The sequence below is a fragment of the Acinetobacter sp. IRS14 genome, from assembly GCF_034650275.1.
GTDB lineage: Bacteria > Pseudomonadota > Gammaproteobacteria > Pseudomonadales > Moraxellaceae > Acinetobacter > Acinetobacter oleivorans.
Window position 1 is genome coordinate 80,913 of record NZ_JAOVFN010000007.1, and the last position, 47,283, is coordinate 128,195.

A 47,283-nucleotide genomic window follows, 5' to 3' on the forward strand; every position below is an offset into this window, starting at 1 on the left:
CCTATCAACAACATCGTACGCAAAACTATCAGGCAGAGATTATTAAAGATTTAGAACAAGCAGACCCTCTAGTCGCTCAAAGGCTCTCCACCTATCAACGCAGTGCATCAATCACCACTACTGACCCAGCATTACAAACAGCTCAATCCATGCGCTCACTTAATCAAGTGGTCACTCGTGAAGCCCAAGTTCGTGCCTACAATGATGTTATTGCTTTAAACGGTATTTTTGCCGTCGCCCTACTCTTATGGGGTGGATTTAATATTGCGCGTAGTAAATATCTACAACGCAGAGGAATTAGCCGTCCTTAATGGCTTTCCTATTTGATGAAATAGAAATTGAGATTGATATATGTCAGATGATCAAAACAAACCGGAACCAACACCAGCTCAGGCACCCGCCAACGAGCCAACACCTGCACCTGCACCTGCACCTGCACCTGCAAGTAAACTGATTCCGACAAAACGCTCAACGTTGTTATGGATGTTAGGTGTTCTTATTGTCGGTATTTTAGTGATTTTATGGGCATGGAGAATCGGGCCATTTGCAACGAGTGTTCAGCAAACTGACAATAGTTATGTCAAAGGTAAAACCACGATTTTATCTTCACAAATTAATGGTTACGTTAAAGATGTAGTCGTTAAAGACTTTGATCATGTCAAAAAAGGTCAAGTGCTCATGCATATTGATGCAACCACTTACGACCAAAAAGTAACGCAAGCAGCTTCTGGTGTTGAGCAAGCTAAAAATACCTTAGCCAATCAAACGCAATCCATTGCCCAAAAACAAGCTGACATTGTGGCGGCACAAGCTAAAGTGGATCAAGCCAAAGCTCAATATGAACTTTCTTTAGCCCAGCTTAGACGATATCAACAGCTAGGAAATAGTGGCGCAGCTTCTAAATCTGAGCAAGATAAAGCCGCGGCAGATGCTGAAAATAATCTTGCAGCGCTTAAACAGGCAGAGGCAAATGTGCTAGTTGCAAATGAAGCACTTAAAACAGCACAAGTTGCAGAAGCTGGTTTAGAAGCACAAGTTTCAAGTGCTAAAGCACAGTTAGACCAAGCACAAACCACCAAAGACTATAGCGTTATTGTTGCTCCGATGGATGGCCAACTTGGTGAAGTTAACCCTCGTGTTGGGCAATATGTAGCAGCAGGCTCACAGTTACTCTATCTCATTCCACAGCAAACTTGGGTGATTGCCAATTTCAAAGAAACCCAAATTGCCAATATGCGAATAGGTCAGAAAGCATGGTTTACAGTCGATGCGATGAAACACAAAAAATTTACAGGACATGTTGAGCAGATCTCACCTGCTGCGGGTTCCGAGTTCAGTGTGTTAAAACCTGACAATGCGACAGGTAACTTTACCAAAGTTGTTCAACGAATTGCCGTACGCATTACTATTGATCCAAATCAAGAAGGAATGGAGCATTTACGCCCAGGCATGTCAGTGGTTACTTCTGTCGATACAAATTCTTAAACAGCTTTTTAAAGTTCTATTTAAAAAGTTACAATGTGATCAATCATTATTTTCTCAATTTCTAATGTTTGATCACATTGCTCAATCAGTTCCTTATCAATATATTCAATTACCCTATCCCCTGCATCTCGACATTAAGCGGTTAGATTTAATTCACCCTCAAATTTCGGGTAATAAGTTTTTCAAACTAAAATACAATCTGCTTGCCGCAAAACAACAAGCATTATCAGGCGTTTTGACTTTTGGTGGGGCTTATTCAAACCATATTGCCGCAACTGCGTATGCAGCTCATCTTTTCGGCTTTAAAAGTGTAGGCATTATTCGTGGTGAAGAATTAGCAACCCAGCCTCTTAACCCAACCTTGGCAAAAGCTCAAAGTTTAGGAATGCATTTACATTTTGTCTCGCGCACTGAATATCGCTTGAGGGATGACGCAAACTACCTTCAACAATTACATAATCAATTTCCTGAAACTTTCATTATTCCTGAAGGTGGTTCTAATGAGCTAGCAGTACAAGGAGGTCAGGAAATTCTCAGTCAAAGCGATTTACAAAACTATGATGTCATTTGCTGTGCGGTTGGAACTGGAGGCACGATTTCAGGGCTCATTGAACGAAGTGCACCGCATCAAAAGGTTCTAGGATTTTCAGCATTAAAAGGCGACTTTCTACAACAAGAGATTCAGCAGTGGACTAAGAAACAGAATTGGTCGCTGACAGATGCCTATTGTTGTGGTGGTTACGCTAAAACTTCGCCAGAGCTATTGGCATTTATAGAAAATTTCGAAGAACAATATACTGTACCCATTGAACCGATCTATACGGGAAAAATGATGTTCGGTCTTTTTGACCTTATCAAAAACAACTACTTCCCTGAAGGAACTCGCATTCTGGCAATTCATTCTGGTGGTTTACAGGCAGATATAAGAAATAAATCACATCAATAACTTACTAGCTTTTAGGTCGCATTGTTCACTACCGTGATAAATGTCTTTAGCATGACTAAGGCTCGGCATGATAGTATATGCCCCTTTTTAATTTTCAAGATTAATCGAGAACCTCTTATGTCTAACAGCCATGTTGATGTCATTGTCTTAGGTGCAGGTGCTTCTGGACTCATGCTGGCTGCACATGCTGCTAAACGTGGGCGCTCGGTTTTAATTTTAGAAAAAGCCAATAAAATTGGTAAAAAGATTTTAATGTCAGGTGGCGGTAAGTGTAACTTTACCAATCTGTATGTCGAACCTGATAACTATATTTCTCATAATCCGCACTTCGTTATTTCTGCCCTGTCACGCTATAGCAACTGGGACTTTATCGGTTTGGTATGTGACTACAAAATTGCCTATGAAGAACGTAAACACGGGCAATTATTTACGCTAAACGGCGCTAAAGAAATTTTAGAAATGCTTGTGAACGAGTGTAATAAAACCAAAAATGTGGATATTCAAACCCATTGCGAAGTTGGCCAAATTACACCCTTAGAACAAGGTGGGTTTTCACTAAACACCAATCAAGGACATTACACTTGTGATTCTTTAGTTATTGCCACTGGGGGATTATCGATTCCCACATTAGGTGGTTCCGGTTTTGGCTATGAACTAGCACAAAAATTTGGCCATCAAGTTTTTCCAACTCGTGCAGGTTTAGTTCCATTTACTTTTTCAGATCACATTAAAGAAGTGACCACACGTTTAAGTGGTAATGCTTTGGATGTGACGTTAAGTAACTCAAAAAATAGCTTTACTGAAGCGTTATTATTTACCCACCGTGGCTTGAGTGGGCCAAGTTCTTTGCAGCTTTCAAACTATTGGAATTCAGGAGAAAGTTTTAAAATTGACTTCTTCCCTAGCCAAAATTTAGCAACTTATTTAAAAGATAAAAAGAAAGCACAGCCAAAAGTTTTATTACGCACCCTTCTTAATGAGTTTACTGCCAAAAGTATTATTCAAGAGTTACAACAACTCATATGGCCAGAACAGAGCGAAATAGCGATTGGCAATATCAGTGATGCACAGCTAGACCATATTGCCGAGCAGTTACATGGCTTTGCAGTTAAACCGTCTGGAACAGAAGGATATCGTACCGCTGAAGTTACTTTAGGTGGAATAGATACAACAGAAGTATCTTCTAAGACCATGGAGAGTAAAAAGCAGAAAGGACTGTTTTTTGTTGGCGAGGTACTCGATGTCACTGGACATTTAGGGGGCTACAACTTCCAGTGGGCATGGTCTTCTGCCTATGCTGCTGCCCAATATGTATAAGCTAATTTGAGTTTTTCGAACTACTTGATGCGTTCGATGAATCTTGTGGCTGAGAAGTAGTCTGTTTTGAGCTTTCCGACTTACTAAATACAAATTTATAAGCACTTGCTAAAAACCCTACCGTAATTCCGGCAATGACAATCGGTGCTAAAAAACGACCTGGTTTCTTCATCGTATTTTCCTCACTTATTTGTTTTTATAACGGCCAAAAAAGAACGACCACTCAATATAGAGTGGTCGAACTTATCACAAAAATCAAAGATTTTTTGTACTGTTTATCTGAAATTTAATTTAATTCCCTTAAATTTCATCATTTTCGCCTGTAGAACCAAACGGTTTATTCACTGGCGGTTGTGCTGGATTCACCTGTACAGAATCTGCTGGTTTTGCATCAGATGGAGCTGTTGATGGTGGAGTTGTTGGCGTAGTTGTAGCTGGAGCTGAACTACTCGTAGTAGAAGGCGGTTGATAAAGAGGATTTGGTTGATTCGCTTCTTTTTTCGCTTTATCAAGCAAATCAGTTAAAAGTCGTTCTGCTGGTTGGCGACCACCTAAACCGAATGCAAGAGCGAAAGCCACGGCAACCGCGCCTAGAGTCAAACCAAATGCAAGGTTAACAATTGAATCTGCAATACCCATCGCTCTTAAACCAAGCGCAAGTACCAGACCAATAATTAAAACACGAACTAAACTAGCTAACCAACGCGAACTATTATATTCACCACGTTGCACCACATTCGCTACAACATTCGCTAGCCAGAAACCAATTACTAAAATTACAGCACCCAATAGAATGTTTGCACCGAAATGGATAAACATTGCAATGAGACCACTGATTTGATCGAAACCAAGACGGTCCGCTGCTTCAGATACTGCAAATAGCATAGTAAAGAATACAATTAGCCAGCCAACTGCATTAGAAACTTTAGTTTGACCTAAGAAGCGTTGTACATCTAATTTTGCAGGAATTTCATCAACACCTGTACCTGCAATGAGTTCAGCGACTAAGCGGCCAACAAAACGAGAAACAATATAAGCAACCAGTAAAATTAAACCAGCCGCAATAATGTTTGGAATTGCTTGCAAGATTTCATTTAGCATTGCTGTCGCAGGTTGAGAAATTGTCTCAATACCTAACGCTTCGAACGCTACAATTAATGTAGTAATAATGATGATGGCAAAAACAAATGAACCTAAGAATTTGCCTACATTAGAGCTTTTAAAAAGACCAATTTTTTCCGCTTGAGCCTGAACACCTAAGCTATTTACTAGACCTTCAACAATACCACGTACAATTTTTGCCAAGATATAACCAACAAAAACGATAACGCCAGCAATAAAGATATTCGGTAAGAAAGCTACGGCATCATTTACCATATTTTGAACTGGAATCAGTAAGCCTGTAAGTCCTAATATTGACAGAACAATTGGAAGGAAAAGTAACAATACAAGCCAGTAAAGAATTTCACCAATGTTCTGGCTAATTCCACCTACACCCACTTCACTGCTTAACTTATCATCGAGTTGGGTTCTGGATAAAACATTGGTAATGCCTGCCCGCACCAGTCGAGCAACGATCCAACCAATAAAACCCACCACCACAGCAGCAATAATATTTGGAATGTAGACTAGTACCTGATTTACCATGTTGCTGAATGGGCCACTCACTCCACTAATGTTGAGCACATTTAGAGCCGCAACAACAGCTAAAATCAGAATAAACCAGAATACAACCTTGGAGATCAGACCTTCAATATTTGGCGCTCTGCCAGTAGCTGAAGATAGTTTGGCATTGGTATTTACTTTTTGTAGAAGCTTTTTCACACCTGCTGCTACTAATAAAGCAATTATCCAACCAACCAATAAGATCACTACTGCAGCTAGGATAGGATGAAACTGATCCCAGTAATACATCGCATCAAATTGAGCGCCGCGAGGCCCATCAAAAAATTCATTCATATTGTTATGTCCTCAATTGTTATGTTCTTTTCAGTGTTATCTCTAGGAAACACCATTCGTTGTAAAAAATGACGATGAATGCGGTCTATCTCACATTATGTTTTGAATATTTTCTAATCAACACACTTCTGCACAAATACAACAAATTGATGCAAAAGGTTGCAAAAAAGCCTTCAGGTTTACACCTAAAGGCTTGATATCAAGTTAAACTGATTCTCTTATTACCCTGTATAGGTCTTTAAATTCAAATCAGAACTACCCTTAATTACATGTGGTGTGGTCTCATTTTGAAATGCTCCTTCTTGTTTAGGAGTCTGGTTGTGGTCAGCAACCATATAGACAATAAGTGCAAGAAGAAAAAGCCCAACAATAATTAAAATATAAACTGGCAGTCTTCTTTTTTTCGCAGTTTCTTCAGGACTCGTCACATGAGGTGGTTTTGAAAAGTCATGCATCTTCTTTCCCCTCTTCTATTATCATTAACTTTATATTCATCATAGCAATTTGCTTTGTTGCATTGTGTGAAAAAGCATTATTGGAAGGTGTCTGTAGTTGCAAAACTCTACTTTTAAAATAATAAAAATAGTATAAAATTTGCACACATTAAATTAGACGTTTAAAAAATAATTTCTCGCTATTCACAAACTTCGTCTATTCCCCATTTGTAATACAATATGTTTTAGCGCTTACTTTTTATAAAATAGGCTATAATAAGCCCCCGTGTTTTAAAGCTGCTCTATTTTATGATGTATCGTCAGCAAAACGTAACTCTTGATCTCGACACTGACGTCACACATCAATGTTATATACACCAGACGAGAGATGAACATCTGATTGGTATTATTGAATTTAATAAACCAAGTTATGAACTCAAATGGGGTGATCTGGAGTATTTTCGTCGCCGTACTGAAGAGTTTTCAGTGATGCCATTTCCTGACTGCATTAACGCCATGATTGTTGATATTCGTAATATCAATATTTTTCTGGACAATGAAGTTCCAATTTTACCTTGGCGTTTACTTGAAGAAGACTGCCCTGTTCGCTTAGTTGTTCCTCAAGATCGTTTGGAACATTATGCAGGCCTTTTTGAACCGACTTGGCTTTCAAGCGATGTAGACAGTGCTATTTCCGAAATTCGTGAATTTATGGATATGTTTGTCCATTAATAAACATATCCATAAAAATAATTTTAAAGTTCTTTTAATTGTCGTTTGTTACCAGTAATTTTCTACTGCAATATTTCCCTCACCTCGACGATTCATCGTCAGACCACGGCGCTTTAAAGCATCTTTTGTGTCATCTACCATTTCTGGGTTTCCACAAAGCATGACATGGCTTGTTGCAGGGCTTAGTTCTATACCAGCAACTTTTTCTAATTCACCGTTCTCAATCAAAACTGGCAAACGATCATGTAACTGTGCTGATGGATCACGAGTGATAATTGAAATAAATTTAAAACCGATGTGTCCTTCCCCAAATGTTTCAGCAATTTCTTGAATACGATCGACATAAGCTAATTCAGCTGCAGTACGGACACTATAGACCAGATTAATCTTTTGATATTTAGACCATGTATCGAAATCTTGTAGCATCGACAAAAATGGTGCCAAACCCGTACCCGTTGCCAATAACCATAAATCATGTGGTAAAGGCTGTTGATAGCGAGCTAAAGTAAGATAACCATAAGGTATTTTTTCTAAGTAAAGCTCATCACCTACCTTCAAATGTTGAAGATTAGAGGTAAATGCACCATCAGGCACTACAATCGAGAAAAATTCTAGCGTTTCATCAAATGGAGAAGACACCACCGAATAGGCACGAACAACAAGTTCTTCTCCAACTTTCAGTCCAATACGCGCAAATTGCCCAGCCGTAAATTTAAAATGTACAGGGCGAGTCATGGTGAAACTAAAAAGAGTTGGCGTCCAGCGGTATACAGATAAAACTTTTTCTACGCTAAATTTTTCAATTGACATGATTTCAACGTGGCATGAAATAGTGCGCTCATGTTAGCATGACAGCCGAAATAATGAATACTTTTAAACGTTAAGGCTTTTTAAACATGCGCATGACATTACGCCAGTTGGCTGTTTTTGTAGCAGTCGCTCAAGAAGGAACTGTCACCAAAGCCAGTGATGCGGTCAGACTGACGCAAAGTGCAGCAAGTATGGCTTTAGCCGATTTAGAGGATGGTCTTGGTGCCCCTCTATTTGATCGTTTAGGTAAACGACTACAACTCAATGATCTTGGTCGGTTTTTATTGCCTCAAGCGCTAGAAATATTAGGTCGCTGTGAAGCTTTTGAGCAAGCTGCAAAAGGTGAGTTACAAAGCATTGATTTACGTATTGGGGCAACTCTAACGATCAGTGATTATCTCATGCCAGATTTAATGGCGAACTTTTTACAGTATCATCCCAAAGCACACCTGCAATTACAGGTAGGCAACACACGCCAAATGATTGAAGCAGTCAATCAGTTTCAGCTTGATTTGGCATTAATTGAAGGCTCATGTCACCTGCCTCAACTTCAATGTATTCACTGGCGAGATGATGAGCTTGCAGTATGTTGCTCCCCTAATCACCCTCTAGCACGTTTAAATCGACCTTTAACTGCAAATGATTTTTATCAAGTTGAATGGATTTTACGTGAGGAAGGTTCGGGAACTCGTGAAGTATTTGATAATGCTATTTTGCAAGATCTCCCAGATGCCAATATTCGCCTAACCCTAGGTCACAATGAAGCAATCTTAAAAATCGTTGCTGGTGGCTTAGGAATGTCTTGTATCTCTAAACTCGCTATTGAACCTTTAATTGAAAAAGGACAATTAGTGATTTTAGAAACACCTTTCTGGCAACTCACTCGCCCACTTTACATGTTGGTACATCGTCAAAAATACCAAGGCCCTGGCCTTAAAGCATTCTTGCAATTCTGTGAAGATCAAGTTTAAGACCTGATCTTCTAATGCCATCTTGAGTTATTCCCACATGGCTCACCATTTTATTATTTATTGTTTAAAACAATTAAGGGAAGCTACCACCTCCCTTAATTTTGTATTACTTACTTGTTCGAAACATTATCAATAATCCTCTGTCCATCACAGCTAAACTCGACAACAAGCTAGCCTTGAAGATTGAGAATCTCTATTAACGTCGAAAATGTGATAACAATTCTGACGTAATCGCTTTATTATGATCAGCGATTTTATTCTTTTTTGTTTTAGCCGGATTAGGATCGATACGCTCGATCTTGATAGCCTTAAATTTCCCCTGATTATCTGCCGCAAGAAATCTCACTTTTTCATTTCTTTTTGGCTCTCCTTCAGATGCAGGGAAATCAGAAATATGAAAGAAAATATCTCCTTCAGTAGTTGAAATAAAGCCAAATCCCTTATCAGGATCATATTGTTTAACTTTTCCGGTATAAAATTCTTGCTTCATGATCTTTACCTTACTTTTTCAATACTGTTATTACAGCAGAAAATTAAAAAGAGACTTTCAATCCGCCCTCAAAACTTTACGGTTTGATTAAGTCTCTTTTATCGTTATTTCAAAAATTAGTCTTTTTGGACACTACCAAAAATTTTATCGCCCGCATCACCTAGACCAGGAACAATATAGCCTTGTTCATTTAAGCCATTATCAATAGATGCTGTATAAATCTGTACATCTGGATGAGCTGCTTCAACTTTAGCAACACCTTCTGGAGCAGCAACTAATACCATAACACGTATATCTTTACAGCCACTCGCCTTTAATACATCAATCGCAGCAACTAGTGAATTACCTGTTGCCAACATTGGATCGATAATCATTGCAAGACGATTAGCGACATCTGGAACTAGTTTTTTATAATAAGTACGAACTTCTAGTGTTTCTTCATTACGTTCAAGACCTAAAACACTTACTTTTGCACTTGGAATCAGATTAAGTACACCATCGAGCATACCAATTCCTGCACGTAGAATCGGTACAATCGTTATTTTTTTACCAGCAATACGCTGTGTAGTAACAGTTCCAGCCCATCCAGCAATTTCACAATCCACCACTGGTAAATCTTTTGTTGCTTCATAGGTCAACAACATAGTCACTTCCTGAGCAAGCTCACGGAAATTCTTAGTACTGATGTCAGAACGGCGCAACAAACCTAATTTATGACGAATAAGTGGGTGACGAATTTCTTGAATGGCCACAGATGTTACCTAAAAATATAAAAACGTATTTATTATAATCTTTTTTTAATGCTCAATAAAAAAAAGCCTCCAGATTTGGAGGCTTTTTTGTACACTAGAATTAGTGTTGTTGTGAAAGCATGAAATGTAATGGAGATAAAATTTCTGCTTTTAATGCTAAATTAATCATTGGATCTGGATATACACCCAAAATAATAACTAATGCAGCAGCAGCTAATACCATTAAACCACCTACTTTTTGTCCCCAATGAGCATCTGCATCAATACGAGGAGTTTCTGGTGGTGTCATATACATTACAACCATCACACGTAAGTAATAGTACAAACCAATACCACTACCCACAATAATCATGGCAGCCAAGAACCAGTGTTGAGTTGTTACAGCAGCCATTACAACCAAGAACTTACCAATGAAGCCTGCTGTTAATGGAATACCAGCCAAAGATAACATCATGACTGTTAAAGTTGCTGTAAGTACTGGACGACGCCAGAACAAACCACGGTAGTCTGCAAGACTTTGTGCTTCATCTACGTTGTTATATGGGCTAGACATTAACGCTACAGCACCAAAAGCACCGATAGTTGTTAATACGTAAGACACCACATATACAGTTACACTACCCAAGCTCGCATAAGTCATGCTAATTAAAGCAATTAACAAATAACCAAAATGAGCAATAGATGAATAACCGAGAATACGTTTTAAGTTAACTTGACGAACAGCGAGTAAGTTACCAACTAAAATCGACAATACTGCAATGATTGTCAAAATAGTGACTAACGAATCCACCATAATTGCGCCTGAAGCAAGCATATAGCGCACGAACAAACCAATGGTTGCAACTTTAGCAGCAGTCGCTAAGAAAGTTGCCATTGGCGCTGGGGCACCTGCATATACATCTGGTGTCCATTTATGGAACGGTGCAAGCGATAATTTAAACGCAACAGCAAAGATAATGAGTGCTAAACCTAATAACACCATTGGCTGTTTGATTGCGCCAAATAAAGCCTGTACAGAATCATAGAATGAAAGTGAACCAGTATATGCATAGATATATGCCATACCCATCAACAACATTGCAGAAGCTGTCGCTGAAAGTACAAGATATTTAATACCAGCTTCAAGTGAACTACTACGTTGATAAGTATAAGCAAGTAAGCCGTATACAGGGATCGACATTAGCTCAAGGCTAATAAAGAACGATGCATAGTGAGAACTTGCAACCATCAACATTGCACCTGCTACTGAAGCAAGTAACAAAAGATAGAGTTCTTCGCGGTTATCTTTATAGGTTTCGATGTAAGCGTGAGACAAAGTACAACAAGCCAAAGCCGCAATCAAAATCATAAATTGATAGAACATGGTAAATGGATCAACCATAAACATGCCCATCACATTTGCCGGTACAAACTTACCGCCAAATACCGCAAATAAAATATAAAGTGCAGCGAGGTTTAAACCAACAACAGAAGCTGTTGCGATTAAATTATGATTACGCTTAATTGAAATTAACAGCATGACGACAACTGTTGTCAAAGCAACAATCATCACCGGAGCTAAAGGCATAAGCGTAGCGAATGATACTGTGAAGTTCATGATTATTGGATCTCCACATGGTCAAGTTGAGTAGCTGTTTGCTGAACAGTGTCAACGACTTCTTGAACTGGCACATAACTATTGACGAACCACTGCATGCTTGAATGAGATACATCCAAGAATGTTTGTGGGTAGATACCAAGCCAAACGAGACCAATCGCACAAATCATCAAAATACCAACTTCACGAGCAGATAAGTCTTTTAGTGGACTAGTGTAGTGTTGCTTTTGTTCAGGATTTGGTTCACCAAACAAAGCGCGGTGAATCAAAATCAAGCCGTATAAGCCTGCGAATACAAGGCTGATAGAAGCAAGAATCGTGAATACAGGATATTTATTAAATGAACCCATCAAAATCAGGAATTCACCAATAAAGTTACCTAAACCTGGCACACCAACAAGAGCAGCAACGAAGAACATCAAGAAAAATGGCAAGTACTGAAGCTGGCCACGAAGACCACCCATTAAACGCAAGTCACGTGTATGTAAACGTTCGTAGATTTGACCAGACATAATGAACAATGCAGCTGATGACAAACCATGTGCCAACATCATGATCATTAGACCTTGGAAGGTCAAAATGTTACCTGCGTAGATCGCAAGTAAAATAAAGCCCATGTGTGAAATCGACGTATACGCAAGTAAACGTTTCATGTCAGTTTGCTGGTAAGCACACCATGCGCCGTAGAAAATACCAATCAAACCGAAAATAATCGCAATGTCTGCAAACTGAGCAGAAGCTGTCGGGAAGAATGGAATAACAAAACGAAGCAAACCATACGCAGCTGTTTTAATCAAGATACCCGCTAAGTCTACAGAACCTGCTGTAGGTGCTTGAGCATGCGCATCTGGTAACCAACCGTGTAATGGGAACACTGGTAACTTCACCGCAAAACCGATGAAGAAACAGATCATGAAACCGTACGCTAAGCCAGGCGGTAAGTGGTTAGCTACAGCTAATAAATAGTTGTAATCGAAACCGATCATTCCAGTCATCATGTAGCCATAAACTACAAGACCAAGAATACCGATTAACATCACTAAACCAGCGATTTGCGTGTAAAGGAAGAACTTAGTAGCTGCGTAAACACGTGAACGACCGTTTGAACCTTTGTGACCCCATAACGCAATCAGGAAGTAGATTGGTACAAGCATCATCTCCCAGAAGAAGAAGAACAAGAACAAGTCAATCGCTAAGAATACACCGATAACGCCACCTAAACTCCATAAAAGGTTTAAGTGGAAGAAACCAACGTTCTTTTGAATTTCGCCCCATGAACACCCAACAGCAAGTACACCAAGTAACGCTGTTAATAACACCATGAGTAAAGATAAGCCATCCACAGCTAAGTGAATGCCGATACCGAGTGATTGAATCCACGGTAAATAGAACTCAGCAGACCAAGTTGGGATTTTTGAACCCATCTCATAGCTATAAGTTCCATTTTGCCAAAGTGCAAGACCTAAGCCCAAAGTAATGAGCATACCAATTAAGGCAATCCAGCGTGGCAAGGTTTTGTCGAGTTTATCGACTAACCAACAAATAAAACCAGCAATGAACGGAACAAGGATCAGCGCGGGTAAAATTAAATTGTTTTCCATTTTATTTCCCCACTACCTGAATAACGATCAAGATCATCAATAACACCACTACACCGAGTGACATACTTGATGCGTATTCACGCAATGAACCGGTTTGACGTGAGCTTGTAAAACTGTTCCCGCCTTTAACAAGTGCAGGAAGAACTAACCACAAACTGTCAATCGGGTCACGGCCAAAGATTTTGGCGAAGAATAAATAAGGTTTAACAAAAACGATGTCATACAATGCATCAAAACCAAAAGCGGTACGGCAAATATGTGCCAAACCTGAACCCAAACTTGTTTGAGCAAATGATTTCACTGCACCATAAGCAAATGTAAATAATGCTATACCAACAACTAGACCAACTAGCGCAATTCCTACTGCTAAATGCTCTGCCCCATGCATGCCTTCTACAAATTGTTCAGCCACATGGAATTCAGGAATTTTTGCAGTATTAAGAATACCGGCTACAGGTGCTTTTAATACGGCACCAACAAAAGTAGACAGTACAGCTAAAATGCCCAATGGAGCCCAGTAAGTTGCACCTTTAATTTCATGGTAAGGCGTGTTTTCTTGACCAAAGAATACAACCCAGATTAAACGGAATGTATAGATTGAAGTCAGGAATGCACCTGCTACACCCACCCAATATAAAGTGTGATATAGAGCAACTGATTGACCTTGTACCCAAACTTCACCAAGAATCGCATCTTTAGAGAAGAAGCCAATAGTCAAGAATGGAATCGCAGCTAATGCACCGCCACCAATCGCGAAACAAGCAAACAGGAATTTGTTACGTTTGAACAAACCACCCATTTTGAAGATGTTTTGCTCGTGGTGGTAAGCCAGAATCACCGCACCAGAAGACAAGAATAATAATGCCTTAAAGAATGCGTGAGCCAACATGTGGAACAAGCCAGCTTGATAAGCTTCCGCACCTACAGCCATAAACATATAACCCAACTGACTCATTGTTGAGTAAGCCAAGATACGTTTGATATCTGTTTGAACGAGTGCAGCAAAACCTGCAACTAGCAAAGTTACCGCGCCAGTTACTGAAATGAATTGCATCACTTCAGGAGCAAGTTCAAATACGCTGAATAGACGGCAGCATAAGTACACACCAGCCGTTACCATTGTGGCAGCATGGATTAATGCAGAAACAGGTGTTGGACCTGCCATCGCATCTGCCAACCATGTTTGCAATGGAATTTGAGCAGATTTACCAGCAGCACCCAAGAACAACATTAATGCAGTCCAGATGGTAAGTGACGAACTCTTCGTCATTACTTCTGCGGCGTGTTCAACGATGTACTGAGTATTCAGCGTGCCAAATTGTTGGTAAAGCAAGAATAAAGCGATAAGTAAGAATACGTCACCTACGCGGGTAACTGTAAATGCTTTGATCGCAGCCCAACCATTTGCAGGGTTTGCATAATAGAAACCAATAAGCAAATAAGAGCAAAGACCTACGCCTTCCCACCCTAAGAATAACAACGCTAAGTTGTCGCCCAATACAAGCACAAGCATGCTGGCAACAAACAGGTTGAAATAAGAGAAGAAACGCGCATAACCTTCTTCACCGCGCATGTACCATGATGCAAAGATATGGATTAAGAAACCAACACCTGTCACCATGCCCATCATGAGTAAAGATAAGCCATCTAAATGTAAGCTAATGCCCGGTGCAAAACCACCAACATTGAACCATGTCCACAGATTTTGAACAAAAATTTGCTGACCACTTGTGGTAAATGCCATTCCAGCAATCAATGCAAATAATGCAGATAAACCTACAGAACCTACACCAATAATTGCTGCAATATTTTCAGAGAGTTTGTCTCGTCCCGCCGCCAACAAAATGAAACCGATTAGCGGAAATAATACTGTTAGATATAAATAACTCATCCGCGCATCTCACTAGCAGCATCCACATCCAAATGATGGAAGCGATGATAGAACTGAAGGACAATCGCAAGACCGATACATGCCTCTGCTGCTGCAAGGGTCAAAATCAGAATGAACATCACTTGTCCATCTGGTTGTGCCCATACGCTACCCGCAAGAACAAATGCCAATGCAGCAGCATTCATCATGACCTCAAGGCTCATTAACATAAATAATAGGTTGCGTCGCACCATTACACCGTAAAAACCGAGTGCAAAAAGGATGGTTGCAACAATCAAACCATGTTCTAAAGGAATCTGGCCCATTATTCTTTTTCCTCTTCTGCACCTGGTTCACGTTTACCTAAGTGGTATGCTGCAACAAGGGCTGCTAGCAATAACATCGCGGCAACTTCAACCAATAATAAATAGTGAGTAAAGAGTGCTTGACCAACGACTTTTGGTCCAATCACTTGTGCCCCAAGCGGTGCTGAAATAGTGGTGTATTCACCACCAAGCATCCAAACTAAAAGCAAGCCGAGTAAGAAACTCATGAGTGCTGGATATGCCCAAGCATCTGAAGAAAGCCATTTACGTTCTTGTTCAACGGTGTGTTGACCTAAGTTAAGCATCATCACAACGAATACGAACAGAACCATAATTGCTCCGGCATAGACGATGATTTCAAGAGCACCTGCAAAAGGCGCCCCCACGATCATGAAAATACCAGCAACAGCAAGCAATGAAACGATTAGACTAAGTAAAGCGTGTACAGGGTTCGTGTTAGTCACTACACGAACCGTAGAAACGATGGCCACGAGTGCCATCAAATAAAACGGCCACATCATGGTAATAGACTCCGTACATCGATTGGTGCACTTTCTTTTTGTGCTTGACCTTTCTCTTTACCGTTAATCGCCATACCCGTTACACGGTAGAAGTTGTAGTCTGGGTATTTTCCCGGACCTGAAATGAGTAAGTTTTCTTTCTCATAAACAAGGTCTTGACGTACGTATTCGCCTAACTCGAAGTCTGGTGTGAGCTGAATTGCAGTTGTTGGACAAGCTTCTTCACACATACCGCAGAAAATACAACGTGAAAAGTTGATGCGGAAAAATTCCGGATACCAACGTCCATCTTCTGTTTCTGCTTTTTGTAGTGAGATACAGCCAACTGGACACGCAACCGCACATAGGTTACATGCCACACAACGCTCTTCCCCATCTGGGTCACGCGTCAACACAATACGACCACGAAAGCGTGGCGGCACAATCTGTTCAGCCGGTACTTCTGGATATAAAATCGTGTCACGTTTACGCGTTACATGGGTAAATACCATAAACAACGAACGTACAATCGATCCGAATCCAGCTAGAAATTTATACATTTTGTACTCCCTGCTGTCCTAGGCCTGATTCATCAGAATCACAGCACCAGTCACTAACAAGTTGACCAACGCCAATGGCAAACAAATTTTCCAACCAAAGTTCATGACTTGGTCATAACGTGGACGCATTAAAGAACCACGAGCCAAAACAAACATCATTACAAAGAATGCTGTTTTAATCACAAACCAGAATACTGGTGGAACAAATGGAATTTCTAAATTGAATGGTGCTAACCAACCACCAAAGAATAAAGTTACGATCAATGCAGAAATAAGTACCACGTTGACATATTCAGCAACGAAGAACATACCCCATTTCATACCACCATATTCAACATGGTAACCTTCAGCCAATTCTTGTTCTGCTTCTGGTTGGTCAAATGGATGACGGTGAGTTACCGCAACACCAGCAACCACAAAAATCAAGAAACCTAAGAATTGTGGAATAACGAACCAAACATCGCGTTGTGCTTCAACAATTTCACGAAGGTTAAATGAGCCTGCAATTGCAACCACACCCATTAATGAGATACCCAAGAACACTTCATAAGAAATGGTTTGAGCAGCCGAACGTAAACCACCAAGCAATGAGTATTTGTTATTTGAAGCCCAGCCACCAAACAATACTGCATAGACTGCAATACCAGCCATTGCCATGAAGAACAACAAACCGATACTCATGTCAGCAACACCCAGTGAAGGACTCACCGGGATTACCATGAACGAAAGAACCGCTGTTGCCATTGCAACAGCTGGTGCTAAACGGAATGTAAGTTTGTCAGCAAATTTTGGTGTCCAGTCTTCTTTGAACATGATCTTAAGCATGTCGGCAACGATCTGGAACATACCACCAGGACCAACACGGTTCGGACCATAACGGTCTTGCCACCAAGCAAGTAAACGACGTTCAATGAAAGACATCAACGCTGCAACTAAAACAACAACAAGCAAAATCACAACTGCTTGAACTACAGCGTAGGCTATTGGCCAGTTCTCAGCCCAAAGTGGCGTTTGACGTATAATTTCTTGATTCATGAATTACACTCCTAAAGCCACTGAAACAGGCTCAGCTAGTGACACCATTGGTGCTAAACCAACTGGGTAACCAATATAACCTGTAGGTAAATATTCAATTACTTGTACAGGCAAGCTCACACTGGTTTCGCCTGCTTTTACAGTAATGCGCTGACCTTCTTGAAGGTTCAAACGAGTTGCATCTTGTTCGCCCACTGCAAACATAGCTTCTGGAATACGAGTTTCCATTGCAGGTGTTTTAATCGTGAATTCACCAGAACCAAAAATATGATGCATTGGTACTAAGCGGAAACTTTCAGGGTTTGCAACTACAGCCACTGGAGCAACATAGCTACGCGCAGGGCGTTTTGCCAAGCGATCGAATAAACGAACACCTGAATCACCACCTTTTAAGTGACCACCTACTTCATCTTGGTATTTGTTCCAAGATTGTGGAGAGTTCCAGCCCGGAGCCCATGCAAACGGTACTAATGATGATGCTTTTTGCGGACCAACATAACCTTCCATTGAGAATGTTAATGCTGAATCTGGATCGGTAGGCTGTTTCGGCTCATGAACTGATAACGGCGCACGCATTGCTGTACGACCTGAATAACGACGTGGTTCACGCGCAATTTTCAAACCATGTACACGGTAACCAGCATCAGGTGCCACATCTTGAATTGCTTCAAGTACTGGTACATTTTTCACGATGCTTTCAATCACATCATCAAGCAATGTCCAATCTACAGCTTTACCTTTAATGCCAGTTTCAATGGCATGTAACCAGCGCCATGATTCTTTAATTGCATATTCAGGCTTGTAGTAACTTGGATCGTAAACTTGATAGAAGCGTTGTGCACGACCTTCTTGGCTTACAACAGTACCGTCACCTTCTGCAAAGCTTGCTGCTGAAAGAACGATATCAGCCTGTTTCACAGTTTCAGTTTCACTGTGATCAAGCACGATTACTGTTTCAGCTTTATCTAGTGCAGCTTTTACTTGAGCAGCAGGTAAACGACGGAACAAGTCATTTTCAACAATAACAAGTGTGTCGTAGTCTTGAGCAAATGCTTGTTCAAGGCTTAAGCCACCAAACAATGCCAAGCCCATAGAGTTCACTTCAGGAACCACAAGACTTAAACCAGCTTTAGAACCTAAGTTCTGAGTCAACTCAGCCGCAGCTTCCATAATAGAAGCATCTTGCAAACTTGTGCCCGCAATGATTAATGGTTTGTTTGCTGTTTTTAAAGTGTCAGCAATAGTTTGAGCGAATGCTTTTGCATCGTCATCCAGACCAATTAATACATCACCTTTCACTGCTGCTGCTACGGCAAAGCCTAAACGTGCAATATCATTTGGAGAAGCAACAACTTCACCAGTTGCAACGTCGGCAAGACGAGTTTGAGTTGCAGCCAAGATATAGATCGGAGATTTTGCTTCTTGACCAATACGTTGTACAGGTTCAGCCAACCAATCTGGAGTACGTGTTTTCGCAGCCATTTCGCGAGCTTTGTTTTTCGCAGCTTGGCGAACAGACAATGCCATACGTGGAGCAGTTTGAGTCAGGTCTTCACCTAAAATCAGAACAGCATCATAGCTTTCAATTTCACGCATGTTCGGGTTGTAAATACCCTCGGTTTGCATGATAGATGCAGCAAGTTCAACAAGTTTTTGTTCTTTTTGAGCAACACCAGTTGAGTAATTTGCCTGACCTACAAGCTCACGTAGTGCGTAGTTCGATTCCAAGCTTGCGCGTGGAGAACCAATACCCAAGACTTTTTTGCCTTGAAGTTTTGCAATCGTTTGATCTAAAGCTTGATCAACAGAAACAGTTGCAACAGTTTCACCGTTACGGAACTGAGGCTGACGTGGACGGTCTGCACGGTTTACATAACCTGTGCCAAAACGACCTTTGTCACAAAGGAAGTATTGGTTAACCGAACCATTAAAACGGTTTTCTACACGACGGATTTCACCATAACGTTCACCCGGAGAAATGTTACAACCAGAAGAACAGCCTTGACACACGCTTGGTGCATACTGCATATCCCATTTACGGTTATAACGCTCTGAATGAGTCTTATCAGTGAATACACCTGTTGGACATACTTCAGTCAAGTTACCCGAGAATTCAGATTCTAAAGTACCTGATTCTGGACGACCGAAGTAAACACGAGATGCATTGGCATACACACCAAAATCTGTACCGCCCGCATAGTCTTTGTAGTAACGAACACAACGGTAACAAGCAATACAACGGTTCATTTCATGCGCAATGAATGAGCCGAGTTCTTGGTTGTAATGCGTACGTTTTGTGAAGCGGTAACGACGACGGTCATGACCCGTCATTACAGTCATATCTTGTAAATGACAGTGACCACCCTCTTCACAGACTGGACAGTCGTGCGGGTGATTCGTCATCAAAAATTCAACAATAGATGCACGGAAATCCGTTGCTTCTTTATCTTCAATTGAGATATAGGTATTGTCAGATGCTGGTGTCATGCAAGACATGACCAAACGACCACGCGTATCTTCTGGATTCGCATATTGCGTAACAGCACATTGACGGCAAGAACCAACCGAACCTAAGGATGGATGCCAACAAAAATATGGGATGTCGATGCCCAGACTCAAACATGCTTGTAGCAAGTTTTCCGAGCCGTTGACTTCATACGATTTTCCATCGACATGAATTGTAGCCATAGTCGAATTCCTTAAGCTTGTTCTACGTTGCTGGTTTGCACGACAGGACGAGTCGTCACTTTCGCTTCAAACTCACCACGGAAATGTTTGAGTGCGCCCATAAGCGGCTCCATCGCACCTGGTGCGTGGGCACAGAAAGTTTTACCGATCCATAATTTACGAGTCAATTCTTGTAAATGGTCGATATCTTCTTTCTTACCTTCGCCTGCTTCAAGTGCTTTAAGCGCTTTAACAGCCCATGGCAAACCATCACGACATGGTGTACAGAAACCACATGATTCACGCGCAAAGAACTCTTCTAAGTTACGAGTGAGCGATACCATGCATTGGGTTTCATCTACAACCATCAATAAACATGTTCCCAAACGAGAACCTGCTTTCATAATCGTGTCTGCATCCATTGGTAAATCAATGGTATCTGCTGGTAAAAAGTCAGTTGAAGCACCGCCCGGTAACCATGCTTTAAGCTTTAAGCCTTCTCGCATACCACCAGCATGATCTTCAATCACTTCACGTGCAGTTGTACCAAATGGCAATTCCCAAAGACCTGGGAATTTCACTTTACCTGACGCACCATAAATTTTAGTGCCTGGGTCTTTTGATTTACCGGCTGATAAACCGATATACCACTCTGGACCACGAAGCATAATTGCTGGCAAGTTGTTATAAGTTTCAACGTTGTTCACAATTGTTGGACGGCCCCATGCTCCTGCAACTTGCGGGAACGGTGGCTTAGTACGAGGGTTAGCACGACGACCTTCAAGCGAGTTAATCAATGCAGTTTCTTCACCACAGATATAACGCCCTGCACCCGTATGTACATGCAACTCAAAATTCCAGCCAGAACCCAAAATATTTTCGCCTAAATAACCTTTAGCACGAATCTGTTCTAACGCTTCATTTAGATATTGAGCGGCCTCGATGTATTCACCACGGATAAAGATATAACCATGAGTCGCCTCTAAGGTATAACCCGCAATTAACATCCCTTCGATCAATTGATGTGGAAGTTTTTCCATCAACAAACGGTCTTTAAAGGTACCCGGTTCCATTTCATCGGCATTACAGATCAAATAACGTGGACCACCATCATTTGGTGCCATTAATGACCATTTAATACCCGCTGGGAAACCCGCACCACCACGACCTTTTACGGTTGCAGCTTTAATCACGTCTAACACTTCAGCAGGTTTCATGCCTAATGCTTTTTTAAAGCCAGCATAGCCTTCAAGTGCTTCGTAATCATCAGCACCACGAACTTCGTCACGTTTACTTAAACGCCAAGTTAGTGGATGAGTTTCTGGATTACCGTCGCCATAAATTGGTTTTGGTTCAGTATTCATACATACTTCTCCAATAACTGTTTGACTGATGTCACTTCAACTAAACCGTGAGTATCTTCATCAATCATTAAAGTTGGGCCTTTGTCGCAGTTGCCTAGGCAGCAAATTGGAAGCAGTGTAAAACGACCATCTGCAGTCGTTTGACCAAACTGAATACCTAATTCGCGCTGGAATGCTTCAGCAAGTGTTTCTGCACCCATCAAGAAGCAAGCAATTGAGTCACAAAGCAAAATTACGTGACGACCTACCGGTTGACGATAGATACGGTTGTAAAATGTTGCAACACCTTCCAAATCAGCAACACTCATCGACAATAACTGTGCGATGGCATTCATTTGAGCGTCATCTACCCAACCATTACGGCGCTGTACACACTTCAATGCATCCAAAGAGGCTGCACGAGGGTATGGATAGTGACCAATGTGATGTTCGATATCGTGAATTTCGTCCGCAGTCAAAATCCCTTCAACATTCACACGTGGCTTTTTATCAGTCAAAATCATCATTATGTGTTACCTCTTAGCGATCCACGTCAGCCATAACCACGTCAATGGTCGCCAGATAAATGATTAAGTCAGATACCAAACTTCCGTTAATCACTGCAGGCATTTGCTGTAAGTGAGTAAAGGTCGGTGTACGAATACGAGTACGATAACTCATCGTCGATTTATCTGAAGTCAAGTAATACGTACTTGCGCCTTTAACCACTTCAGTCATAAATGATGACTCGCCCGCTGGCATGACAGGACCCCATGAAACGCTCAAGAAGTGCGTAATCAAGGTTTCAATATCTTGTAATGTCTTATCTTTCGGTGGTGGAACAGCCAATGGGTGATCCGCTTTATATGGACCAGAAGGCATGTTATCCAAACACTGTTGAATAATTTTTAACGACTCAGTAATTTCACGGAAGTGAACGAGTACACGTGCATATGCATCGCCTTCATACTCAACTGGCACATCAAAATCGAAGTTTTCATAGCCACTGTATGGACGATATTTACGAACGTCAAAATCAATACCTGTCGCACGTAAACCAGTACCAGTTACACCCCATGCGAGTGCAGATTTGGCATCGTATTGTGCAACGTTACGCGTACGACCAATAAACACAGAGTTTTTCAATGCCGCTGTGTAGTATTCGTTTAAGCGCTTAGGCATCCACTCTAGCAATTCTTTAACAAGTTTTTGCCAGTTGTTTGGAAGATCGTGTGCTGTACCACCAATACGGAACCATGCTGGATGCATACGGTAACCCGTGATTGCTTCAACAATGTCGTAAACTTTTTGACGGTCTGCGAACATATAGAATACTGGTGTCATACCACCGGCATCCTGAATTGCCGTACCACAGAACAACAAGTGGTTATTAATACGGAATAATTCGTTCAACATGACACGAATCACTTGCGCACGTTCAGGAACTTTAATACCTGCCATTTGCTCTACAGCCATTACATACGGCATGTTTTGAGCACAACCACCTAAGTAGTCAACACGGTCAGTATAAGGAATGAAAGAATGCCATGTTTGACGTTCAGCCATCTTTTCCACACCACGGTGGTGATAACCAATATCAGGAACACAGTCCTTCACTTCTTCGCCATCTAACTGCAATACAACACGGAACGCACCATGTGCAGATGGATGGTTAGGACCCAAGTTCAAGAACATAAAGTCTTCGTCAGCGTTACCACGCTTAAGACCCCAGTCTTCTGGCACAAAACGTAAGTGCTCTTGTTCAAAGTCTTGTTTCGCTTTGTCTTGCATGTACGGCGTATATTCCGTCGCACGTGCTGAATATTCTTTACGAAGCGGATGACCTTCCCAGTACGTTGGCAACAAGATACGACGGAGCATTGGATGCCCTTCGAAATTGATACCGAACATATCGTAAGCTTCACGTTCATACCAGTTGGCATTTGGCCAGATATTAGTCGCTGTCGGAAGGTTAAGATCATTTTCGTTCAAGGCAACCTTGATACGAATGTCACTATTACGCTCAAGCGATAACAAATGATAGAACACAGTGAAGTCAGATGCTGGCAAACCATCACGATGAACACGTAAACGCTCATCCATCGCAGACAAGTCAAACAGCATTACATATGGACGTTCCACTTTACGTAGGAACATAAGGACTTCTTGCACGCGTGCGCGCTCAACCCAGACTGTTGGAAACTCTTCAAAAGTCGCCTGCACGTAAAAGTTCTCACCAAATTTGGTTTTGAGTTCTTCTACGATTGCAAATGCTGGGCGTGAATCAACTGGTGTTGACTCTGGCATAGCAATGTCAGTTTCAGCCATTGGCTTGGCTTCCTATTTAATACAAATTCTGTCAATTTTCTCGATGAACATATCGGTTAGATATGTCAAAACACCGTCAAAAAATTATTTAATCTCATCCATAGAGCGTAAGTTTTTAACGGCAATACGCTGCGCATTCTTACGGTCACGTTCTGGCATCATCTTTGGCTTATACACTGGCTGAAGATCATCACCGATCACGGCAGAAAGCGGGCGTCGCTCTAATTGAATCTGGTCTTGTAAAAGCATTAAAGCTTGAATTAATGCTTCAGGACGAGGCGGACAACCTGGGACGTACACGTCAACAGGAATAATTTTGTCTACACCTTGAACTACTGAATAGATGTCGTACATACCTCCAGAGTTTGCACAAGCACCCATCGAGATGACCCATTTAGGCTCTAACATCTGTTCATATAGACGCTGAATAACTGGTGCCATTTTTACGAAACAGGTTCCTGCAACAATCATCAAGTCAGCTTGACGAGGTGAAGCACGGATAACCTCTGCGCCGAAACGTGATAAGTCATGCACACCTGTTAAGGTCGTTGCATATTCAACGTAACAACATGAGGTACCAAAGTTAAATGGCCACAAGGAGTTTTTACGCCCCCAGTTTACTGCTGTATGCAAGACATCCTCTAAACGAGTCATGAATACGTTTTTATTCACTTCCTCTTCTAGTGGATCTGTCACGATTTGACGTTCTTGCAATGGGTATTGATCAGCATCCGGATTCGCGCGGGTCAGAGTATATTTCATCCCGACTTACTCCTTTTCAGATGACAATGCAGGTGTAGTTTTTGACTTAACACGACCTGATGATTGAGCTGGAATCTGGCCTGTAGGGTCAGTTACGAGCTCTTCAATAGAGTTAAAGCGTGTAATTTCAGCAATGTTCATTGTTGGTGAACCGATTTTAATCGCCTCACCTGCTGATTTACGGCGATCTGCTGGTGACCAACTTAAAGCACCTACAGAGAAGGCATAAACAAGCGCAATCAATAAATCAACGACAAAGATCACGACAGTGGTATATCCCAACCACCCTACTTCACGCACAGAAGTAGACCATGCATAGAGGTAAAGTGCCTCTAAGTCGAAGACAACAAAGAAAATTGCAACTAAATAGAACTTTGCAGACAGGCGAATGCGAGCGCCACCAGCACTCACGACACCCGATTCAAACTGCTCTTGCTTAGCACGCCCCCACGATTTCCCCCCGAGGAGTAAGGGAACTGTGAGCATAAAGACGCAAAGAAATGTAACGCCGATCACGAAGGCGATAATCGCCCAGTCGTATGGAGTAATGGCACTCATGCGGGGATAACTCCTGGCAGGCCTATTATTTAACAAAGAATGTATGTATTGGCCTTCAAATACACCAAACACAAAATTAATCCCGCCAATTGTACCTGATTTCTAATTTCGCATGCTAGTTGAAGCGTCTTAGTCTTTCGGATGATTTTCTAAACAAAACTATTCTTCTATGGGTTGTAAGGGGGGTTTCACCGCACATAATCGGTTTATTTAATAGTTTTTTTGTTTATGATGATTTTTTTCATTTTTTAATTTTAGAATATTTACACAGTTCATCGACTATTAAGTTTTAATAACTTACTTTTTTATAATATTAGTTTGTTTTTTATTGTATTCAGCTTCTCCTCTGAATTATGATGAATGTTTAGTCATGCATAATATTTTATTACTCTTGGATAAGAGTATTTATCATTAAGGGCAGCTGATGCCATACTCACTTCGTGAATTTTCATTTTTCTCCTCTTTAAAAATTTTTCTCCTGTTTAGCTTCATTATTGCAGTATGTTGTTTTATCGGCATCGCATCTCGCCCTTTAAGCTTTCTCGCATTCTTCTGGCCTGCTAACTCGGTTTTGCTTGGTTTACTCATTCGCTTTCCAAGCACACGTCGATTAAGCTCATTTTTAGGTGCTTATAGCGGCTATGTCATCGCTGATCTGCTTCAGGGTACTCCATTTGCTCTTACACTCGTTTTAACAACGTCAAATTTTCTTTATGTTGTTACTACGTTTGCACTCTATATGTTTTTTAATCAGCATATTAAAGCAGCCTACCGAGGTTATTCTTACCTTTTTTTATTTGCTTTATGCGGAGTAGGAAGCGTAGCAGGCGCATTGTTTGCAGCAACTTTCGTGCCCATGTTTAATACTAAATTTATGCTGGGTGGTTTGTGGGATGAATTTGGTTACTGGTTCACTTCAGAATTGCAAAATGCTTTGCTTCTTTTACCGATCATATTAAACCTACCTCAATATAGTCAGGTAAAACATTATTTTTCAAGAAATCGCGGCTTACAAATAACCGACCTTTTACCTTTCGGAGCTGTCCTCATTTCTATTGCAGCCAGTTATTATGACTCTGGTCCTGGTTCGCTACTCTACCCAATTGCTGCACTGATTTGGTGTGCAATTCGCTACAAACCTATTGTTGTTGCACTCATTACAAGTCTTACCAGTGCCTACATTATTTACCATGTTTCTGGACATTATCTTTTACTCTATCCAAATGACTATTTCAGCAATACGATTTCAATTCGTATTGGGTTAATCATGATGACGATTGCCCCTCTTACGGTTTCCAGTATTAGCGTTTTACACTCAGAATTAATTCAAAAGCTTCAACATGCGATTGCGCATGACGAGTTAACCTCAAGTCTCACTCGACGCCAATTTTTACAGTCGGTCAGACTACTTCAAGAAAAAGTGCACAAGGAAAATAAAACCTCAGCCTTTTTTATGTTGGATGTAGACCATTTCAAACAAGTTAATGACAACTATGGCCATCAAATAGGTGACCGTGCCCTACAAACCTGTGTTACCACTATTCAAAATATTTTGCATCCTCATGATTTATTAGGACGATTTGGCGGTGAAGAATTTGCAATTTTCATTGCAGATACCACCAAAGAGAGTGCCTTTGACCTTGCAGAGCAAATAAGAATTAAAATTAGTCAGCAACCGATTTATATTTATGGGAAATTACCAATTTTCATACAAGTCAGTATTGGTATAAGTTTATATTCCCCTTCATCACATAGAGCAATTGAAAATTTATTTAAAGAAGCAGATGACGCTTTATATCAAGCAAAACGCCAAGGGCGTAATCGGGTCTTTATATCTTTATAGGTTTTCATTTAATCATCTAGTGTAATGAATTTTATACAATAACCTGTGTTTTGCCATGTATGCTAATAACAGATAATAAGGAGAAAAATGCATGACTCTAGAATATACGCACAAACCAAACTACTACTTGTTTGCTCAGTTACTTGTGCGACATATAGAAAGCTATATTCACAAACATCCAGATGCGAATAATGCAATTTTTGACTTGCGAGATGTCTATGAAATATTTAGACAGGATTTTGCGTCAACGACAACAAACCTAGAAGGTATTTTGCATATTGCAGATGAATATAAAATAGAAACGCTTAATGGAGATCAACCTCTTATTCAAAAATACCAGATTGATGCAAAAAATAATTCATTACTGATCGACTTTAATTCCGATGCGTTAACCAGCTTAAGAAGCGGAAAACCTATTTTGGAACCAGATGCAACTCAATTATAAGTAATGCAATAAAAAAGCACCTTTATGAAGGTGCTTTTTTATTGGTTTTCAAAGGAGGTTGTTTAAAGCGTTTTGCCGGCCATGTCATGATAAAGCGAGCTCCACCTAAGGTAGGACTTTCATCTACTTTAATCTCACCACCGAACCAGTAAGCAATACGACTTACAATTGACAACCCTAAACCATAACCACCCGACGCACGCGTACGGCTGTCATCTAAACGGGCAAAGGCTTCAAATACTCTTTGACGATCTTGCTCAGGAATTCCAGCACCATCATCTTCAACACAAACAAAGGCCATGCCATCGCTGTGCACACCACCTGTAATACGAACTTTGTTATCACAATAACGAACAGCATTACCCACCAAGTTTTGAACCACTCGATGTAAATAACGGCGCTCCGCATCGACTTTCAAAGAAACAGGAGGAGCAACAAGCTCAATTTCTTTTTGCGTTTTTAAAGCTTCAGTTTCTACCGCAACCTGATCCAATACATCAAATAGCGCAATTTCAGCAAAATCTAATGAAGGTGTACCCTGCTCTAGCTTTGCATAAGTCATGATTTCATCAATTAAGGTATTAAGCGCCTCAATATCTTTATCAATCATATCGACCTGATGCATACGATGATTGTAGTCATCTTCCTCTGCCAACATCTCTGTACCAAAACGGATACGGGCAACCGGCGTTCTAAGTTCATGAGATACAGCTCTCATCAACTCACGCTGAGCCTCAATTAAACGCTGAATATGATCAGACATATTGTTATAACTTGATGCCAAGTTTGCCATTTCGTCACTTCCTTCAATAGGAACACGCAATGACAGATCACCTGACTTCATGCGGTTTAATGCATAACGTACTTGGCGAATTTTACGTTCTAACGGCAAGATAAGACCATAAACACCCAAACTCAATAAGAATAGGCTAAATAAGGTAATTCCGGCAGAAAGCTGTAAAGGCATCCAGTTAAACATTGGAACTGGCCCAAGAACCAGAACTTGTGTAGGATGATTTGGTATTGGAGATACGATTGAAATGGTTGTTCCACGCATTGTTGCACTATCTTTGTACAACATGACACTTTGGTCTTGACGCAAACGACCAATCTGCTCAGAGTCCAGATTAATATCTTGAATATTGTAGATATTAATTGGATATGAAAAATGTTTTTGAATCTTAGCAAGATATTCTTGTTCTTGCCCCGGATAAAACATTAGATAATCAAGTACAAAAATAGGGAGAGCCTTCATTTGGCGCTCACTAATTTTGTCTACTTTTATCGATAAAAAGTGCTGCGGATCGTCACGTAAACCAATAATGATATACGCAATACTATTACTGGCATCGTAACGAACAACAGACTTTTGAGCTTCGATCCGTTTTTTCTCGGTACGAGATAACTCGACCTTGCTCGCATCAGTATAATAAATTGGAAGTTCCAATAAATCTGATGCATCTGAAACCCAGTCTATTTTCTGTTGCTTCCCCGGTTGTCGAGCGACTCCCTCACTAATGACATAAGAAATACCATCAGTTAAAGATTCACGGTATTCTTGAGCACGTTGATAATTGATAATTTGTACAAGCAAATAACCAAAAACGGCAACCAAAACAACAAGAATTACCAGTCCCGCATAGATTCGCAGGAATATGCTGTGTTTAAACACTCGACCAACCTTATAGGAAGTTTATTCAGATCTTATAACCCATTGGTTTCTTTAACGAACAAGTAACCTTTACTACGTACTGTTTTAATACGTTTTGGATTTTCAGGATCATCACCAATTTTTGGACGAATACGTGAGATACGGACATCGATTGAACGGTCCTGACCATCGTATTCAATACCGCGTAAACGTTCGAAGATATCTTCACGCGATAAGATACGGCCAGCATTTGATGCAAGCAACCATAATAGGTCATATTCTGCGCTAGTGAAATCAACAAGCTCACCATGCAGTGTTACAGAACGGCCGCCATTATCAATTACAAGGTCATCAAATTCGATACGTTGTGCAACTTCGTCTTCTACAGTTTTATCTGTGCGACGTAATAGTGCACGAATACGCGCTAATAGCACACGTGGTTGAACTGGTTTAGCAACATAGTCGTCTGCACCCATTTCTAGACCAAGTACCTGATCCATATCTTCTGTACGTGCAGTTAACATCAAAATCGGTTGATGATAATGTGGACGAACTTCACGGCAAACAGTTAAGCCATCGGCACCCGGCAACATGACATCCAAGACCACTAGGTCTGGTTGTTCACTAATAATACGACGAATTGCACGGTTACCATCAGTTTCTACACCAACTTCCAAGCCGTTGCGGATTAAATACTCTTGAGTTAATCGTGCTAAACGCTCGTCATCTTCAACGATCAGAATCTTTGGTAACTTTTCTTCTTGGCTCATATCATTGCCCCTATAAATCTCATTACATGCATCTTAAAAATCTTGCAGATACATTCGTTTATCATTTGCAATATACACACGTTTACATTGTAAACAAGTAGGCGTTCACCAAACTGATACATGACAACTGTGTTTTGTTGCATTTTATTAACCTTTGAATTTTCTCGTGTTTTTAACATTTAGTTATTGTTATGAAATTTCATATTCTATTCATATTTCCAATGTATGAATATTAAACAAATTATTTCTTCTCCTACATTAATTGTATTTAAGTGATTGTTTTTTGAGTTATCCACAAACTTATCTATAAGCGTTTTTTAATAGCTTTGCTATGCTATCTCCCATCAAATCATACAGATAAAAAATTACTAAAAAGTCAAGATTGATCTGCTATGAAAAATCCCGTATCTTGTGTTCAAAATAAACTTTAACTACTAAGTCTTGTGTTTATCCCTCAAACATCGTGGCATACTTTTTGCTCGGTTCAAACGGTCTATAAACATAACAAAAGTGACAATGGAGCTATGCTGGCATGAGCGTAATTACTTCGACTCCCGGTCAAATTCAGGTGATCAAACGCACTGGAGATGTTGCTGCATTTGATGCAGAGAAAATTTCTGTTGCGATTGGTAAAGCTTTTCTTGCTGTGGAAGGTCAACAGAGTTCGGATTCAAGCCGTATTCACGACCGTATTACCCAACTGACGGAAATGGTATTAAATACTTTCACTCGTCGTTTGCCATCAGGCGGTACGATCCATATTGAAGAAATTCAAGATCAGGTTGAACTTGCTTTAATGCGTACCGGAGAACAGAAAGTTGCTCGCGCTTACGTGATTTACCGTGAACAACGTACTACTGCTCGTCAGCAAACGAACTCAAACCACCACCCTACGTTACAAGTTACCGATGCTAACGGTCAGCTTCAGCCACTTGATTTAAGTGCATTACAAGCAACTGTAGCGAAAGCAGCTGAAGGTTTGGAAGGTATTGACGTTCAGGCCATTGTTGATGAAACCGTTAAGAACTTATATAACGGCGTAAAAGAAAGTGATATTGCCACCACAATGATGATGGCAACACGTACTCGTATTGAACAAGAACCAAACTATACTTACGTAACTGCACGTTTGCTTTCTAGTGAATTAGTGAGCACAGGTTTAGCGTTCTTAGGCTTACCTACAGATACGCCTGAAAACAATGCACTTGAAGCCTTTTTGAAAAAAGGTGTAGAGCTTGACTTGCTTTCACCAGATTTGCTTGATTTCGATTTAGAGAAACTGGCAGCAGCAATTCAGCCAGAACGCTCTAATCAGTTTACCTACTTAGGTTTACAGACTTTATTTGACCGTTACTTCATTCACTCAAACGGCGTTCGCTTCGAATTACCACAATTATTCTTTATGCGTGTGTCGATGGGTCTTGCATTAAATGAGCAAGATAAAGAAGAACGTGCAATCGAGTTCTATAACTTATTGTCTAGCTTCGACTACATGGCGTCTACGCCTACCCTGTTTAACTCAGGTACATTACGTCCACAGCTTTCTAGTTGTTACTTAACAACAATTGGCGATGACCTTTACGACATTTATGGCGCAATGCGTGACAACGCTATGCTTTCTAAATGGGCTGGTGGTTTAGGGAATGACTGGACACCTGTACGTGCCTTGAACTCTTACATTAAGGGTACAAACGGTAAGTCTCAGGGTGTGGTTCCATTCTTGAAAGTTGCGAACGATACAGCTGTTGCAGTAAACCAAGGTGGTAAGCGTAAAGGTGCCGTGTGTGCATACTTAGAAACTTGGCACTTAGACATCGAAGAGTTTTTAGAACTTCGTAAAAACACTGGTGATGACCGTCGCCGTACACACGACATGAACACTGCGAACTGGGTTCCAGACTTGTTTATGCAACGTGTATTTGAAGATGGTGAATGGACACTATTTACCCCTTCTGAAACTCCAGACTTGCACGACTTAACTGGTGCTGAATTTGCTGAGCGTTATGCTTACTATGAGTCTGTAGCGAAAGAAACCAACATGCTACACAAGAAAGTACGTGCTAAAGACTTATGGCGCAAAATGCTTTCTATGTTGTTTGAAACTGGTCACCCGTGGATTACATTCAAAGATGTATGTAACTTACGTTCACCACAACAACATGTTGGTGTAGTTCACTCATCTAACTTATGTACTGAAATTACCTTGAATACAAATCAAGACGAAATTGCAGTATGTAACTTGGGCTCAATCAACCTTGTACAACACGTTCAAGGTGGTGTGTTAGACCGTGAGAAGTTAGCTCGCACAATTAAAACAGCAGTACGCATGCTCGATAACGTTATCGACATTAACTACTACGCTGTACCACAAGCGAAAAACTCGAACTTGAAACACCGCCCAGTGGGTATGGGTATCATGGGCTTCCAAGATGCTCTATATGAAATGAACATCGCTTACGGTTCAGACGCTGCTATTGATTTTGCTGATGAATCAATGGAAGTAATTAGCTACTACGCGATTGAAACTTCAAGCAACTTGGCTGTTGAACGTGGTTCTTACTCAACATTCAAAGGTTCATTGTGGGATCAAGGTATCCTTCCAATCGACTCTTTAGAAATTGTTGCGAAATCTCGCCCAGAACGCATGTTCGAAGTTGACCGTACTCAACGTTTAGACTGGGACACTTTACGTGCCAAAGTTCAAAAAGACGGTATGCGTAACTCAAACGTGATGGCGATTGCTCCTACTGCAACCATCTCTAACATTTGTGGTGTTTCTCAGTCTATTGAGCCAACATTCCAGAACTTATATGTGAAATCTAACTTGTCTGGTGAGTTCACTGTAATTAACCCTTACCTCGTTCGTGCATTAAAAGATCGTGGTCTTTGGGACACAGTGATGGTTAATGACTTGAAACACTTTGAAGGTTCAGTACAAAAAATTGCTCGTATTCCTGAAGAATTAAAAGCAATCTTTGCTACCGCGTTTGAAGTAGATACACGTTGGATCGTTGATGCTGCATCGCGCCGTCAAAAGTGGATTGATCAAGCTCAGTCGCTTAACCTTTACATCTCTGGTGCTAATGGTAAGAAACTTGACATCACTTACAAGATGGCATGGTTACGTGGTCTTAAGACGACTTATTACCTCCGAGCTTTAGGCGCAACTTCTGCTGAAAAATCTACAATCAACACAGGTGCTTTAAACGCAGTTAAACCTGCGACTGTTGAAGCAGCGGCAGTTGCTGCCCCTGTTGTAGAAGCGAAAAAACCAGAAGCTGTTGAAGAAGATGGTTTTACTCAAGCAGCTCCAGTTCCAATGGCTTGTTCAATCGACAACCCAGATTGTGAAGCTTGCCAATAACATTCAATAAAATTGCTCTTTTTCACTAAAGAGCAATTTTAAGAGGTAAAGATTATGCTTTTTCATCTCAGCCATAACTATATGCTTGGTGTTGGAGTTCTAATCTTTGCCTTTCTTTTCTTTTATATACCGCTGATTTACGCATTTTTCACAATACGTAAGCAACAGCGTAAACAAAATAAGTTGTAGTGAGTAGAGACCAGAGGCCCAAAATTTGGTCATGCATCAATAAAACTTAATTTTGTTTACACATTAAAAGCGTATAGTAGGGACATCTTCGTTTAAGAGATGTCAAATATAGATATACACAACGAAGAGAGAACAAAAATGTCTATCCTTAGTTGGGACGATTTTGAAGATGATTCGCAAAAACCGGCTGCACCTGAACACAAGTCTGCGCCCATCCAACCGGAAAAAACGTCTGATTCGCAGAATGTATCTGCTGCGCAGTCATCATCGCAGAGCGTGGCAGCTCCACAATCCGCTGGAACCCATTCCGTGCGACCAACAGTTGCCTCCGATACGGTGGCTAGAGCCTCTGCAGCCTTAGAACACTTAGATGTTGCCCCTGGCCTTGAAGAGCTAGAAATGGGCGCGCAACGTGTGCAAGTTGACGACAAAGCAATGATTAACTGTCGTGCAGACTTGAACCAGCTTGTTCCATTTAAATATGAATGGGCTTGGCAGAAGTACCTTGACGGGTGTGCAAACCACTGGATGCCGCAAGAAGTAAACATGAACCTAGACATCGCGCTTTGGAAGTCTGAAAACGGCTTAACTGAAGATGAGCGTACGATTGTTATGCGTTCTTTAGGTTTCTTCTCGACTGCGGACTCTTTGGTTGCAAACAACTTAGTATTGGCAATTTACCGCCACATTACTAACCCTGAATGCCGTCAGTACATTTTGCGTCAAGCATTTGAAGAAGCGATTCACACTCACGCTTACCAATACTGTATCGAATCTTTAGGTATGGATGAAGGCGAAGTCTTCAACATGTACCGTGAAGTTCCATCTGTTGCGCGTAAAGCAGCGTGGGGATTGAAATATACTCAATCTTTAACTGATCCTAATTTCCACACAGGCACGCCTGAAAACGATCAGCGTTTACTTCGTAACCTGATTGCATTCTACTGTGTTCTTGAAGGGATCTTCTTCTACTGTGGCTTTACTCAAATTTTGAGTATGGGTCGTCGTAACAAGATGAACGGTGTTGCTGAGCAATTCCAATACATCTTGCGTGATGAGTCTATGCACTTGAACTTTGGTATCGATATGATTAACCAAATCAAGATTGAGAACCCTCACCTTTGGAGCGCTGAGTTCCAACAAGAAGTGGTTCAAATGATTGTTGAAGGCACAATGCTTGAAATCGAATATGCGCGTGACACAATGCCACGTGGTGTATTGGGTATGAATGCAAGCATGATGGAAGAATATTTGAAATTCATCTGTAACCGCCGTTTATCTCAGTTAGGTTTACCAGAGCAATTTGCCGGTGTAACGAATCCATTTGCGTGGATGTCTGAGATGATGGACTTACGTAAAGAGAAGAACTTCTTTGAAACTCGCGTAACTGACTACCAAACTGGTGGTGCGTTAAGCTGGTAAGTTTAAGCATCTGCTAAATAAAAAACCGCTATCTATAGCGGTTTTTTATTGGCTATCCCCTGCTGTATCTCGCGCACATCACGTTCAGGTATGCATCAATCTTTAGCAATCTTGCTAAATTGACTACCCCTATACTTATCTCTTGCGACTTTTTCACTTAAATTAATTTTAAATGAACTTAATGCAAAGTTTACTGGGTCTATAGTTAGTCTTTTCAAAAACCACTACCACGCTATTAAAATCAAAAATTACAACTGGGTATTTATAATTAGTTTTATTCCACTATAAGCATCAAGGTATTGATTAATATTTCTTACAAAGCAATATATGTATCTTACCCTTCATTATTAAAACAAATAGAATAAATTTAAGATTAAAATTATCAATATTTAAATCAATTAGTTTAAGTATTACTAACAACAAATCTATATTGTTAAAGAATATTTAACAATAATCGAGATTCCAGATAGCAGTACAATGACATTAATAATTTTCAAGAATTGTTGTTTAGACAATTTAAGTGTAATTCGCTTGCCAATGAACGCACCTATCAACATTGATGGGATAAACAGAAGCGCAAGTGAAAATAAGTTATCCGAAAAGTACACACCCGCTGTAGTAAATAGAATGACTCGAAAAACCGTACTACACCCAATTAATGTAGTTTGAGTGACACGGATTTTTTCTGGGGTTTCGATTCGTCCATTGAGGTAAATCGCATATAAAAACCCACCACTACCAAACATGGCTCCTAAAAAACCACCAGATAACCCAAAAGGAAAAACAAATTTTTTCTCTAGTTTTTTCTGGGGTTTAAAGCCGCTTAATGAGTAAATAGCATATAAAAGAGTAAATATGCCAAATGCTAGAAGTGCGTAACTTGCATTAACTCTCATCAGCACTATAAAGCCAAGAAAACTACCGAGAAACATAAGTGGTATTAGGAATTTTAATTCAGAAAAGTCTGCCTTCTTACCATCTTTAATAACATTCGAAATGGCAGCAAACATATCTAGTAAGGCTAAAAGGGGAATAATTTGAGAGAGAGGTAAAAAGTTAAGTAATACAGGACTCGCAATTAACGCAGTTCCAAAACCCACCATTCCAAAAATAATATAAGAAAAAACTATTGTTATTAACATTATCGAAAGTTGCAGCACTGAAAAATATTCTAAAAGATACATTTAAAATTCCATTTTTGATTTTTAACCAAGTCAAACTACACGAAAATATAAATCATCACATAAATATTAGATAATTTTATCAAACATTAAAATATTTAATACTCATTTTTTTTGATTATTTCTTTGTTATAAAAATTTCGCTGTAAAAATAATTTTTATTATAAAAGGATAATTCAAGAATGAACTCTAAAGTAATCATCAATGGAAATGTTGATTGTAAAGGAACTATTAGTGCTGAGTTAGATGAATTCATTACTAAAATGGATGATCATGAAATTTTCCAAAACAATTATTTCAAGCATTTAACTTCTACGTCTTGGACGCCAGAATCATATATCTTATTTCGTGACAACTTCTTCTATCGTACAGAGCTGACAGTGAAAGGAATTGCTCATGTATGTTCACGATCTGCTTTTGAAAATGATATGGACACCCTAGTCCTATTCACCCACATCTTAAGTGAAGAAACAGGTATGGGTGAAAAGGCCAAGTGCCATGAAATATTTATGGAGAATGCGCTCAATGTATTTGGCGCTGCAGAATACAATCTTCCAGAGATGAAGGTTCAGCAAGCTAAGAATAGTGATCGAATCATCGCAGAGACATTACAGTATCGAGATACTATCCAAGGTTTGATTACAGGCAGTTATCCTCGCATGTTGGGAGCAGTCATGGCGCTCGAGAACCATGCAGATAAGATGCTTACAGTATTCCGTGAAGCATTCCGATTTAATAACAAAAACCTTGATCCAATTGAATTCGTTAAGAAAGTTGAAGTCTATTTTAACGCCCATATCGAAAATGGCGTCGAAGATCGTCACGCTCAAGATGCTAAACAGTGTGTCCATAATAACTGTAATGATCAAGAAGACCTTGATGAGATTAAGTTCGGTGCGAATGAAACATTAAAAGCCCAGCTTAAGATGTGGAATGCAATGTTTAATCAAGCTGTATCACTTTAATTAAAAACGGATTTTGAGATCTAATAATGCAAAACTTAGGTATTTCACAAGCAGCCTTGAATTTACGTGAATCAATTACACACGGAACTAAGGCGAAAATTTTAGAATTAAATCAAAAATCTAATGCAGATGATCAGGTCATTGATTTAAGTATTGGTACATTGGATGAAAAGACTAATAGCGGCATTGATAATGCGGTTAAGAGTTATATCTCGAATAATGCTGCAATTATCCATGAGTTTGCCCCAGTTAAAGGCTTCCCTTTCTTACGAAAGTCTATTGCTGAGCGTGTGAAGCGTTTACGAGACATCAGCTTCAACCCAGATACTGAAATCATGGTGACTCCAGGTGGTATTAAAGGCGCTATCACCGTGGTATTTCATACACTTCTAAATCCAGACGATGAAGTTATTTACCCAGTACCAAACTGGCCCCATTACGCAGACATGATTGAATTACACTTAGGTAAAGCTAAACCAATCTATGTCACAGACTTTTATAACCAAGCGATTGATGTAGTTGAATTAGAAAAGACCATTACAGATAAAACCAAAATTATCATTCTTGGTGACTGTCTAAACCCTTCTGGCAAAATTTATACTCGTGATGACTTAGAGTCGATTTCGAAAGTGATTTTGAGTGCCAATGCCCAACGTTTATCAAAAGGTCTAAGCCCAATCTATGTGCTTTTTGATTGTCCGTATGAATCACATATTTTGAATACTAAGCCTGCAAACATTTCAAATATTACCCAGCAGTTTAAAGACCAAACACACTCTATGTGGGACTACACCATTTATATTACTGGGCCCGGTAAAACCTATGGAATGCACGGCGACCGATCTGGATATATTTGTGCTTCGGACAAACTGATTAAAGTTATGGAGAAGGTACAGGTTAACTTAAACTCATTTGCTTCGACCTATGCCCAAATTGCTACGCATGAAGCAATGCAAGAATATATGGATGACGTTGCAAAGAAACGCGCGGTAGTTGCGAGACAAAACATGCAGACATTCATTGAGGATTTGAAAAGCTGCACTGGTTTAGAAGTGACTGAGCCTGAAGGTGGATTTTTCTTATTCTTGGACTTGTCAAAGTATGGTGACAAAATCCAAAAGCTAGGATTTGATTCAGCCGATCAATATCTTTTGGAAACAGCAAAAGTTGCTTCTATTGGCGGCATGCATTTTGGTGAAAACATCGATAGCCTCCGACATTACATACGCATGAATTGTGGACGTGACCCAGTGACTCTAAAGGCAGCTGCAACACGTATTAAAGACGCCCTTCAGAAATTGAACTAACTCATATTATTCAGGAAGTTAAGTTTCAACTTCCTGAATTTATATTTTTATGGACGATATTACTTTGAAAAAGTTCTGTATCATTGGAATGGGATTCTCAGGTACGTGTACCTTCATCAGCTTTGTAAAAAAATTACTGAATCAAGATATTGATCATAAGTCATGCTCTATTACTCTTGTTGAAATGCGTGAATCTATTGGACATGGGAATCCATACGACAAAGATGAATTATTGGCTGGTCATCTGTGTAATAACCCTGCCCATTCAATGTCGCTTTGGGATAACGACTTCGTAGATTGGATGGAGGAAAATAAAGATCACCTGATTACTCATTATCCACATCTAATTTATAAGAAATCTTTGAATGGTGAACCGCAGGTCTTCCCCGATCCTAATGCTTTTTACCCTAGAGCTTTGTTTGGTATCTATCTCAATGATAAGTTCAAAAAATACTTAGAATTAGCCAAATCAAATCACATTAAAGTTGAAGTTTACAATGGTTATGAAGCTATCGATGGCTATGAAGCTAAAGGTGGTTATAATCTCGTTATTAAGAATCAAAATTCAAATCGAATCATTGAATTAAAAGGGTTTTCTAAGCTGTTACTCACTATCGGGCACTGGACTACAAGTAGTTTAGACTCCAAGCACAGTTTATTCGTGAAACCATACCCTTTCCAAAAAGTCTTAATGAGCCTTAATCAAATTACAAAACAAGATCACAAGCCAAATGTTCTTGTGCGTGGTATGGGGCCTAGTGGGGTTGATACGGTCATCACTCTATTTAGTGAAGGATTGTTTGTAACTGAAAATGGGGGCTTCTCGAGCTATCAGAAGACCGTGACAGATGAAAACTTCAAAGCCTATGTTGTTAGTCGTTCAGGATACTTCCCTGCGGTAAGAGGCAATAAGCCTAACTATGACTTTAAGTATTTCACTCATGAATCTTTTCCTGAGTTGCAGCAACACTTAAATAAAGTTTTATCACTGGATAATATTCTTCATCTGCTTGACCTTGAGCTTAAAAATGCAACGAATGGTGAAGTGTCATTCAATGATTTGTGCAACTTGAAATTTGCAAATGCTTATGAAAAGTTGAAATATGATCTGGAGCACCAAGAACTTAATGACTTAATTAATATGATCATTCTCAAAGTACGAAGAATGAAGTTTTACCGTTATTTAAGTAGTCATGATAAAAAACGCTACGACCAAGAATTTGATCACTTATTCATTCGTCTTGCCGTACCAATCCCGCTGGAAAATGCACAAAAGCTGAAATGCCTATTTGAAGCTAGTCTACTCCAATCAATTAAACTTGGCTATAAGAGCAAACCTCTAAAGATAATGGATAGTCATGTACAGCTCACTGATCATCTGGGGTATTCATTTGATTTTGATCTTGTAGTGAATACGATCAGTCAAGACTTTGATATCTATAAGCATCCTTCAGTATTGGTTAAATCATTGTTAGAGCAAAAGAATATTGTCCCGAATATGGAAGATGAATATAACACTGGGGGATTGATGCTGGATGGTTTCGAGACCTACAAACTCATGGAAAACCGTAGAGGAACCATAAAGCCCTCGGAGTATTTTTACTCTTTTGGTGTGCTTACCCGATACTGGCAGAATGAACGTAACTTTTCCAAAGCAATTGTTGATGCAGCTGATTCTGTCTCGACTGATTGGGTTGAATTGCTTCAAAAGCATCTTAGTGAACCAATATTTACTCCAGAACAACTTTATAAAATTAGTTAATCGGACTAGGAAATGATCAATGGAAATGCATCAGTTTTGTTATGACCGTGATATTAGGATAGTGCTATGCAATTTAAAAGATAGCCTGTTTCCATTTCATAGGCATACTCATATCCCCGATCTTGTGTACTGCTCAAAAGGTGCTATTCAGGTTGAGTTACCAGATTTGAAGCAGAAATATATTGTTAATCAGGGTGACTTTTTTCAAATTCCACCAAATGTTAGACACAGATTTGCAAATAAAGATATTGAGGTTGAAAGCCGCTATATCATTCTTCAAATTGGAGAATTTAGTATTGAATTTTTTAAAAATATTGAAGAAATAGAACCCCTACTTGCCAATATTGAACCTAAAACTCGACTGAGTTCAGATATTTTTATTAAAGACTATAACGCTGACATTCAATATATTATTGAAGACTTTCAAAAGAATAGAAAAAAGGAAATTAGTACCGAGGAACAAGCAGATATTATTCAAGCATTAGAAGTATTTTTGCAGAATGGGTATAAGTCAAAATTTCCAGATAAATCGTACTTTTTTGCTTAATCCCACTGCGTGTTAGTCATGCAAAGCATAGTCATATATTCAAGCAGGCTCTTGAAGTTCCTTGTTATAACTTATGCTTTGCATTTCCTGTAATCGTGAGTAAGTTCTTTGAAATTCAAATTTAAGTCTCTCACCTTTATATAACTGATTTAATGGCTGTGAGGCAACAAAGTATAGTTTGATTTTTTGATCATAAAGCTCATCAATCAAATAAATAAAACGTCTCACGCTATCATAAATTCTATCTGTCAGGTCACCAATTCCACTGATGAGCACATAATCATATTGCGTAGCGATCTCAATATAATCAGCTGGGCTTCTGGCTTCTCGGCAAATGGCTTCAAAGTCGAACCAAATCACGTTCTTATGACAAGATTTAACATCTATTGATCTGTGGTTGATTATGATGCTCGTCTTGAGTTCTTTCTGGTTATTTGTAAGTTTCTGGTAAACCGAATGAAGCCATTGTTCTGATTCTTCATTTAATGGAAATCTATAGAAATCGTCATTGGAGTTGCTTTCTTTTATGGTTCTATAATCTAGCTGATTACCGATCTTCAAGACTGTGCAATTCTTATTGATATGATCTATCGTCTCTAAAAATCTATCGCGATTTAAACCATTTTTATAAAGATCTTTCGGATCAATATTCGAGGTAGCAACCAATATCACTTTCTTTGAAAATAGCAGATTAAATAGATTTGAAAGTATCATTGCATCGGCAACATTTGATACAAAAAACTCATCGAAGCAAATCAGTTTATAGTTGCTTGCTATGTCATTAGCGATCAGCGTTAAAGGATCTTTATTTCCCCGATAGCCAATAAGTTGTTTGTGAACATCTTTTAGGAAATGATGAAAATGCACTCTCATTTTCTTTTTAAAATTAAGGGAGTTATAGAATAAGTCCATAATCCATGTCTTACCTGTTCCTACACTCCCCCACATATATAGACCTTTAATCTGGGGACTAAAGAAATGATTAGACTGGGTTTCAAGTTTATTCCAAATCTCATCCAATGTTTCAATAGCTTGTCGCTGAGATGGATCTGCAAGAACAACACCATTATCAATCATGGAATTGTATATCTCGATTGGACTTTGACCCTCATGCTTAAGCATCTTCATTCCCTACGGTAGCCAAGATTGTTGTTGAGTGCTTAATAATAATATCATTCATTATTAAAACTGCTGGAGAAAGATAAGAAAGCTGATGCCAGTATAATGGAATCTTAATTCTATATTCTTTTGAAATTTCCTTTATGCCCTGTTTCGATAAATCCTGATTTATCTTGCATATAGGCATTATTCCGTAGCCCATATCACAGGCAAGTCCAGAAATATAAGAGTCAGTCGAAGGAATAATATGAAAAGGAATCATTGATTTTTTTAGTCCGAAGTTAGATTCTAAAAAATCGAAATATATTCTTTCATTTTCATTAAATAAAACTAAAGGAGCTAAACGAAGACTCTCTCTATTAATTCCATTTTTAAACCATTTATTAATAAAATTCTCTGAGGCAACCAGACAATAAACCATATTACCTAAATGTACACTTGTACACCCTCTAATTATCTCAGACTCGGAAGTAATGCAGGCCTGAACTTCTCCTCTTTTTAAGAGTTCGAAGGTATTACAAAGCGTATCAATCTTTACATCTATTGTAATAGCCTCAGAAAGACAGTACTTGGCTAATATAGGGAAAAGCAATGACTCAAATGTACCTATACTCGCAGCAATGGGTAATGGTTTAAATTTATTGTTGATGACTGATTTTAAAAAAACATTCTCTAATAAAGATGCTCGCTGAAGATAAGCAAATAACTCAGCTCCAAATGGTGTTGGTTTACATGGTCTTTCTCTAACTAATAATACATTCCCTAATCGCTCCTCTAATAATCGAACTCTTTGAGAAATTGCTGATTGAGATACACATAATTTTTTACCAGCTTTTTCGAAACTTCCTGTTTCAACAACGGCCGAAAAGGCGTCGCATTTAATTTTGTCTAGCATTTTTAAATGTTATCTATATTAATTAAAATTATATTTCTTAATCATAGTAATGGGTATGGAAATACGAAATACTACAATTGTATTACTTCTGCTAAATAATCATTATTTATTTTAGTTAAATGAGTATCACACATGCAATTAATTAGAAAAACTAATAAAACCATAATTAAATTCAATATTAATTAAAATGCAGCAACAGACTACTAAACTGGTGGTGCGTTAAGCTGATAAGTTTAAGCATTATTTCTTAAAGTATTTGAAAGCTATAAAAAATCCGATTCTATGTCGAATTTTTTATTACTAAATAATGTCTTAATTTCTTAAATATAATCAATCTTTTCCAGAGTACAAAACTGAGCCAACTAAAACGGCTTGGCCTGCAATACTGACGTGTAATATTGAATCTGTTTTCTCAACTGTCACTAGAACTCGCCCCGGTCGTTGTATGGCTAGACCTTGATATCCCCAATAAGTTACTTTCTGGTCACATTCGATTAAATCGTGATGAACAAGGTACGCTCCCGCTGGACCATTTGCATTACCAGTTACAGGATCTTCATTAATACCGATTACAGGCGCGAACATTCGGCCATAGGTAATAGGTTCTTGCTTACTACCTTCCAAGACGAATGGGAAAAACCCATTGCAACCTATTTCAGCACTGATAGCTTTCAATTTTTCATTGTTCGGCGTTAATCCATCAAGCTTACTTCTACTCAGCATGGGCACCATCACCTTGGAATGCCCCGTCGTGACAACTTGTATTGGCAAGTCCGCAAAATCACTCTCACTCACACCCAATGCGCTTGCAAGTTCACTTCGTTGACTCGCATTAAAAGGTGGTAAAAACTCTACGCGACCTTGAGTCATTTTCACCAATAATGCTTCTGGACTTCCAAATATTGAAACGGGTAAATGACCTGCCCCCGTTTTTGCAATTAATGGATAGTCTGATTGGTGGCCCGTAGTTGCAAGTAAAAAATGAGTAGCGATCGTCGCATGTCCACAAATCGGTACTTCATTTGTAGGGGTAAAATATCGAACATGTATGTCATGGCTTTGATCTTTTGGAGATAAAACAAAGGCAGTTTCTGAATACCCTGCGAATGCAGCAATATCTTGCATCTCTTGAGTTGTAAGATGATTAGCATCTAAAACAACTCCTGCTCGATTTCCTGTATTTGGTTGAGTGGTAAATGCATCAACCACATAAATGGCCGTCATGACAGAACTCCTCTGTTGCTAATATTGTGATCTCAGAAATAGCTCCTGCCATAACCAGAAAATCTTATTTAATTGCAGTAATGCATGTCGTAGCTCTAAAAGGTTTATAGTCGCCTTATATAATGAGTTTTGAATTCCTGTAGTGATTGTTTGAATTGTATAAATCTAAACATCGGGGATACTATAGTTTTTATTGCAAACGCATTTTTTAAATATGGAAAGGTATGAACTGGGACGATACTAAAATTTTGTTAGCTATTGGGCGAACTGGCGGGTTGAGCCGCAGTGCAAAATTACTTGGTATTAGTGTTTCTACCGTACATCGCAGAGCTGTTGAACTAGAGAAAAGTCTCAATGCGATTCTTTTTTCTCGAGACAGTGATGGCTATACACTCACCCATGTTGGAAAACATTTTTTTTCTTTGGCTGAAAAAGCAGAAGAGCATTTAATAGCGATGGAACGTTACAACGATCAAGGGCAACAATCATTGTTTCGCATTGCTTTACCTGAGTTAATCGGGCAACAGTTGCTTCAGTCAAAGCTAACAGCATTGCAACTGAAGCATCCAGATTTACAATTAGAGATATCGACGAGTGTCGTTCCTGTTGATTTTTCCCGACGGGAAGCTGACATTATTCTTCGACTTGTTCGTCCAGAAAGCGGGCGTTACATTATTCGACGCCTTGGCCAACTGGAGTATGGGCTTTATTGTAGTAAAGATTATCTCGCCAGTTTCACAGAGCATGCTGAAACGGCTGATGATTTACTGAATCATCGTATAATCGGTTGGGACCGCAGCCTTCAATATACGTTCTTAGCACAATGGATGCGTGAACTCACCCAAGATGCAGCCCCTGCTTTGTCTTTTGATAACATGCACTCGCAACTACGAGCAGTCATTGAAGGACAAGGAATTACAGCTCTGCCTTGTTTTGTTGCACAGGCTTCTGGTTTAGCACCCATACTACCTAAGCAAACTTTAAAACAAGATGTGTGGCTAATGCGTCATTTAGATACGAAGGATAGTGACTATTCAACGTTGATTAGCGAAACAATTGAAAAAGAGCTACAAGAATATCTGTTGTGATAAAAATTAGCTTTTATTCTAATTTTAAATTCAAAAAGAAATTTTATGTTAAATCGAGTTATATCTCACTCAAATTATACAGAGTAATTTTAGTCAAAATGATTAGCGGGAGTTATCAAATTTGCTCACAAAAAAGCCGATTTGTGTCAAAATCGGAATTTTGCTCTTTTGTAGTGGACAAAAATTTTTAACACTCTGATTTTAAAAATCTTTTTAAACATGGTTTCAGATAACACCCATTATATTAAATAATCAATACTTAAAGTTGAAAATTAGTCTTCGACCAATCCTTTTAAAAAAAATTGAAGCCCTAAATAAATTGAAGTATATAACATGACTCCATAAGCATTTTCCAAACTCAAAAAAATAAGACTTACTAAAAAACTTAAAGAAATTGCAAATGTTAAAGATAAAATAGTATTAAAAAAATCATTAACTTTATATTTTTTTATAAACACAAAAATTATATAAATAAGTCCACTTAAAGCTAGATTTATGCCCAATATAATTGGATAAAATACCAATAAAAAGAAAAAAAATACTGAAGTTATGCCCAAAAATATATGGAATATACAAAAAATTCGCCAAAAACCATTCATAGGTACTACCTATTAATTATTAATATTTTGTAAAATTAACATAATACAGCTTATGTGAAAGGTATTTTTTATCTAATATAAATCATAGTTTTATTTTTTAACCAAAGCACAACTCATAGTACTTGGGCTGTTTTAATGATTTGACACCTTTCAGGATTATTTTTTGATCAACTCTCAACAATTTCATGTAATTTCTATTAATTCTAAAGCAGATAAATATCTAATTTAAATCCTTCATATGTCGTAAGAGTTACTAAACTTTTGAATTGCTGAAATAGAAAATGACAATTTATATGTCACATGACAAACAAAAACCATGACTTATGTCCGCTAGCTCAAATCCAAATAACCCAATACAGCTTTTTCAACTCGCTGCTGTAAATCATTTAAATCACTTTCCCCTGCGATGCCTGCTGCGTTAATCATTCCTTTGCTTAAAGCAATTACATCTTGTGCGGCTGTCTGAGTATGTGAAACGCCAGAACGTATAAACAGATCAGAAATTATGGTTTCAAACTCGTGTTGAAGTTCTCTTTCTTCAATGTCTTTTCCAATAAGTTCTGAAGCAAATTCTAAAGTTCGTGCCAACTGTGGACGGCTCAATTGATGTTGTACAGCAGCGTGTATGATCAGTTTTAATTTTTCTTTTAAGTCTGAGACATCATTTTGCTCTATGACTTTAACGATACGACTTGAGAGGTTAGTGCGCTCACGTCGAATTAACTCGACGATTAAAGCATCTTTAGATGGAAAGTACTGATATAGGCTACCAATGCTTACGCCAGCAAGTTCAGCCACGGCATTTGTGTTAAATCCTGCAAAGCCTAACGACTCTAAAATGCGAGCAGCTGCTTCTAAAATAGCTTCAAAGGTAGCCACTGAGCGTGCTTGACGCGGGCGTTTGCGTGGGTCTGGAAGTGTTTCTGACATGAGCCGAAATACGAGTATGTAATGTGAGTAATCACTCATATACTGACTGAGTCATGTTGATATGACAAGCAAATGCTGTCTTTTCAATTGAACTATAACTCGGCCCAGTCATGGAGTGGTTATGTCTAGAACTTATACTTTTTTTATTCATTTAAGAGCTTTACCTGCTTGGTTGGCTTTAGCTCGTGAAAAGCGGGCTGAGTTTACTACACAAAAGCTTGAACCGCTTTTTGAAAAGTACTCTACTGTAAAAGTTCGATGGTATGACGTTGAAGCATTTAGCACTAAAGCGAGTGATATTGCTGTGTTTGAGACGACATCTTTGCAAGATTATTATTTTGTGATTGATGCGATTCGAGACTCTGAGTTTTGTACTGTGCCCTACTTTGAGTTTGTAGAGATTATTCCTGCAATTGAAGATGGGTATGTGGAGTATGAAAGTTCTTTATAGTGATTGTGAATAAAAAACCGCTATTAAATAGCGGTTTTTTATTGAGCCTTTAAAATTTAAATTAAAGTGTCATTGATGAAACTAAATTACAAATACATCAGCTTTAATTAAATCATCCAAACTAGCTACATTTGTTTGATTATTTAGAATTAATAACTTGGTGGCTGAATAATTTACATCATTTCCATCTCTATCCAAGCTTAGCGTAACTGTTGAACCGCTTTTTTCAAATGATACAAACTGATTGAGATTTTCTTTGCTAGCATGCCCAATAATTAACTCAGAAATATTAATTTTATCTCCTTGGGAAACATTAAAGTCTGACCATGTATCAATGCCATTACCACCTGTAGCATCATTTCCAAAACCTTCTAAAATTTTGAAAATCGCATTATCAGCACCAGTACCGCCATTCAGCTGGTCATTACCGGCCCCACCTTCAAGAATGTCATCACCAGCTCCGCCACTTAGACTGTCGTTACCAGCAC

General features: G+C 39.3%; 46 protein-coding genes (1 of these 46 cut by a window edge). 17 read left to right on the forward strand and 29 right to left on the reverse strand.

Going from position 1 to position 47,283, the window contains the following annotated elements; translation table 11 throughout:
- The 4 genes from ODQ17_RS08965 to ODQ17_RS08980 all read left to right on the forward strand — a co-directional run.
- On the forward strand, positions 1 to 311 hold the 3' end of the coding sequence (locus ODQ17_RS08965; RefSeq protein ID WP_282496055.1) for an MFS transporter. Its footprint begins 1,333 nt before the window's first position; only the last 311 of its 1,644 coding nucleotides appear in the window; its start codon lies beyond the left edge, outside the window; its stop codon occupies positions 309 to 311.
- Between the two features lie 40 nt (positions 312 to 351).
- Entirely contained in the window at positions 352 to 1,485 is a 1,134-nt protein-coding gene (locus ODQ17_RS08970) for an HlyD family secretion protein (RefSeq protein ID WP_144735470.1), read from the forward strand.
- A gap of 64 nt (positions 1,486 to 1,549) precedes the next feature.
- Entirely contained in the window at positions 1,550 to 2,431 is an 882-nt protein-coding gene (locus ODQ17_RS08975; RefSeq protein WP_322903028.1) for a 1-aminocyclopropane-1-carboxylate deaminase/D-cysteine desulfhydrase, read from the forward strand.
- Between the two features lie 117 nt (positions 2,432 to 2,548).
- On the forward strand, positions 2,549 to 3,748 hold the full coding sequence (locus tag ODQ17_RS08980; RefSeq protein WP_199943853.1) for an NAD(P)/FAD-dependent oxidoreductase: 1,200 nt from the start codon (positions 2,549 to 2,551) through the stop codon (positions 3,746 to 3,748).
- A 1-nt stretch (position 3,749) separates the two neighbouring features.
- On the opposite strand, the gene ODQ17_RS08985 is transcribed toward ODQ17_RS08980, so the two are convergent.
- The 3 genes from ODQ17_RS08985 to ODQ17_RS08995 form a co-directional block, all read right to left on the reverse strand.
- A complete protein-coding gene (locus tag ODQ17_RS08985; protein WP_004794296.1) occupies positions 3,750 to 3,920 on the reverse strand; it encodes a hypothetical protein in 171 nt (56 codons plus the stop codon).
- Positions 3,921 to 4,048: 128 nt separating this feature from the next.
- Positions 4,049 to 5,707: a mechanosensitive ion channel gene (locus tag ODQ17_RS08990; protein ID WP_322903032.1), complete on the reverse strand. Its 1,659-nt coding sequence runs from the start codon at positions 5,705 to 5,707 to the stop codon at positions 4,049 to 4,051.
- Positions 5,708 to 5,928: 221 nt separating this feature from the next.
- A complete protein-coding gene (locus ODQ17_RS08995) occupies positions 5,929 to 6,162 on the reverse strand; it encodes a hypothetical protein (protein WP_005302983.1) in 234 nt (77 codons plus the stop codon).
- A gap of 291 nt (positions 6,163 to 6,453) precedes the next feature.
- Here ODQ17_RS08995 and ODQ17_RS09000 point away from each other — a divergent pair, with 291 nt between their 5' ends.
- On the forward strand, positions 6,454 to 6,873 hold the full coding sequence (locus tag ODQ17_RS09000; protein WP_171056780.1) for a hypothetical protein: 420 nt from the start codon (positions 6,454 to 6,456) through the stop codon (positions 6,871 to 6,873).
- A gap of 48 nt (positions 6,874 to 6,921) precedes the next feature.
- On the opposite strand, the gene ODQ17_RS09005 is transcribed toward ODQ17_RS09000, so the two are convergent.
- Entirely contained in the window at positions 6,922 to 7,683 is a 762-nt protein-coding gene (locus ODQ17_RS09005) for a ferredoxin--NADP reductase (protein WP_322903034.1), read from the reverse strand.
- 86 nt (positions 7,684 to 7,769) lie between these two features.
- On the opposite strand from ODQ17_RS09005, the gene gigC reads away from it, so the two are divergent.
- On the forward strand, positions 7,770 to 8,654 hold the full coding sequence (gigC, locus tag ODQ17_RS09010; protein WP_004794306.1) for a LysR family transcriptional regulator GigC: 885 nt from the start codon (positions 7,770 to 7,772) through the stop codon (positions 8,652 to 8,654).
- Between the two features lie 196 nt (positions 8,655 to 8,850).
- On the opposite strand, the gene ODQ17_RS09015 is transcribed toward gigC, so the two are convergent.
- The 15 genes from ODQ17_RS09015 to ndhC form a co-directional block, all read right to left on the reverse strand.
- Positions 8,851 to 9,144: a cold shock domain-containing protein gene (locus tag ODQ17_RS09015; RefSeq protein ID WP_004794308.1), complete on the reverse strand. Its 294-nt coding sequence runs from the start codon at positions 9,142 to 9,144 to the stop codon at positions 8,851 to 8,853.
- A gap of 116 nt (positions 9,145 to 9,260) precedes the next feature.
- A complete protein-coding gene (gene upp, locus ODQ17_RS09020; RefSeq protein ID WP_004794310.1) occupies positions 9,261 to 9,896 on the reverse strand; it encodes a uracil phosphoribosyltransferase in 636 nt (211 codons plus the stop codon).
- A 100-nt stretch (positions 9,897 to 9,996) separates the two neighbouring features.
- A complete protein-coding gene (nuoN, locus tag ODQ17_RS09025; protein ID WP_049838192.1) occupies positions 9,997 to 11,493 on the reverse strand; it encodes an NADH-quinone oxidoreductase subunit NuoN in 1,497 nt (498 codons plus the stop codon).
- 2 nt (positions 11,494 to 11,495) lie between these two features.
- On the reverse strand, positions 11,496 to 13,094 hold the full coding sequence (nuoM, locus tag ODQ17_RS09030) for an NADH-quinone oxidoreductase subunit M (protein ID WP_004794314.1): 1,599 nt from the start codon (positions 13,092 to 13,094) through the stop codon (positions 11,496 to 11,498).
- Between the two features lies 1 nt (position 13,095).
- Positions 13,096 to 14,985 (reverse strand): NADH-quinone oxidoreductase subunit L, encoded by a 1,890-nt coding sequence (nuoL, locus tag ODQ17_RS09035; protein WP_322903038.1) that lies wholly within the window; start codon positions 14,983 to 14,985, stop codon positions 13,096 to 13,098.
- The gene (nuoK, locus tag ODQ17_RS09040; RefSeq protein ID WP_003653467.1) at positions 14,982 to 15,290 is read right to left on the reverse strand and encodes an NADH-quinone oxidoreductase subunit NuoK; all 309 of its coding nucleotides are present in this window, start codon (positions 15,288 to 15,290) and stop codon (positions 14,982 to 14,984) included. Before nuoK ends, nuoL begins: the two co-directional genes overlap by 4 nt.
- A complete protein-coding gene (gene nuoJ, locus ODQ17_RS09045; RefSeq protein ID WP_014205902.1) occupies positions 15,290 to 15,808 on the reverse strand; it encodes an NADH-quinone oxidoreductase subunit J in 519 nt (172 codons plus the stop codon). The genes nuoK and nuoJ overlap by 1 nt, the downstream gene beginning before the upstream one ends.
- Entirely contained in the window at positions 15,808 to 16,350 is a 543-nt protein-coding gene (nuoI, locus tag ODQ17_RS09050; RefSeq protein WP_013198843.1) for an NADH-quinone oxidoreductase subunit NuoI, read from the reverse strand. The genes nuoJ and nuoI overlap by 1 nt, the downstream gene beginning before the upstream one ends.
- An 18-nt stretch (positions 16,351 to 16,368) precedes the next feature.
- Complete coding sequence (gene nuoH, locus ODQ17_RS09055) at positions 16,369 to 17,385, reverse strand: NADH-quinone oxidoreductase subunit NuoH (protein WP_004703499.1); 1,017 nt, start codon at positions 17,383 to 17,385, stop codon at positions 16,369 to 16,371.
- Between the two features lie 3 nt (positions 17,386 to 17,388).
- Positions 17,389 to 20,073 carry an NADH-quinone oxidoreductase subunit NuoG gene (gene nuoG, locus ODQ17_RS09060; RefSeq protein WP_004794324.1) on the reverse strand — a complete coding sequence of 895 codons (2,685 nt, stop codon included), beginning with the start codon at positions 20,071 to 20,073 and terminating at the stop codon, positions 17,389 to 17,391.
- Between the two features lie 11 nt (positions 20,074 to 20,084).
- Entirely contained in the window at positions 20,085 to 21,416 is a 1,332-nt protein-coding gene (gene nuoF, locus ODQ17_RS09065) for an NADH-quinone oxidoreductase subunit NuoF (protein WP_049838194.1), read from the reverse strand.
- Positions 21,413 to 21,922 carry an NADH-quinone oxidoreductase subunit NuoE gene (gene nuoE / locus ODQ17_RS09070; RefSeq protein ID WP_016139136.1) on the reverse strand — a complete coding sequence of 170 codons (510 nt, stop codon included), beginning with the start codon at positions 21,920 to 21,922 and terminating at the stop codon, positions 21,413 to 21,415. Before nuoE ends, nuoF begins: the two co-directional genes overlap by 4 nt.
- A gap of 13 nt (positions 21,923 to 21,935) precedes the next feature.
- Positions 21,936 to 23,723: an NADH-quinone oxidoreductase subunit C/D gene (gene nuoC / locus ODQ17_RS09075; RefSeq protein ID WP_016139137.1), complete on the reverse strand. Its 1,788-nt coding sequence runs from the start codon at positions 23,721 to 23,723 to the stop codon at positions 21,936 to 21,938.
- Positions 23,724 to 23,807: 84 nt separating this feature from the next.
- A complete protein-coding gene (locus ODQ17_RS09080; RefSeq protein ID WP_002050353.1) occupies positions 23,808 to 24,485 on the reverse strand; it encodes a NuoB/complex I 20 kDa subunit family protein in 678 nt (225 codons plus the stop codon).
- Positions 24,486 to 24,491: 6 nt separating this feature from the next.
- Entirely contained in the window at positions 24,492 to 25,043 is a 552-nt protein-coding gene (gene ndhC, locus ODQ17_RS09085; protein ID WP_003653481.1) for an NADH-quinone oxidoreductase subunit A, read from the reverse strand.
- 424 nt (positions 25,044 to 25,467) lie between these two features.
- Between ndhC and ODQ17_RS09090 the strand changes: the two genes are divergently transcribed.
- On the forward strand, positions 25,468 to 26,886 hold the full coding sequence (locus tag ODQ17_RS09090) for a sensor domain-containing diguanylate cyclase (protein ID WP_322903046.1): 1,419 nt from the start codon (positions 25,468 to 25,470) through the stop codon (positions 26,884 to 26,886).
- A 91-nt stretch (positions 26,887 to 26,977) separates the two neighbouring features.
- The gene (locus ODQ17_RS09095) at positions 26,978 to 27,331 is read left to right on the forward strand and encodes a hypothetical protein (protein ID WP_002120022.1); all 354 of its coding nucleotides are present in this window, start codon (positions 26,978 to 26,980) and stop codon (positions 27,329 to 27,331) included.
- A 22-nt stretch (positions 27,332 to 27,353) separates the two neighbouring features.
- Here ODQ17_RS09095 and bfmS read toward each other — a convergent pair whose 3' ends face one another.
- The 3 genes from bfmS to ODQ17_RS09110 are packed head-to-tail and all read right to left on the reverse strand — an operon-like array spanning position 27,354 to position 29,931.
- Complete coding sequence (bfmS, locus tag ODQ17_RS09100) at positions 27,354 to 29,003, reverse strand: sensor histidine kinase BfmS (RefSeq protein WP_322903050.1); 1,650 nt, start codon at positions 29,001 to 29,003, stop codon at positions 27,354 to 27,356.
- A gap of 32 nt (positions 29,004 to 29,035) precedes the next feature.
- Positions 29,036 to 29,752 carry a response regulator transcription factor BfmR gene (gene bfmR / locus ODQ17_RS09105; RefSeq protein WP_003653488.1) on the reverse strand — a complete coding sequence of 239 codons (717 nt, stop codon included), beginning with the start codon at positions 29,750 to 29,752 and terminating at the stop codon, positions 29,036 to 29,038.
- Positions 29,749 to 29,931, reverse strand: a complete 183-nt coding sequence (locus ODQ17_RS09110) for a hypothetical protein (protein WP_034679197.1) — start codon at positions 29,929 to 29,931, stop codon at positions 29,749 to 29,751. Before ODQ17_RS09110 ends, bfmR begins: the two co-directional genes overlap by 4 nt.
- Positions 29,932 to 30,284: 353 nt before the next feature.
- On the opposite strand from ODQ17_RS09110, the gene ODQ17_RS09115 reads away from it, so the two are divergent.
- The 3 genes from ODQ17_RS09115 to ODQ17_RS09125 all read left to right on the forward strand — a co-directional run bounded on the left by ODQ17_RS09115 (position 30,285) and on the right by ODQ17_RS09125 (position 34,727).
- The gene (locus ODQ17_RS09115; protein WP_004794340.1) at positions 30,285 to 33,116 is read left to right on the forward strand and encodes a ribonucleoside-diphosphate reductase subunit alpha; all 2,832 of its coding nucleotides are present in this window, start codon (positions 30,285 to 30,287) and stop codon (positions 33,114 to 33,116) included.
- Positions 33,117 to 33,170: 54 nt separating this feature from the next.
- Entirely contained in the window at positions 33,171 to 33,305 is a 135-nt protein-coding gene (locus tag ODQ17_RS09120) for a preprotein translocase subunit YajC (protein WP_081399196.1), read from the forward strand.
- Between the two features lie 138 nt (positions 33,306 to 33,443).
- Positions 33,444 to 34,727 carry a ribonucleotide-diphosphate reductase subunit beta gene (locus tag ODQ17_RS09125; RefSeq protein ID WP_005302967.1) on the forward strand — a complete coding sequence of 428 codons (1,284 nt, stop codon included), beginning with the start codon at positions 33,444 to 33,446 and terminating at the stop codon, positions 34,725 to 34,727.
- Between the two features lie 425 nt (positions 34,728 to 35,152).
- Here the strand turns inward: ODQ17_RS09125 and ODQ17_RS09130 are convergent, their stop codons facing one another.
- A complete protein-coding gene (locus ODQ17_RS09130; protein WP_322903053.1) occupies positions 35,153 to 35,911 on the reverse strand; it encodes a sulfite exporter TauE/SafE family protein in 759 nt (252 codons plus the stop codon).
- Positions 35,912 to 36,090: 179 nt separating this feature from the next.
- On the opposite strand from ODQ17_RS09130, the gene ODQ17_RS09135 reads away from it, so the two are divergent.
- Genes ODQ17_RS09135 through ODQ17_RS09150 form a run of 4 tightly spaced genes read left to right on the forward strand, consistent with a single transcriptional unit; the run spans position 36,091 to position 40,489 of the window.
- Positions 36,091 to 36,873, forward strand: a complete 783-nt coding sequence (locus ODQ17_RS09135) for an iron-containing redox enzyme family protein (RefSeq protein WP_322903055.1) — start codon at positions 36,091 to 36,093, stop codon at positions 36,871 to 36,873.
- 26 nt (positions 36,874 to 36,899) lie between these two features.
- Positions 36,900 to 38,180, forward strand: coding sequence for a pyridoxal phosphate-dependent aminotransferase (locus ODQ17_RS09140; protein ID WP_322903057.1), 1,281 nt, complete (start codon positions 36,900 to 36,902; stop codon positions 38,178 to 38,180).
- Between the two features lie 49 nt (positions 38,181 to 38,229).
- Positions 38,230 to 39,942 carry an FAD/NAD(P)-binding protein gene (locus tag ODQ17_RS09145; protein ID WP_322903059.1) on the forward strand — a complete coding sequence of 571 codons (1,713 nt, stop codon included), beginning with the start codon at positions 38,230 to 38,232 and terminating at the stop codon, positions 39,940 to 39,942.
- Between the two features lie 19 nt (positions 39,943 to 39,961).
- A complete protein-coding gene (locus ODQ17_RS09150) occupies positions 39,962 to 40,489 on the forward strand; it encodes a cupin domain-containing protein (RefSeq protein ID WP_322903061.1) in 528 nt (175 codons plus the stop codon).
- Between the two features lie 39 nt (positions 40,490 to 40,528).
- Here ODQ17_RS09150 and zapE read toward each other — a convergent pair whose 3' ends face one another.
- The 3 genes from zapE to ODQ17_RS09165 form a co-directional block, all read right to left on the reverse strand.
- Positions 40,529 to 41,611 (reverse strand): cell division protein ZapE, encoded by a 1,083-nt coding sequence (gene zapE, locus ODQ17_RS09155; RefSeq protein ID WP_322903063.1) that lies wholly within the window; start codon positions 41,609 to 41,611, stop codon positions 40,529 to 40,531.
- A complete protein-coding gene (locus ODQ17_RS09160) occupies positions 41,604 to 42,503 on the reverse strand; it encodes an ArgP/LysG family DNA-binding transcriptional regulator (RefSeq protein ID WP_322903065.1) in 900 nt (299 codons plus the stop codon). Before ODQ17_RS09160 ends, zapE begins: the two co-directional genes overlap by 8 nt.
- 330 nt (positions 42,504 to 42,833) lie before the next feature.
- Entirely contained in the window at positions 42,834 to 43,727 is an 894-nt protein-coding gene (locus ODQ17_RS09165; RefSeq protein WP_322903069.1) for a PhzF family isomerase, read from the reverse strand.
- 224 nt (positions 43,728 to 43,951) lie between these two features.
- Here ODQ17_RS09165 and ODQ17_RS09170 point away from each other — a divergent pair, with 224 nt between their 5' ends.
- A complete protein-coding gene (locus tag ODQ17_RS09170) occupies positions 43,952 to 44,815 on the forward strand; it encodes a LysR family transcriptional regulator (protein WP_322903071.1) in 864 nt (287 codons plus the stop codon).
- Positions 44,816 to 45,087: 272 nt separating this feature from the next.
- Here the strand turns inward: ODQ17_RS09170 and ODQ17_RS09175 are convergent, their stop codons facing one another.
- Together ODQ17_RS09175 and ODQ17_RS09180 are read right to left on the reverse strand one after the other, a co-directional pair.
- Positions 45,088 to 45,414, reverse strand: a complete 327-nt coding sequence (locus ODQ17_RS09175; RefSeq protein WP_223849256.1) for a hypothetical protein — start codon at positions 45,412 to 45,414, stop codon at positions 45,088 to 45,090.
- A 330-nt stretch (positions 45,415 to 45,744) separates the two neighbouring features.
- Positions 45,745 to 46,344: a TetR/AcrR family transcriptional regulator gene (locus tag ODQ17_RS09180; protein WP_322903073.1), complete on the reverse strand. Its 600-nt coding sequence runs from the start codon at positions 46,342 to 46,344 to the stop codon at positions 45,745 to 45,747.
- A gap of 121 nt (positions 46,345 to 46,465) precedes the next feature.
- Here ODQ17_RS09180 and ODQ17_RS09185 point away from each other — a divergent pair, with 121 nt between their 5' ends.
- Positions 46,466 to 46,795, forward strand: a complete 330-nt coding sequence (locus tag ODQ17_RS09185; RefSeq protein WP_322903075.1) for a darcynin family protein — start codon at positions 46,466 to 46,468, stop codon at positions 46,793 to 46,795.
- An 81-nt stretch (positions 46,796 to 46,876) separates the two neighbouring features.
- Here the strand turns inward: ODQ17_RS09185 and ODQ17_RS09190 are convergent.
- The coding region (locus tag ODQ17_RS09190) for a type I secretion C-terminal target domain-containing protein (RefSeq protein ID WP_322903077.1) at positions 46,877 to 47,283 on the reverse strand (407 nt) is incomplete at its 5' end.

What these genes read in the sequence shown, in the direction of transcription:
- ODQ17_RS08970 (WP_144735470.1), top strand. Translation starts at nt 352, where the DNA reads ATGTCAGATGATCAAAACAAACCGGAACCAACACCAGCTCAGGCACCC.
- ODQ17_RS08975 (WP_322903028.1), top strand. Translation starts at nt 1,550, where the DNA reads ATGTTTGATCACATTGCTCAATCAGTTCCTTATCAATATATTCAATTA.
- ODQ17_RS08980 (WP_199943853.1), top strand. Translation starts at nt 2,549, where the DNA reads ATGTCTAACAGCCATGTTGATGTCATTGTCTTAGGTGCAGGTGCTTCT.
- ODQ17_RS08985 (WP_004794296.1), bottom strand. Translation starts at nt 3,920, where the DNA reads ATGAAGAAACCAGGTCGTTTTTTAGCACCGATTGTCATTGCCGGAATT.
- ODQ17_RS08990 (WP_322903032.1), bottom strand. Translation starts at nt 5,707, where the DNA reads ATGAATGAATTTTTTGATGGGCCTCGCGGCGCTCAATTTGATGCGATG.
- ODQ17_RS08995 (WP_005302983.1), bottom strand. Translation starts at nt 6,162, where the DNA reads ATGCATGACTTTTCAAAACCACCTCATGTGACGAGTCCTGAAGAAACT.
- ODQ17_RS09000 (WP_171056780.1), top strand. Translation starts at nt 6,454, where the DNA reads ATGTATCGTCAGCAAAACGTAACTCTTGATCTCGACACTGACGTCACA.
- ODQ17_RS09005 (WP_322903034.1), bottom strand. Translation starts at nt 7,683, where the DNA reads ATGTCAATTGAAAAATTTAGCGTAGAAAAAGTTTTATCTGTATACCGC.
- gigC (WP_004794306.1), top strand. Translation starts at nt 7,770, where the DNA reads ATGCGCATGACATTACGCCAGTTGGCTGTTTTTGTAGCAGTCGCTCAA.
- ODQ17_RS09015 (WP_004794308.1), bottom strand. Translation starts at nt 9,144, where the DNA reads ATGAAGCAAGAATTTTATACCGGAAAAGTTAAACAATATGATCCTGAT.
- nuoN (WP_049838192.1), bottom strand. Translation starts at nt 11,493, where the DNA reads ATGAACTTCACAGTATCATTCGCTACGCTTATGCCTTTAGCTCCGGTG.
- nuoM (WP_004794314.1), bottom strand. Translation starts at nt 13,094, where the DNA reads ATGGAAAACAATTTAATTTTACCCGCGCTGATCCTTGTTCCGTTCATT.
- nuoL (WP_322903038.1), bottom strand. Translation starts at nt 14,985, where the DNA reads ATGAGTTATTTATATCTAACAGTATTATTTCCGCTAATCGGTTTCATT.
- nuoK (WP_003653467.1), bottom strand. Translation starts at nt 15,290, where the DNA reads ATGGGCCAGATTCCTTTAGAACATGGTTTGATTGTTGCAACCATCCTT.
- nuoJ (WP_014205902.1), bottom strand. Translation starts at nt 15,808, where the DNA reads ATGTGGCCGTTTTATTTGATGGCACTCGTGGCCATCGTTTCTACGGTT.
- nuoI (WP_013198843.1), bottom strand. Translation starts at nt 16,350, where the DNA reads ATGTATAAATTTCTAGCTGGATTCGGATCGATTGTACGTTCGTTGTTT.
- nuoH (WP_004703499.1), bottom strand. Translation starts at nt 17,385, where the DNA reads ATGAATCAAGAAATTATACGTCAAACGCCACTTTGGGCTGAGAACTGG.
- nuoG (WP_004794324.1), bottom strand. Translation starts at nt 20,073, where the DNA reads ATGGCTACAATTCATGTCGATGGAAAATCGTATGAAGTCAACGGCTCG.
- nuoF (WP_049838194.1), bottom strand. Translation starts at nt 21,416, where the DNA reads ATGAATACTGAACCAAAACCAATTTATGGCGACGGTAATCCAGAAACT.
- nuoE (WP_016139136.1), bottom strand. Translation starts at nt 21,922, where the DNA reads ATGATGATTTTGACTGATAAAAAGCCACGTGTGAATGTTGAAGGGATT.
- nuoC (WP_016139137.1), bottom strand. Translation starts at nt 23,723, where the DNA reads ATGGCTGAAACTGACATTGCTATGCCAGAGTCAACACCAGTTGATTCA.
- ODQ17_RS09080 (WP_002050353.1), bottom strand. Translation starts at nt 24,485, where the DNA reads ATGAAATATACTCTGACCCGCGCGAATCCGGATGCTGATCAATACCCA.
- ndhC (WP_003653481.1), bottom strand. Translation starts at nt 25,043, where the DNA reads ATGAGTGCCATTACTCCATACGACTGGGCGATTATCGCCTTCGTGATC.
- ODQ17_RS09090 (WP_322903046.1), top strand. Translation starts at nt 25,468, where the DNA reads ATGCCATACTCACTTCGTGAATTTTCATTTTTCTCCTCTTTAAAAATT.
- ODQ17_RS09095 (WP_002120022.1), top strand. Translation starts at nt 26,978, where the DNA reads ATGACTCTAGAATATACGCACAAACCAAACTACTACTTGTTTGCTCAG.
- bfmR (WP_003653488.1), bottom strand. Translation starts at nt 29,752, where the DNA reads ATGAGCCAAGAAGAAAAGTTACCAAAGATTCTGATCGTTGAAGATGAC.
- ODQ17_RS09110 (WP_034679197.1), bottom strand. Translation starts at nt 29,931, where the DNA reads ATGTTAAAAACACGAGAAAATTCAAAGGTTAATAAAATGCAACAAAAC.
- ODQ17_RS09115 (WP_004794340.1), top strand. Translation starts at nt 30,285, where the DNA reads ATGAGCGTAATTACTTCGACTCCCGGTCAAATTCAGGTGATCAAACGC.
- ODQ17_RS09120 (WP_081399196.1), top strand. Translation starts at nt 33,171, where the DNA reads ATGCTTTTTCATCTCAGCCATAACTATATGCTTGGTGTTGGAGTTCTA.
- ODQ17_RS09125 (WP_005302967.1), top strand. Translation starts at nt 33,444, where the DNA reads ATGTCTATCCTTAGTTGGGACGATTTTGAAGATGATTCGCAAAAACCG.
- ODQ17_RS09130 (WP_322903053.1), bottom strand. Translation starts at nt 35,911, where the DNA reads ATGTATCTTTTAGAATATTTTTCAGTGCTGCAACTTTCGATAATGTTA.
- ODQ17_RS09135 (WP_322903055.1), top strand. Translation starts at nt 36,091, where the DNA reads ATGAACTCTAAAGTAATCATCAATGGAAATGTTGATTGTAAAGGAACT.
- ODQ17_RS09140 (WP_322903057.1), top strand. Translation starts at nt 36,900, where the DNA reads ATGCAAAACTTAGGTATTTCACAAGCAGCCTTGAATTTACGTGAATCA.
- ODQ17_RS09145 (WP_322903059.1), top strand. Translation starts at nt 38,230, where the DNA reads ATGGACGATATTACTTTGAAAAAGTTCTGTATCATTGGAATGGGATTC.
- ODQ17_RS09150 (WP_322903061.1), top strand. Translation starts at nt 39,962, where the DNA reads ATGGAAATGCATCAGTTTTGTTATGACCGTGATATTAGGATAGTGCTA.
- zapE (WP_322903063.1), bottom strand. Translation starts at nt 41,611, where the DNA reads ATGCTTAAGCATGAGGGTCAAAGTCCAATCGAGATATACAATTCCATG.
- ODQ17_RS09160 (WP_322903065.1), bottom strand. Translation starts at nt 42,503, where the DNA reads ATGCTAGACAAAATTAAATGCGACGCCTTTTCGGCCGTTGTTGAAACA.
- ODQ17_RS09165 (WP_322903069.1), bottom strand. Translation starts at nt 43,727, where the DNA reads ATGACGGCCATTTATGTGGTTGATGCATTTACCACTCAACCAAATACA.
- ODQ17_RS09170 (WP_322903071.1), top strand. Translation starts at nt 43,952, where the DNA reads ATGAACTGGGACGATACTAAAATTTTGTTAGCTATTGGGCGAACTGGC.
- ODQ17_RS09175 (WP_223849256.1), bottom strand. Translation starts at nt 45,414, where the DNA reads ATGAATGGTTTTTGGCGAATTTTTTGTATATTCCATATATTTTTGGGC.
- ODQ17_RS09180 (WP_322903073.1), bottom strand. Translation starts at nt 46,344, where the DNA reads ATGTCAGAAACACTTCCAGACCCACGCAAACGCCCGCGTCAAGCACGC.
- ODQ17_RS09185 (WP_322903075.1), top strand. Translation starts at nt 46,466, where the DNA reads ATGTCTAGAACTTATACTTTTTTTATTCATTTAAGAGCTTTACCTGCT.